This window comes from Actinomycetospora straminea, assembly GCF_028737255.1.
Classification (GTDB): Bacteria; Actinomycetota; Actinomycetes; order Mycobacteriales; family Pseudonocardiaceae; genus Actinomycetospora; species Actinomycetospora straminea.
Window position 1 is genome coordinate 112,835 of the sequence record NZ_JAQZAN010000017.1, and the last position, 45,362, is coordinate 158,196.

The 45,362-nt window shown below is 75.2% G+C and carries 45 protein-coding genes and 3 tRNA genes (1 of these 48 cut by a window edge); 32 read left to right on the top strand and 16 right to left on the bottom strand.

Annotated elements, in window-relative coordinates; translation table 11 throughout:
* Positions 1-256 carry the 5' end (the start) of an SACE_7040 family transcriptional regulator gene (locus PH190_RS21790; RefSeq protein ID WP_274233623.1) on the bottom strand. Its footprint begins 314 nt before the window's first position, so only the first 256 of its 570 coding nucleotides appear in the window; the start codon lies at positions 254-256; its stop codon lies off the left edge, out of view.
* A gap of 52 nt (positions 257-308) precedes the next feature.
* Here PH190_RS21790 and PH190_RS21795 point away from each other — a divergent pair, with 52 nt between their 5' ends.
* Genes PH190_RS21795 through PH190_RS21805 form a run of 3 tightly spaced genes read left to right on the top strand, consistent with a single transcriptional unit; the run spans position 309 to position 5,067 of the window.
* Complete coding sequence (locus PH190_RS21795; RefSeq protein WP_274233624.1) at positions 309-1,913, top strand: acyl-CoA carboxylase subunit beta; 1,605 nt, start codon at positions 309-311, stop codon at positions 1,911-1,913.
* A gap of 8 nt (positions 1,914-1,921) precedes the next feature.
* Positions 1,922-3,922 carry an acetyl/propionyl/methylcrotonyl-CoA carboxylase subunit alpha gene (locus PH190_RS21800; protein ID WP_274233625.1) on the top strand — a complete coding sequence of 667 codons (2,001 nt, stop codon included), beginning with the start codon at positions 1,922-1,924 and terminating at the stop codon, positions 3,920-3,922.
* Entirely contained in the window at positions 3,919-5,067 is a 1,149-nt protein-coding gene (locus tag PH190_RS21805) for an acyl-CoA dehydrogenase family protein (protein WP_274233626.1), read from the top strand. The genes PH190_RS21800 and PH190_RS21805 overlap by 4 nt, the downstream gene beginning before the upstream one ends.
* A 52-nt stretch (positions 5,068-5,119) precedes the next feature.
* On the opposite strand, the gene PH190_RS21810 is transcribed toward PH190_RS21805, so the two are convergent.
* On the bottom strand, positions 5,120-5,470 hold the full coding sequence (locus tag PH190_RS21810) for a DUF2834 domain-containing protein (RefSeq protein ID WP_274233627.1): 351 nt from the start codon (positions 5,468-5,470) through the stop codon (positions 5,120-5,122).
* Complete coding sequence (locus PH190_RS21815; RefSeq protein ID WP_274233628.1) at positions 5,467-6,453, bottom strand: hypothetical protein; 987 nt, start codon at positions 6,451-6,453, stop codon at positions 5,467-5,469. The genes PH190_RS21810 and PH190_RS21815 overlap by 4 nt, the downstream gene beginning before the upstream one ends.
* A 47-nt stretch (positions 6,454-6,500) precedes the next feature.
* On the opposite strand from PH190_RS21815, the gene PH190_RS21820 reads away from it, so the two are divergent.
* A complete protein-coding gene (locus tag PH190_RS21820; protein ID WP_274233629.1) occupies positions 6,501-7,154 on the top strand; it encodes a MerR family transcriptional regulator in 654 nt (217 codons plus the stop codon).
* Positions 7,155-7,164: 10 nt separating this feature from the next.
* Entirely contained in the window at positions 7,165-8,058 is an 894-nt protein-coding gene (locus tag PH190_RS21825) for an LLM class F420-dependent oxidoreductase (protein WP_274233630.1), read from the top strand.
* Between the two features lie 32 nt (positions 8,059-8,090).
* On the opposite strand, the gene PH190_RS21830 is transcribed toward PH190_RS21825, so the two are convergent.
* Complete coding sequence (locus tag PH190_RS21830; protein WP_274233631.1) at positions 8,091-8,465, bottom strand: VOC family protein; 375 nt, start codon at positions 8,463-8,465, stop codon at positions 8,091-8,093.
* 58 nt (positions 8,466-8,523) lie between these two features.
* Here PH190_RS21830 and PH190_RS21835 point away from each other — a divergent pair, with 58 nt between their 5' ends.
* Complete coding sequence (locus PH190_RS21835; protein ID WP_274233632.1) at positions 8,524-10,368, top strand: MFS transporter; 1,845 nt, start codon at positions 8,524-8,526, stop codon at positions 10,366-10,368.
* A gap of 70 nt (positions 10,369-10,438) precedes the next feature.
* Positions 10,439-10,612: a CsbD family protein gene (locus tag PH190_RS21840; RefSeq protein WP_274200376.1), complete on the top strand. Its 174-nt coding sequence runs from the start codon at positions 10,439-10,441 to the stop codon at positions 10,610-10,612.
* A 31-nt stretch (positions 10,613-10,643) separates the two neighbouring features.
* Here PH190_RS21840 and PH190_RS21845 read toward each other — a convergent pair whose 3' ends face one another.
* A complete protein-coding gene (locus PH190_RS21845) occupies positions 10,644-11,504 on the bottom strand; it encodes a hypothetical protein (RefSeq protein WP_274233633.1) in 861 nt (286 codons plus the stop codon).
* Positions 11,505-11,579: 75 nt separating this feature from the next.
* Here PH190_RS21845 and PH190_RS21850 point away from each other — a divergent pair, with 75 nt between their 5' ends.
* The 11 genes from PH190_RS21850 to PH190_RS21900 all read left to right on the top strand — a co-directional run bounded on the left by PH190_RS21850 (position 11,580) and on the right by PH190_RS21900 (position 18,922).
* Positions 11,580-12,371: a phosphatase PAP2 family protein gene (locus tag PH190_RS21850; RefSeq protein ID WP_274233634.1), complete on the top strand. Its 792-nt coding sequence runs from the start codon at positions 11,580-11,582 to the stop codon at positions 12,369-12,371.
* Positions 12,372-12,481: 110 nt separating this feature from the next.
* Positions 12,482-13,759 (top strand): FAD-dependent monooxygenase, encoded by a 1,278-nt coding sequence (locus PH190_RS21855; protein ID WP_274233635.1) that lies wholly within the window; start codon positions 12,482-12,484, stop codon positions 13,757-13,759.
* Positions 13,760-13,780: 21 nt separating this feature from the next.
* On the top strand, positions 13,781-14,650 hold the full coding sequence (locus tag PH190_RS21860) for an alpha/beta fold hydrolase (RefSeq protein WP_274233636.1): 870 nt from the start codon (positions 13,781-13,783) through the stop codon (positions 14,648-14,650).
* Between the two features lie 19 nt (positions 14,651-14,669).
* Positions 14,670-15,914: a serine hydrolase domain-containing protein gene (locus PH190_RS21865; RefSeq protein WP_274233637.1), complete on the top strand. Its 1,245-nt coding sequence runs from the start codon at positions 14,670-14,672 to the stop codon at positions 15,912-15,914.
* Positions 15,915-16,316: 402 nt separating this feature from the next.
* Entirely contained in the window at positions 16,317-16,487 is a 171-nt protein-coding gene (locus PH190_RS21870; protein WP_274200382.1) for a hypothetical protein, read from the top strand.
* Positions 16,488-16,566: 79 nt separating this feature from the next.
* Positions 16,567-17,304 (top strand): TetR/AcrR family transcriptional regulator, encoded by a 738-nt coding sequence (locus PH190_RS21875; RefSeq protein WP_274233638.1) that lies wholly within the window; start codon positions 16,567-16,569, stop codon positions 17,302-17,304.
* A gap of 74 nt (positions 17,305-17,378) precedes the next feature.
* Positions 17,379-17,451: transfer RNA gene (locus PH190_RS21880), tRNA-Glu, on the top strand.
* A gap of 21 nt (positions 17,452-17,472) precedes the next feature.
* Positions 17,473-17,546 (top strand) — tRNA-Asp (locus tag PH190_RS21885).
* A 31-nt stretch (positions 17,547-17,577) separates the two neighbouring features.
* Positions 17,578-17,651: transfer RNA gene (locus PH190_RS21890), tRNA-Phe, on the top strand.
* Between the two features lie 345 nt (positions 17,652-17,996).
* Positions 17,997-18,428 (top strand): cupin domain-containing protein, encoded by a 432-nt coding sequence (locus PH190_RS21895; protein WP_274233639.1) that lies wholly within the window; start codon positions 17,997-17,999, stop codon positions 18,426-18,428.
* A gap of 197 nt (positions 18,429-18,625) precedes the next feature.
* Positions 18,626-18,922, top strand: coding sequence for a DUF1330 domain-containing protein (locus PH190_RS21900; RefSeq protein WP_274233640.1), 297 nt, complete (start codon positions 18,626-18,628; stop codon positions 18,920-18,922).
* 3 nt (positions 18,923-18,925) lie between these two features.
* Here PH190_RS21900 and PH190_RS21905 read toward each other — a convergent pair whose 3' ends face one another.
* Complete coding sequence (locus PH190_RS21905; RefSeq protein ID WP_274233641.1) at positions 18,926-20,980, bottom strand: HNH endonuclease signature motif containing protein; 2,055 nt, start codon at positions 20,978-20,980, stop codon at positions 18,926-18,928.
* A gap of 170 nt (positions 20,981-21,150) precedes the next feature.
* On the opposite strand from PH190_RS21905, the gene PH190_RS21910 reads away from it, so the two are divergent.
* Both PH190_RS21910 and PH190_RS21915 read left to right on the top strand, forming a co-directional pair.
* Positions 21,151-21,777: a hypothetical protein gene (locus tag PH190_RS21910; protein ID WP_274233642.1), complete on the top strand. Its 627-nt coding sequence runs from the start codon at positions 21,151-21,153 to the stop codon at positions 21,775-21,777.
* Positions 21,778-21,835: 58 nt separating this feature from the next.
* On the top strand, positions 21,836-22,021 hold the full coding sequence (locus PH190_RS21915; RefSeq protein ID WP_274233643.1) for a hypothetical protein: 186 nt from the start codon (positions 21,836-21,838) through the stop codon (positions 22,019-22,021).
* 6 nt (positions 22,022-22,027) lie between these two features.
* Here the strand turns inward: PH190_RS21915 and PH190_RS21920 are convergent, their stop codons facing one another.
* The 3 genes from PH190_RS21920 to PH190_RS21930 all read right to left on the bottom strand — a co-directional run bounded on the left by PH190_RS21920 (position 22,028) and on the right by PH190_RS21930 (position 24,807).
* The gene (locus PH190_RS21920) at positions 22,028-22,822 is read right to left on the bottom strand and encodes a serine protease family protein (RefSeq protein ID WP_274233644.1); all 795 of its coding nucleotides are present in this window, start codon (positions 22,820-22,822) and stop codon (positions 22,028-22,030) included.
* A 166-nt stretch (positions 22,823-22,988) separates the two neighbouring features.
* Positions 22,989-23,762: a coniferyl-alcohol dehydrogenase gene (locus PH190_RS21925; protein WP_274233645.1), complete on the bottom strand. Its 774-nt coding sequence runs from the start codon at positions 23,760-23,762 to the stop codon at positions 22,989-22,991.
* A 28-nt stretch (positions 23,763-23,790) separates the two neighbouring features.
* Positions 23,791-24,807, bottom strand: a complete 1,017-nt coding sequence (locus PH190_RS21930; RefSeq protein ID WP_274233646.1) for an NAD-dependent epimerase/dehydratase family protein — start codon at positions 24,805-24,807, stop codon at positions 23,791-23,793.
* Positions 24,808-25,121: 314 nt separating this feature from the next.
* Between PH190_RS21930 and PH190_RS21935 the strand changes: the two genes are divergently transcribed.
* Complete coding sequence (locus tag PH190_RS21935; protein WP_274233647.1) at positions 25,122-25,961, top strand: PhzF family phenazine biosynthesis protein; 840 nt, start codon at positions 25,122-25,124, stop codon at positions 25,959-25,961.
* 138 nt (positions 25,962-26,099) lie between these two features.
* Positions 26,100-26,876 carry an E3 ubiquitin ligase family protein gene (locus tag PH190_RS21940; protein WP_274233648.1) on the top strand — a complete coding sequence of 259 codons (777 nt, stop codon included), beginning with the start codon at positions 26,100-26,102 and terminating at the stop codon, positions 26,874-26,876.
* Here PH190_RS21940 and PH190_RS21945 read toward each other — a convergent pair whose 3' ends face one another.
* Both PH190_RS21945 and mycP read right to left on the bottom strand, forming a co-directional pair.
* Entirely contained in the window at positions 26,877-27,734 is an 858-nt protein-coding gene (locus PH190_RS21945) for a nitrilase-related carbon-nitrogen hydrolase (RefSeq protein ID WP_274233649.1), read from the bottom strand. It lies immediately after the preceding gene.
* A gap of 71 nt (positions 27,735-27,805) precedes the next feature.
* Complete coding sequence (gene mycP / locus PH190_RS21950) at positions 27,806-29,224, bottom strand: type VII secretion-associated serine protease mycosin (RefSeq protein WP_274233650.1); 1,419 nt, start codon at positions 29,222-29,224, stop codon at positions 27,806-27,808.
* A gap of 178 nt (positions 29,225-29,402) precedes the next feature.
* Between mycP and PH190_RS21955 the strand changes: the two genes are divergently transcribed.
* The 5 genes from PH190_RS21955 to PH190_RS21975 all read left to right on the top strand — a co-directional run bounded on the left by PH190_RS21955 (position 29,403) and on the right by PH190_RS21975 (position 34,686).
* On the top strand, positions 29,403-30,353 hold the full coding sequence (locus PH190_RS21955) for a hypothetical protein (RefSeq protein WP_274233651.1): 951 nt from the start codon (positions 29,403-29,405) through the stop codon (positions 30,351-30,353).
* Positions 30,350-31,303, top strand: coding sequence for a hypothetical protein (locus tag PH190_RS21960; protein ID WP_274233652.1), 954 nt, complete (start codon positions 30,350-30,352; stop codon positions 31,301-31,303). Before PH190_RS21955 ends, PH190_RS21960 begins: the two co-directional genes overlap by 4 nt.
* Positions 31,304-31,364: 61 nt before the next feature.
* Entirely contained in the window at positions 31,365-33,029 is a 1,665-nt protein-coding gene (locus PH190_RS21965) for an NAD(P)/FAD-dependent oxidoreductase (protein WP_274233653.1), read from the top strand.
* Positions 33,026-34,516 (top strand): ATP-binding protein, encoded by a 1,491-nt coding sequence (locus PH190_RS21970; protein ID WP_274233654.1) that lies wholly within the window; start codon positions 33,026-33,028, stop codon positions 34,514-34,516. Before PH190_RS21965 ends, PH190_RS21970 begins: the two co-directional genes overlap by 4 nt.
* Positions 34,513-34,686, top strand: a complete 174-nt coding sequence (locus PH190_RS21975) for a hypothetical protein (protein WP_274233655.1) — start codon at positions 34,513-34,515, stop codon at positions 34,684-34,686. The genes PH190_RS21970 and PH190_RS21975 overlap by 4 nt, the downstream gene beginning before the upstream one ends.
* On the opposite strand, the gene PH190_RS21980 is transcribed toward PH190_RS21975, so the two are convergent.
* Complete coding sequence (locus PH190_RS21980; RefSeq protein WP_274233656.1) at positions 34,662-36,122, bottom strand: FAD-binding oxidoreductase; 1,461 nt, start codon at positions 36,120-36,122, stop codon at positions 34,662-34,664. The two genes, PH190_RS21975 and PH190_RS21980, sit on opposite strands and share 25 nt — an antisense overlap.
* The gene (locus tag PH190_RS21985; protein WP_274233657.1) at positions 36,119-39,184 is read right to left on the bottom strand and encodes an ATP-binding protein; all 3,066 of its coding nucleotides are present in this window, start codon (positions 39,182-39,184) and stop codon (positions 36,119-36,121) included. Before PH190_RS21985 ends, PH190_RS21980 begins: the two co-directional genes overlap by 4 nt.
* Positions 39,185-39,870: 686 nt before the next feature.
* Here PH190_RS21985 and PH190_RS21990 point away from each other — a divergent pair.
* Positions 39,871-41,079, top strand: coding sequence for a DUF445 domain-containing protein (locus tag PH190_RS21990; protein ID WP_274233670.1), 1,209 nt, complete (start codon positions 39,871-39,873; stop codon positions 41,077-41,079).
* On the opposite strand, the gene PH190_RS21995 is transcribed toward PH190_RS21990, so the two are convergent.
* On the bottom strand, positions 41,076-41,426 hold the full coding sequence (locus tag PH190_RS21995; protein ID WP_274233658.1) for a fluoride efflux transporter FluC: 351 nt from the start codon (positions 41,424-41,426) through the stop codon (positions 41,076-41,078). The genes PH190_RS21990 and PH190_RS21995 overlap by 4 nt on opposite strands.
* A complete protein-coding gene (locus PH190_RS22000) occupies positions 41,423-41,836 on the bottom strand; it encodes a FluC/FEX family fluoride channel (protein ID WP_274233659.1) in 414 nt (137 codons plus the stop codon). The genes PH190_RS21995 and PH190_RS22000 overlap by 4 nt, the downstream gene beginning before the upstream one ends.
* 121 nt (positions 41,837-41,957) lie before the next feature.
* Between PH190_RS22000 and PH190_RS22005 the strand changes: the two genes are divergently transcribed.
* From PH190_RS22005 to PH190_RS22020, 4 genes are all read left to right on the top strand, one after another.
* Positions 41,958-42,431, top strand: a complete 474-nt coding sequence (locus PH190_RS22005) for a helix-turn-helix domain-containing protein (RefSeq protein WP_274233660.1) — start codon at positions 41,958-41,960, stop codon at positions 42,429-42,431.
* 48 nt (positions 42,432-42,479) lie between these two features.
* Positions 42,480-43,202, top strand: coding sequence for a hypothetical protein (locus PH190_RS22010; RefSeq protein ID WP_274233661.1), 723 nt, complete (start codon positions 42,480-42,482; stop codon positions 43,200-43,202).
* 134 nt (positions 43,203-43,336) lie between these two features.
* Positions 43,337-43,645, top strand: a complete 309-nt coding sequence (locus PH190_RS22015) for a DUF2516 family protein (RefSeq protein WP_274233662.1) — start codon at positions 43,337-43,339, stop codon at positions 43,643-43,645.
* Positions 43,642-44,202, top strand: coding sequence for a YbaK/EbsC family protein (locus tag PH190_RS22020; protein WP_274233663.1), 561 nt, complete (start codon positions 43,642-43,644; stop codon positions 44,200-44,202). The genes PH190_RS22015 and PH190_RS22020 overlap by 4 nt, the downstream gene beginning before the upstream one ends.
* Positions 44,203-44,208: 6 nt before the next feature.
* Here the strand turns inward: PH190_RS22020 and PH190_RS22025 are convergent.
* A partial coding sequence (locus PH190_RS22025; RefSeq protein ID WP_274233664.1) for a hypothetical protein occupies positions 44,209-45,362 on the bottom strand: 1,154 nt, incomplete at its 5' end.

Here is a 45,362-nt window from a genome sequence, read left to right on the forward strand (position 1 = left end):
GCGCGTCGAGCAGCGCGACCGGGTCGGCGTGCTCGGCCGCCCGCTCCTGCCCGCCCGCGAGCAGGTGCTCGCTGATGCCGACGAGCATCTCGGCGAGCAGGCCCTCCTTGGACGGGAAGTGCCGGTAGAGCGCCGGCCCGCTGACCCCGACGGCCGCGCCGATCCCGTCGATGGACACGCCGTGGAAGCCGTGGCGCGCGAAGAGCCGCGCGGCCTCGGTGAGGATCTGCTCGCGGCGGGACGTGGTGACGGGCACCCTCGGCACACTAACGCCTCTTGCCAGGCCGTGTGAACGGTCGCTAACGTGAATGAGCGTTAACTACCACCGCGACGAGGAGGTCAGGGTGGCCGCGCCGAGCACCGACCATGTGCGTGATCTTCCGAGCCATAGCTCAGAAGATCACGCACGTACGGGCCATCGCGCTCTGGTCGCCGACCTGCGCGAGCGCCTGGCGACCGCGCGGCTCGGCGGCCCGGAGCGCTCGCGGGCACGCCACGTCGAGCGCGGCAAGATGCTGCCGCGCGACCGCGTCGACGCCCTGCTCGACCCGTCGAGCCCGTTCCTCGAGCTCTCGCCGCTGGCCGCCACCGGGATGTACGGCGACGCCGCCCCGGGCGCCGGGATCATCACCGGCATCGGGCGCATCGCCGGGCGCGAGTGCGTCGTCGTCGCCAACGACGCCACCGTCAAGGGCGGCACCTACTACCCGATGACGGTCAAGAAGCACCTGCGCGCTCAGGAGGTGGCGCTGCACAACCGCCTGCCCTGCGTCTACCTCGTCGACTCCGGCGGCGCGTTCCTGCCCGAGCAGGACCAGGTCTTCCCCGACCGCGAGCACTTCGGGCGCATCTTCTACAACCAGGCGACGATGTCCGGGCTCGGCATCCCGCAGATCGCCGCGGTGCTGGGCAGCTGCACCGCCGGCGGCGCGTACGTCCCGGCGATGAGCGACGAGGCGATCATCGTGCGCGACCAGGGCACGATCTTCCTCGGCGGCCCGCCGCTGGTGAAGGCGGCGACGGGCGAGGAGGTCACCGCCGAGGAGCTGGGCGGCGGCGTCCTGCACGCGCGCACCTCCGGCGTCGTCGACCACCTCGCCGACGACGACGCGCACGCGCTGTCGATGGTGCGCGACATCGTCGACACGCTCGGCCCGCGCGTGCCGCCGCCGTGGGAGCGCCGCCCCACCGTCGAGCCGGAGCACGACCCGGCCGAGCTCTACGACGTCGTCCCCGTCGACGGGCGCACGGCGTACGACGTGCACGAGGTGATCACGCGCCTGGTCGACGGGAGCGCGTTCACGCCGTTCAAGCCCGACTACGGCACCACGCTCGTCACCGGCTTCGCGCGCCTGCACGGGCACCCGGTCGGCATCGTCGCCAACAACGGCGTGCTCTTCCGCGAGTCGGCGCTCAAGGGCGCGCACTTCGTCGAGCTCTGCGACCAGCGCGGCATCCCGCTGGTCTTCCTGCAGAACATCACCGGCTTCATGGTCGGCCGCGAGTACGAGGCGGGCGGCATCGCCAAGGACGGCGCGAAGATGGTCACCGCCGTCGCCACCACGCGCGTGCCCAAGCTGACCGTCGTCATCGGCGGCTCGTACGGCGCCGGCAACTACGCGATGAGCGGGCGGGCCTACTCGCCGCGCTTCCTGTGGATGTGGCCCAACGCGCGGATCAGCGTGATGGGCGCCGAGCAGGCCGCGACCGTCCTCGGCACCGTCGGGTCCTCGGAGGCGGAGAACGTCCGCGAGCAGTACGAGCGCCAGGGCCACCCGTACTACTCGACCGCGCGCCTCTGGGACGACGGCGTCATCGACCCCGCCGAGACCCGCACCGTGCTCGGCCTCGCGCTCTCGGCCTGCGCCAACGCCCCCCTCGACCCGCCGCACTTCGGCGTCTTCCGGATGTGAGCGCCTCCATGTTCAGCAGTGTGCTCATCGCCAACCGCGGCGAGATCGCCGTGCGGATCGCCAAGACCCTGCACGCGCGGGGGCTGCGGGCCGTCGCGGTGTACACCGACCCCGACGCCGATGCGCCGCACGTCGCGGCCGCCGACGTCGCCGTGCGCGTGCCCGACTACCTCGACGGGGCCGCGATCGTCGAGGCCGGCCGGTCGGTGGGCGCGCAGGCCGTGCACCCCGGCTACGGCTTCCTCGCCGAGAACGCGGCGTTCGCCCGCGACGTGGAGCGCGCCGGGCTGACCTGGATCGGCCCGCCGCCCGCGGCCATCGAGGCGATGGGCGACAAGATCCGCGCGAAGGCGACGGTCGGGCCCGCGGGCGTGCCGCTGGTGCCCGGGTCCGACGGCTCGGGGCTCGACGACGCGCAGGTCGCGGCCGCCGCGCGGGAGATCGGCTTCCCGGTGCTGCTCAAGCCCAGCGCGGGCGGGGGCGGCAAGGGCATGCACGTCGTCACGCGCGACGCCGACCTCGACGACGCGATCGCCGCGGCCCGGCGCGAGGCACGGGGCAGCTTCGGCGACGACACGCTGCTCGTCGAGCGGTACGTCACCGACCCCCGCCACGTCGAGATCCAGGTGCTCGCCGACGCGCACGGCACCGTCGTGCACCTCGGCGAGCGGGAGTGCTCGCTGCAACGCCGGCACCAGAAGGTCGTCGAGGAGGCGCCGTCGGCGGTGCTCGACGGCCGGCAGCGCCACGCCATGGGGCAGGCCGCGGTCGAGGCCGCGAAGGCCTGCGGCTACGTCGGCGCGGGCACGGTCGAGTTCGTCACGAACGCCGACGCGAGCGAGTTCTTCTTCCTGGAGATGAACACCCGGCTGCAGGTCGAGCACCCCGTCACCGAGGAGGTCGTGCGCATCCGCGGGCGGCGCCTCGACCTCGTCGCCGAGCAGCTGCGCATCGCCGCCGGGGAGCCGCTGGACTACGACCAGGGCGACATCCGCATCGAGGGCCACGCCGTCGAGGTCCGGCTCTACGCCGAGGACCCGGCCCGTGGCTTCCTGCCCACCGGCGGGACGGTGCTGGACCTGGTGTGGCCCGAGCGGGCGCGCGTCGACGCGGGCGTGGCGGTCGGCACCGAGGTCGGGTCCCGCTACGACCCGATGCTCGCCAAGATCATCACCAGCGGCCCGACGCGCGCCGCGGCCCTCGACCGCCTCGACGCCGCGCTCGCCGCCACCACCGTGTTGGGCGTGCGCACCAACCTCGCCTGGCTGCGCACCCTGATCGCCGACGACGACGTGCGCGCCGGTCGGCTCGACACCGGGCTGATCGGGCGGTTGCCGGCGCCGGTCGAGGACCTCCCGGACGACGTCCTCGCCGCCGCGGCGCTGGCCGGCCTGCTCGACCTGGCGGACCGCTCCGGCGGCGACGCCCCGTTCGACCGCATCGGGGGCTGGCGTCTCGGCGCCGACCCCGCGCCCGCGCGCTGGCGCCTCGTCCCCGCCGCGGGGGCGAGCGGCGACCCCGTGGACGTCGCGGTCGCCGGACCGCCCACCGGCGCCACGGTCACCGTCGGCACGGGGAGTTCAGCCGGCGTCCCGCGCCCGGTCTCCGCCCGCCGCGACGGCGCCGAGCTGGTCCTCGTCCTCGACGGCACCACGCGCCGTTTCCGCGTGGTGACCAGCGGGGGAGCGGACGGCGTCCGCTGGCTCGGCCGCGAGGGCGGGGTCTGGGCGCTGCGCGAGCAGGAGCGCCTGCGCGCCGCCCGCACCGCGGCCGGCGGCGCGGACGGGCCCCTCACCGCGCCGATGCCCGGCACGGTCACCGCCGTCGAGGTCGCCGAGGGCGACCACGTCACCGCCGGCCAGCGACTCGTCGTCGTCGAGGCCATGAAGATGGAGCACGTCGTGTCGGCGCCGACCGACGGCGTCGTCAAGGACCTGGCCGCGAAGGCCGGGGCCGCCGTCGCCCTCGACGCACCGCTCGTCACCGTCGTGCCCGACCCGGGAGAATGATCATGCAGCTGTCCGACGAGCACGAGGCCCTCCGCGCCACCGTCGAGGACTTCGCGCAGAAGGAGGTCGCGCCGGTCATCGGCGACCTCTACATCCAGGAGAAGTTCCCGTACGACCTGGTCGCGTCGATGGGCGAGATGGGCCTGTTCGGCCTGCCGGTGCCCGAGGAGTACGACGGCATGGGCGGCGACTACGTCGCGCTGTGCGTCGCCCTCGAGGAGCTCGGCCGGGTCGACCAGTCGGTCGCGATCACCCTCGAGGCCGGCGTCTCGCTGGGGATCATGCCGATCCTGCGGTTCGGGTCCGACGAGCAGAAGCAGCAGTACCTGCCCGACCTCGCCACCGGCCGCCGGCTCGGCGCGTTCGGGCTGACCGAGGCCGGCGGCGGGTCCGACGCCGGCGCCACGCGGACCACCGCGAAGGTCGACGGCGACCAGTGGGTGATCAACGGGTCGAAGGCGTTCATCACCAACTCCGGCACCGACATCACCTCACTGGTCACGGTCACCGCCGTCACCGACCGCGGCGACGACGGCAAGAAGGAGATCTCGGCGATCCTCGTCCCGTCCGGGACCCCGGGCTTCACCGTCGCCCCGAGCTACTCGAAGGTCGGCTGGAACGCCTCGGACACCCACGAGCTCGCCTTCGACGACTGCCGGGTGCCCGAGGCGAACCTCGTCGGGCAGCGGGGCCGCGGCTACGCCCAGTTCCTCTCGATCCTCGACGAGGGCCGGGTCGCGATCGCCGCGCTCTCCACCGGCGCCGCGCAGGGCTGCGTCGACGAGTCCCTGCGCTACGCCCGCGAGCGCGAGGCGTTCGGCGCCGCGATCGGGACCTACCAGGGCATCCAGTTCAAGATCGCCGAGATGGAGGCGCGCACCGTCTGCGCCCGCCTGGCGTGGCACGACGCGGCCGCGAAGATGGCCGCCGGGCTGCCGTTCAAGAAGGAGGCGGCGGTGGCGAAGCTCGTGAGCTCCAACGCCGCGATGGACAACGCACGCGACGCCACCCAGATCTTCGGCGGCTACGGCTTCATGAACGAGTACCCGGTGGCCCGCCACTACCGCGACTCGAAGATCCTGGAGATCGGCGAGGGCACCAGCGAGGTCCAGAAGATCCTCATCGCCCGGCACCTGGGGCTCTGATGTGCGCTCCGCGCTGGTGAGCAGAAAGAAGTGCTCCAGCACTTCTTTCTGCTCACGTGCGCCGGAGGCGCACCTCCCGCAGGGCCAGGAACAGCGGGAAGGTGAAGGCCACGGCGATCACGAAGCTGAGCACCACGAGCAGCCCGATCACCAGCGGCCGGAACGCGAGCCGGCGGCCCTCGACGACCATCACGATGCAGGCCGCGACGGCCATGACGATGATGTCGACGGCCGCGGAGCTGCTCGCGGCGTTGGCGAACCAGCCGCCGAGGTAGTCGGTGCCGCCCTGGGCGAAGAAGGCCAGGTTGAAGTACCAGGTCCCGACGAGGCCGACCACCGAGAGGACGGCGTAGACGGCGACGAGGGCCGGGCTGCCCGTGCGGCGGGACGCGAGCGTGGTCATGACTGGGGCTCCAGGACGCGGTCGGTGGTGGCGCGGCGGCGGGTGCCGCCGCGCAGGACGAGCAGGGTGCCGGCGACCGTCGCGGCGACGAGGACCGCGGCGGCGGCGAGGGTCGGCGCGTCGGGGGCGATGATCGACTGGCCGCGCAGCGCCTGCCAGGTCAGCAGCGCGGTCAGGCCCGCCCAGGCGGCGCCGGCGACGCCGACCAGCCGGGCGCGCACGGCGACGTCGCGGAGCCCGGGCCGCCGGGCGGCGAGGAGGAGCAGGGCGAGGGCGAGCAGCGGGAGGCCCTGCAGCGCGTGCAGGCCGACGAAGTGGGCGATGCGCAGGTCGCCGCCGGTGGTGCTCCAGCCGACGAGCGGCAGGCCCGCCCCGCCGTCGGGCACCCCGACCGCGTGGGCGCCGGCCGTCGTCATCCGGCCCGTCTCCTGCGCCGCGGCGATCTGGGCGCCCGTCGGGCTGGTCATGAGGAAGGCGACGGCCATGCCCGCCAGCGTCACGACGAGGCCGAGGCGGACGGCCCACGCGGTGTCGGCGGCGAGGGTGCGCTCGCGCAGCAGCAGGACGCCGATGCCGGCCGTCGCCACCCACAGCACGACGATGGTGGTGCCCATGACCGCCCACACCGCGGTGTCGAGCGGGGTGGCGATGTTGAAGTGGCTGGCACGGCCGCGGAGCACCTGGCCGACGATGGCGATCATCTCGATGGCGCCGGCGGTGGCGACGACCGCGCCGCCGCGTCGGGCCCACCGGCGGGTGCGGGGCGTGCTGACCAGCGAGATCATCCAGACGAGGGTGGCGGCGTAGAGGACGAAGCTGACGGAGAACTTGAGCGGCTTGGCCCAGATCGGCTGCCCACCCAGCAGGCGGGGGTCGAGCACGAGCCCCGCCAGGCACACGACCGCGAGCGCGGCCATGGCCGCGCCGAACGCGGAGAGGGCCCGGGACTCCCGGACCATCGAGCGGATAGTGACACTGTCCATGTATGGAGAGTAGGACTATCCGAGTTGGCCGTCCAGAGGGGAGAGCGATGCGGATCGGGGAACTGAGCCGCCGGACCGACGTGAGCGTGGCGTCGATCAAGTACTACCTGCGCGAGGGCCTCCTGCCGCCCGGCGAGCTGAGCAGCCCGAACCAGGCGCAGTACGACGACGCCCACGTCCGCCGGCTGCGCCTGATCCGTGCGCTCGTCGACGTCGGGGGCCTGACGATCGCCGGGGCGCGCGACGTGCTGGCCGCCGTCGACGACGAGCAGGTATCGCTGTACGCGGCCCTCGGTCGGGCGCAGGACGCGGTGATGACCCGGACCGAGCCCGTCGACGACGACGCCACCGCGCGGGCCGAGAAGGCCGTCGCCGAGATGGTCGAGCGGCGGGGCTGGACCACCTCGGAGACGAACCCGGGATGGCGGACGGCGGTCGACGTGCTCGCCGCACTCGACCGGCACGGGGGCGAGCGGGTCGCCGGGCTGCTCGACGTCTACGCCGGGGCCATGGAGACGGTGGCCGAGCACGAGGTCGCGGCGGTCGTCGACACCGAGCAGCGCGAGCGGTCGATCGAGCGCGTGGTCACCGGCATCGTGCTCGGCGGCGCGCTGATCGCCGCGCTGCGGGGGATGGCCGAGCAGTCGGCGGCGGCGGCCCGGTACGGCGGCGGTGCGGCGCCGGGCGGCGGCGCGGTCTAGCGTCCGGCCCATGGCTGCTCGGATCGACTTCCCGTCCCGCATCGGCGTCTGGTGGACCAGCGACACGTGGCCGATCCAGGACGCGCAGCAGGCCGCCCGCGACATCGAGGCGATGGGCTACGGCTCGCTGTTCTACGGCGAGGCCTACGGCAAGGAGACGCTGACGCAGGCCGGCGCGTTCCTCGCCGCCACCGACCGGCTCGTCGTCGGCACCGGCATCGCCAACATCCACGCCCGCGACCCCATCGCCGCCGAGAGCGGCGGGCGCACGCTCACCGCGCTTCACCCCGGGCGCTTCGTCCTCGGGCTCGGCGTGAGCCACGCGCCGCTGGTCGAGCGCGGGCGGGGCGGCACGTACTCCAAGCCGCTGGCGACGATGCGCGACTACCTGCAGCGCATGGCCGCGGTGCCCGAGCAGATCGAGCCCGGCGCCGGACGTCCGGCGCGGCTGGTCGCGGCGCTCGGGCCGAAGATGATCGAGCTCGCCGGCGCGGAGACCGACGGCGTGCACCCCTACCTCGTCACGCCGGAGCAGACCCGCGTCACGCGCGAGGCGCTCGGGCCCGACAGGTGGGTCGTCTCGGAGCAGGCGGTGGCGGTGGGGGGCGACGAGGAGGACGCGATGCGCCGCGCCCACACCCACCTCGAGATCTACTCGGGCCTGCCGAACTACCGGAACTCCTGGCTGCGCCAGGGCTTCGAGGAGTCCGACATGCCGCGCGGGGGCTCCGACCGGCTCAAGAAGGCGCTGGTCGGGATGGGCGACATCGACACGATCGCGGCGTCGGTGACCGCGCACCTCGACGCCGGGGCCGACCACGTCCTGGTGCAGGCCCTCGGCGAGAACCCGATGGCCGACCCCCGCGACGACCTGCGCGAGCTGGCCGCCGCCCTGGGCTTGTGAGTGATTTTCCCGGCTATGGCCGGGAACATCACTCACGTGCGGGTGTCGGTGCGGATCGGGTGCCCGGGCGGGACCTCGACGAGGACGATCGCGCGGCCGTCGGGGTCGGCGATCCAGCACTCGTCGAGGCCCCAGAACTCCCGCCGGGGCTCGCGCGTCGGCGTGACGCCGCGGTCGCGGAGCTCGGCCACCGCGTCCGGCAGCGAGCGCACCTGCAACCACAGGGCGTCGTCGCCGATCGTCACCGCGCCCGCCCGGGAGAGCTCCAGGTAGCCGGTGCCGAGGAAGAACACCACGCCGCCGGGGAACTCCCGCGCCACCGCGAGGCCGAGCGTCTCGGCGTAGAAGCGCCGCGAGACCTCCCAGTCGCGCGGGCGTACGAGGATGCGGCTCGACAGGATCTCCACGCTCGTCCCTCCGTCGGGGGTCACGATTGACCGGTCGGGCTCCGGGAAACTCGCAGGGGTGACTCCCGAGCCCGATCCCCGGCGCTGGCGTGCCCTCGCGGTCTGCCTCATCGCCGGGTTCATGACGCTGCTCGACGTCAGCATCGTCAACGTGGCCCTGCCGTCCATGCAGCGGGGCATCGGCGCGTCGGCGGCGGAGCTGTCGTGGGTGGTCTCGGGCTACGCGCTGACGTTCGGGCTCGTGCTCGTCGCGTCCGGGCGCCTCGGCGACGACCGCGGCCGCAAGAAGATGTTCATGATCTCGCTGGCGCTGTTCACGATGACCAGCGCGGCCGCCGGGCTGGCGCCGGACGGGACGTGGCTCGTGGTGTTCCGCCTGCTGCAGGGCGCGGCCGGCGGCATGCTGAACCCGCAGGTCATCGGCTTCATCCAGCAGCTCTTCCAGGGCCGCGAGCGGGGCCGGGCGTTCGGCCTGTTCGGCGCCGCGATCGGCATCTCGACGGCCATCGGCCCGCTGCTCGGCGGCCTGCTGCTCGAGTGGGGCGGCGCGACCGACGGCTGGCGCTGGGTCTTCTACGTCAACGTGCCGATCGGGATCGCGGCCCTGGCCCTCGGCGCCCGCCTGCTGCCGCGCGACACCGCGGCGGCGGAGGAGAAGCGGCCGCTCGACACGATCGGGGCGGTGCTGCTCGGCGGCGCGGTGGTCTCGCTCATGGTGCCGCTGGTGCTCTCCGAGCGGGACCCGGCGAGCGCGCCGTGGTGGCTCGTGGGCGTCGCCGCCGTCCTGCTCGTGGTCTTCGTGCTCTGGGAGCGCCGCGCCCGCCGGGCCCACGGCCACCCCCTGGTGGACTTCGCGCTGCTGCGCACCCGCAGCTACGCGCTGGGCACCTCGCTCGGCCTGCTCTACTTCGCGGGCTTCACCGCGATCTTCTTCGTCGTCACGCTCTTCCTGCAGAACGGGCGCGGCTACACCCCGCTCGAGGCCGGCCTGGCGCTGACGCCGTTCGCGCTCGGCTCGGCGGTGTCCTCGGCGGTCGGCGGGCGGCTGGTGTCGCGGCTCGGCAAGCCGCTGGTCGTGGGCGGGCTCGTCGCCGTCGCGCTCGGGCTGGTCGCCGTCGACGTCGTCCTGCGCCTCGACCCGCAGCAGGTCGGCTGGGCGATCGCCGGGCCGCTGCTGCTCGCCGGCGTCGGCAGTGGGCTGGTGATCGCGCCGAACCAGACCCTCGCGCTCGAGGAGGTCCCCGCCCGGGAGGGCGGCACCGCCGCCGGGGTCCTGCAGACGGGCCAGCGCGTCGGCTCGGCCATCGGCATCTCCGCGGTCGGCGCGGTGTTCTTCGGCCAGCTCACGGCCACCGCCGGCGACTGGGCCCTGGCCATCAGCCGCGGGCTCGTCGGCGCGGTCGCGTTCGTGGTGCTCGCGCTCGTGCTCGGGGTGGTGGACCTGCTGTCCGACCGCCGGCGGCGCCGGAAGGCCGCCGCCGACACCGAGCGCGCCGCCGACACCGAGCGCTCCGCCGACACCGAGCGCGCCGCCGACGCCGACCCCTCCGGCGACGCCGGCGAGCCCGGCGACCACGGCGTGCCGCCGGTCGCCCACGTGCCCCACGCCGACGGTCGCGGCGACGGTGCCGCCCCCGCCCTGCGCGGCCGGGTCACCGACGGTGGGGGCGGCGGGCTGCCGGGCGCGACGGTCACGCTCGTCGGCGACGGCCGGGAGGCCGCGGTCGCCACCACCGGCGACGACGGCGGCTTCCGGCTCGACCCCGGCGTCGCGGGCACGTTCCAGCTGGTCACGCGCGCCGAGGGCCACCGGCCCGAGGTCGCGTGGGTCGCGGTGCCGCCGTCCGGCGAGGTCGTCCGGGACGTCGTGCTGGACGCGCCGGAACGATCGACGGCCGGTTGAGAACCCGGTACCGCGGGTATCACACCCCACGCGAGGCGCCCAGCAGCGGCGCGCCCGGGGAGGAGGCCTCATGTCGACGGAGAAGAAGACCGACAACAAGATCCAGGAGTACAAGGGCAAGGTCAAGGAGTCGGTGGGCAAGGCCGTCGGCAACGAGAGCCTCGAGGCCGAGGGCAAGAAGGACCAGACCGCCGGCAGCCTCAAGAACGCCGGCGAGAAGGTCAAGGACGCCTTCCGCGACTGACGCGCCCCCGCGCCGTCGCCCCTCGGAGCGCTCAGAGCCTCTTGAGGGGCGGCGGCGCGACGCCGTCGTCGCCCGACAGCGACGCCTGCGCGGGCGAGCGCGCCAGCACGACCACCCCGCCCAGCGCGAGCACCAGCCCCAGCACGAACCACGGGATCCCGCCCGGCCGTACGCCGTCGCCCAGCGCGACGAGGCCCAGCAGGCCGGGCGCGAGGGTCTCGGTGACGGCCAGCACGGCCACCACGGGGCCGACCGCGCCGCGCCCCAGGGCCACCGTGTACAGCCCGAGCCCCAGCGCGGCGAACCCCAGCAGCGTCCACACCACCGGGTCGGTCGCCGCGGACCGCGCCATCTCCCCGAGCGAGCCCTGCAGGTCGACCATCCGCACGGCCACCGCCGTCCCGCCGAAGGCCAGCCCGGCGAGGAACGAGACGAGCATCGCGCGGCGGCTGCGGATCGCCACCGGCACCGACACCACCAGCAGCACCCCGAACGTCGCCACCAGCGCGACCACGCCCGCGGTCGACGCGGTCACCCCCTGGTCGGTCACGCTCGCGCTGGCGACGAGCAGCGCGAGCCCGACGACGTTCGCGGCGGCGGCGGCCAGGTCGATGCGGCGCAGCGGGGTGTCGAAGACCCAGTGCGACGCCACGACCGTGATGGCGACCTGCCCGGTGACGATCGCCTGCACCGCGACGATCGGCATGAACCGCAGCGCGAGGACGGTGAGCACCCAGCCGCCGATGTCCAGCGCCAGGCCGCCGAGGTACATGGGGTGCAGCACGACGGTCGCCGGGCGGCTGGCACGGCGGGCCGCGCTCGCCTCGAGCAGCGCGGCGCCGGCGTTGGCGCCCGCCGCCGCCAGCGCGGCGAGCAGCCCCAGGAGGAGCACGCACCCAGTCTGCCTTGGGATGATCGGGCCGGGCAGCGTCGTCCCCGGCGCGTCGCCCCCGCCGGAGGAGGTCACGTGGCCCTCGACGCCACCGCCGTGTCGCTGATCGTGCTCGGCCTGCTGCTCGGTGTGGCGGTGCTCGCCGACCGTCTGGCGGGCGGGGCGCTCGCCGACGTGCCGGGCGCGTTGCGCGACCTCGCCGTCGTCGCCGTGCTCGTCGTGGCCGCGGGCCTGGTGTTCGCGCTGGTCGCGACGGACGAGGCGCTCGCGGCCGCCGACGGCCCGGTGCTCGGGTGGGTCCTCGGCGTCCGCACGCCCGGGCTGACGACGACGGCCGAGGTCGTGTCGCTGGTCGGCGGCACGGTCGGCACCGGGGGGCTGGCGGTCGTGTCGGCCGTCGTGCTGTTCGCGCGGGGCATGCGCCGCACCGCGGTCATCTGGGTCGTCGGCGTCGCCGTCGGGGCCCTGACGATCCGGCTGGTGAAGCTCGCCGTCGAGCGCCCGCGCCCGCCCGAGGTGTCCCGCCTCGCCGAGGAGACGACGGCGTCGCTGCCGTCCGGACACGCGTTGATGTCCGCGCTCGGACTGGGGCTCACGGCCGCCGCGGTGGTCGCGCTGGCCGTCGGGACGCCCCACGAGCGCCTGGTGCGCCGGCTCGCGGTCGCGCTGGCGGTCCTCGGGGCACTCGTCATCGGCGCGAGCCGGGTCTACCTCGGGGTGCACTGGACCACCGACGTCCTCGCCGGCTGGCTGCTCGGTGCCACGCTGGCCCTGACGTGCGTGACCCTCGCCCGCGTGCTCGACGCCCGCGCCCGGCTCGGTGACGGCAGAGACAACCCAGCGGTGGTGTCTCAGCCTGCGGAGTGACGCCCGCTCGGGTGGCCGACGGACGGGCGGACACGTACCGGCGCCCGATTGCTCCGTCCGAGATGATCTGCCTACGCTTGTCTCGTCCGCGCGGGTGAACGAGGTGAGCCGTGGTTGCCGTACCGCTGCTCGTGCTCGGCTCCCGGTTCGGGGGGCTGGCCACGGCCCTCTTCCTCGCCCACCAGGGCTTCCCCGTGCACGTGCTCGAGCGCGACCGCCCGGAGGACGTCGACCGCGGGCTGGCGGTCCTCACGCCCGCCGCCCTGCGGGAGCTCGCGGCCCTCGGGCTCGCCGACCGCCTCGCCGCGCAGGCCTGGGAGCCGCGCCGCCTCGCCCACGCCGACGCCGACTCCGGCGCGGTGCTGCGGGTGACCGAGCTCGGCCCCGTGGTGCGCGCCCGCTTCGGCCGGCCGTACCTCCTGGCCCCGCACGCCGCCGTGCGCGCGCTCCTCGTGGCGGCCTGCGCGGCCGACGAGATGATCACCGTCACCTACGGGCGCAGCGCCGTGTCGGTCGAGGACCTCGGTGACGCCGTGCTCGTCACCGACGACACCGGCGTGCGCTACCGCGCCGAGGCCGTCATCGGCGCCGACGGGCCGGGCAGCCCGGTGCGCCCGCACCTCGGCGGCGGGCACGTGCTCTCCAGCCCGTACCTCGTGCACCGCGGGTCGGGGCCGGCGCCGCCCGACGGGCTGCTGCGGCTCTGGTCGTCGCCGACCCTGCACGTCACGCAGTCGGCGCTCCCGGACGGGTACGGCGCGACGGGCGAGGTGTCGGTGACCGTGCGGGTCGACGCCCTCGAGGACATGCACCGCGACGGGGTCACGGCCGTGGTCCGCCGGCTGCTGGCCCGCGCGGCGCCGGAGGTCCGCGAGGCCGTGGGCGACGCGGTCGTCACCGGGCCCTCGCGCGTGCACCGCCACCACGCCCCGCTCGAGCGCGGCGCCCGGCACCGGCTCACCGTCGTCGGTGGGGCGGCGCAGCCGATGCTGCCGCACACGGCGCAGTCGGTGGCGACGGAGATCGTCGACGCAGCGACGCTCGGGCGGGCGTTCGACCACGCCGACGGGCGCATCGTCCCGGCGCTGGAGGAGTACGCGTCCGTGCGGGGCGTGCCCCGCGCCGCGGTCGCCCGCCGCGCCGCGGACTTCGCGACGCTCTGCCACGCCGACGGCCTCGTGCGCCGGATGCGCGACCGCCTGTGGCGCGCCGCGGCCGTCGACGCCACCGCGGCCGTCGTCGGCGCGTCCCGCCCGGGACCGTCCGGCGGCGGGCCGCCCGGGTCCGACGGCGACCACCGGCCCGGCCTGGTGGTGAGCCCGGCGCGGGAGCCCGACACCGTCGGCCCGCCCACCGGTCCGGGTCCGGCGGGCCCCATCGCCGGCTGAGTCCCGGCAGGATGCCTGCCCGTGACCGCTGCTTCGCTGACCCCCGACACCGTCGTCGTCAACGGGATCCGGCTGCACCACCGCGTCGGCGGGTCGGGGCCGCCGGTGGTGCTGCTGCACGGGTGGCCGCAGACCGGCCACTGCTGGCGGCACGTGGCCGGCCCGCTCGCCGCCGACCACACCGTGATCGTCCCGGACCTGCGCGGCTACGGCGCCAGCGACAAGCCCACCGGCGGCATGGACAAGCGCACGATGGCCGCGGACATCTCGGCGCTGGTGCGGGCGCTGGGCCACGAGCGGGTCGCGGTCATCGGGCACGACCGCGGCGGGCGCGTCGCGCACCGCTGGGCGCTGGACCGGCCCGAGGAGGTCACCCGCCTGGCGGTCCTCGACATCGCGCCGTCGCGGGCGACCTGGCAGCGCATGGACGCCGCGCTGGGCGCGAAGTACTGGCACTGGCTCTTCCACCTGCAGCCCGACCTGCCCGAGCGCCTCGCCGGCGCCGACGTCGAGGGCTACCTGCGGTACTTCCTCGAGAAGTGGACCTACGCGCGCGAGGGTCTCGAGCCCGCGGCGATCGCCGAGTACGTGCGCGCCTTCTCGCAGCCCGGGGCGCTGCGGTGCGGGTTCGACGACTACCGCGCCCACCCCGTCGACGCCGAGCACGACGAGGCCGATCACGCCGCCGGGCGCCGGGTCGCGCAGCCGCTGCTCGCCCTGTGGGGGGCCGAGGGCGTGATGGGTCAGACGCTGCCGATGCTCGACCTGTGGCGCGAGTACGCCGACGACGTGCGCGGCCGGGCGATCGAGAGGTGCGCCCACTTCGTGCCCGAGGAGCGTCCCGAGGAGGTCGTCGAGGAGCTGCGGACCTTCCTCGCCGAGGAGGCGTGACCGAGGCATAGTGGCGGAAGTGAGCAGCCCCCTGAAGGTCGAGTCCGATCCCGAGGAGCTGGGCTTCGACCCGGCCCGACTCACCCGCATCGACGACCACTTCGCCCGCTACGTCGACGACGGCCGGCTCGCCGGCTGGCACATCGTCGTGGCGCGCGACGGCCGGGTCGTGCACTCGTCGACCGCCGGTCAGCGCGACGCCGAGGCCGGCCTGCCCGTCACCGACGACACCCGCTGGCGGATCTACTCGATGTCGAAGCCGATCACCTCGGTGGCGGCGCTCATGCTCTGGGAGCGGGGCGCGTTCGAGCTCACCGACCCGATCAGCCGGTGGCTGCCCGAGTTCGCCGCGCCGAAGGTCTACGTCAAGGGGTCGTCGGGCAAGCCGCTGCTCGAGGCGGCCACCGAGCCGATCCGTGTCTGGCACCTGCTGACCCACACCGCCGGGCTGACCTACGGCTTCCACCACGCGCACGCCGTCGACGAGCTCTACCGGGCGGCGGGCTTCGAGTGGTCGGCCCCGGAGGGTCTCGACCTCGCCGGCTGCGTCGAGGCGTGGGCGAAGCTGCCGCTGGTGCACCAGCCCGGGGCGGAGTGGAACTACAGCCACGCCACCGACGTGCTCGGCCGGCTGATCGAGGTCGTCTCCGGGCAGTCGCTGGACGCGTTCCTCGACGAGCACCTGCTCGGCCCGCTCGGGATGACGGCCACGAGATTCGTCGTCGACGACCCCGACCGCCTGGCCGCGCTGTACGTCCAGAACCCGGCGACGGGCCGCTTCCTGTCCGCCGACGCCGCCGGCATGGCCGCGATGGCGCGCGAGGCGCTGGAGCCGACCTGGCACGGCGGCGGGGGCGGGCTCGTGTCCACGGCCGCCGACTACCACCGCTTCACGCGCATGCTGCTGGGCCGCGGGGAGGTCGACGGCGTCCGGGTGCTGGGCAGCCGCACCGTCGACTACATGGGCCGCAACCACCTGCCCGGCGGCCTCGACCTCGAGCAGGTGGGGCGGCCGCTGTTCGCCGAGATGCCGTTCGACGGGGTGGGCTTCGGGCTCGGGGTCGCCGTGGTGGGCGACCCCGTCCGCTACCGCACGCTGGCCAGCCCCGGCGAGATGTCCTGGGGCGGCGCGGCGAGCACGGCGTTCTGGGTGGACCCCGTCGAGCGGGTCACGGCGATGTTCTTCACCCAGTTGCTGCCCTCGAGCGCCCACCCGATCCGGACCCAGCTCCGCGGGCTCGTCTACCAGGCCCTCGTCGACTGACATCCGATCTCCGGCTGAGAGCCTCTCAGCCACCCCCCGTACGGCCGCATGCGCGGTCGGGAGTCACGGAGCCGTGCCGTGACCGTCCCGGCCGTGGACGGTCACTCTGCGTGCCGGAAGGCGGGCGAAGCGGGCGGACCGAGATCGGCGGGGTCGTCACTCGGGAAGGGGGCTGCATCGTCGCGGGCGTCTGGGTAGCGTCGTCGCGACTCGGACGAGGGACGCCGACGGGCACGGAACGTGACCGGAGACGTCCCCGCATCGGGTCATCCCGCCGCGTGAGGTGTGGCAGCGGGTCGGGACTCAGGCGGCACCGGGAGCCAGCAGATGAACGCGACGTCAGGACCTCGCCGACGACCGAACGGACCCCATCCGGAGCGGACGGCGGCCGACGAGCCGTCGGTGCCCGCGCAGCGCACCGCGGCCGACGTGTACGGCGTGACCGACGAGCAGGTGCACCGTGCGCGCATCGCCGTCGCCCGCAACTCCCTCGACTCCGACGACTGCCGCGAGCTGCTGGACATGCTCGGCCTCATCGGGGAGGGCGGAGATCCGCCACCGGTACGGCGGTGACCGGGTAGATCGTCCGACACTGGACGAAAATCGCGTGGGCGGCCGTCGGTGAAAGGCGCGACCGCTACCGTGGCCGCCGATGTCCGACACCGCTGATCCTCCGCGGCCCCCGAGCGGGCTCCGTGGCGACGCGCCCCGCCAGGCGCGGGCGGTGGCGACCCGGGGCGCGATCCTGGCCGCCGCTGCCGAGGAGTTCGCCTCGGGCTCGTACCACGAGGCGTCGCTGTCGCGGATCCTCGAGCGGAGCAAGGTCACCAAGGGCGCGCTGTACTTCCACTTCGTCTCCAAGGAGAGCATCGCGCTCGCCGTGGTCGACGAGATGGAGGTGCTCTGCCGCGCGATGGTGGAGCGGGCCGACGGGCTCGGCCTCGACGGGCTGCGCACCGCCGCCCAGATCGCGCGGGAGATGCAGGACGCCCTCGAGGGCCCGGTGGTGCGCGCCGGCCAGCGGCTCTGCGCGGAGGGGTTCGCCGGCCCCCAGCGGCCGGGGTGGCCCTTCCGCTTCTGGGAGGAGACGTTCACCGGGCTCTTCGAGCGGGCCGCGGTGGCCGAGATCCTGCTGCCCTCCGTGGACCCGTCCTCGCTGGCCCGGACGATCGTCGACATGTCCGGCGGGGCCTTCGCCGCGTCACTGGCGATCACCGAGCTCACCGACCTCGCGCAGCGGGTCTGCGAGAACTGGGAGCTGGTGCTGGGCGCGGTCGCGGTGCCCGCGTGGCTGGCGGCGTGGCGGGCCGACGGGGGTATGCGCGCGGTGCTCGGACCCCACGTCGTGCTGGGGGTCGCGGACGGCAGGGGGTGGGTGCCGGGGGTCTGAGACCCGTCACCTATGCTTGGTCCGCTCCCAACGGGTACGCCGTTGGCGGGTAAGGTCCTCAGCCAGAGGGTCGCGCCCCCATCGTTCAGCGGCCTAGGACTCCGCCCTTTCAAGGCGGCAACGCGGGTTCGAATCCCGTTGGGGGTACGGTGGTACCGCAAGTTTCAAGGCCCAGTGGCGCAGTTGGTTAGCGCGTCGCCCTGTCACGGCGAAGGTCGCGGGTTCGAGTCCCGTCTGGGTCGCTCTCCGGTCGAGGTGGTCCCTCGACCGTCCGGCCAGGTAGCTCAGTTGGTACGAGCGATCGCCTGAAAAGCGATAGGTCGGCGGTTCGACCCCGCCCCTGGCCACCGTCGCCCACCAGCGGAAACGCTCGGTGGGCGTTCGTCGTTGTCGGGGCCTACTTCAGCAACCGCCCTCACAGGTCCTCCCACTCGATCGCGTCGAGGGCCTGGCCAATGTCATCGATGTCGGAGTGGGCGTAGATCGCCATCCGTGATCGCGAGCAGCGGCCCTTCGCCTGGGCCGCGGCCAGGCCCTTGCCGATCTCGTAATTCGGCGTCGGGACCCTCGACGAGCACGGCGACGTCGCAGATCGCCTCTCACGCTCGGCATCACCGGGGCGTTGTGCAGCACCGCGTGCACACGCCGGCTAGTACCGAGGGAGCCTTGACAGCCGGACGAGGCTCGACCTCGTGGACGCTAACGAGGGGGACGCGACCCGCCTGATCCCCTACGCCGGCGACGTACTCCGCGTGCTCGGGGAGAGCGAGGGCATGGCGTTCTGCGAGCTCACCGTGCCGCCCAACTTCCCGGGGCCGCCGCCGCACGTGCACCACGGATTCGACGAAGCGATCTACGTCCTCGAGGGCGAACTGACGATGATCAAGGGCCGCGCGGAGCCCCAGCCGGTGCGCGCCGGCGGGCTCATCCTCGCGCCGAGAGGCGCGCGGCACACGTTCGCCAACCCGCACGACCGACCCGCCCGGGTGGTCGGGGTGTGGAGCCCAGCGAGTGCCCTCGGCTTCATGGAGGAGATCGGCGCCGCCCTGCCCGCCTCCGGGCCTCCTGACCCCGCCGAGCTGGCCGACATCTACCGGCGCCACAACAGCGACATCGTGCCCTGACCCCTCGGCGGTCCACGGCACAAGCTGCGCAGCGACGGGGTTGGTCCGGCGCCGTACGCCGACGTCTGCGGGTGGCGCGTCGCCTGTGCAAGGGGCTGGTGCAGCTGGACGCCGCTCTGGGCACCTGAAGAGCCACAGGTCGGCGGTTCGACCCCGCCCCTGGCCACCTCCGGCCCCCGTCAGGGACGATCACCCCCGTGACGGGCGCCTACTGGATCAATACCTTTCAAGAGATCCGTGACCAGGCCAAGCTCGACCGCTACGTCGCGCTCGCCGGCCCTGCGATCCGTGCCGCCGGTGGGCGCTTCGTGGCGCGGGGGAACCCGACCGCCGCGTTCGAGAGCGGCACCACCGAGCGCACCACCCTCATCGCCTTCGACAGCGTCGACGCGGCCATCGCGGCCTACGAGAGCGACGCCTACCAGGAGGCCCTGCGCGCCCTCGGGGACGGCGCGGAGCGTGACATCAGGATCATCGAGGCGCTCCCGGACTGAGCCCTAGAAGGGCGGTGGGTCGTCCTCGGTCGCGACCAGGGCGGCGGGAGAGGTCGCCGGTGCGGGTGCCGCGTGGCCCTTCGTGCGCCGGAGGAACCGCCGGCGCCAGTCGAGGTCGTCGGCGGCCTCGGTCTCCGGGTCGTGGGCGGAGTCGGGCGCGAAGCCGTCGTCGGGCAGGGGGCGTGGGCGCGGTCCGGGGCACGGCTGGACGAGCGGCTCGAGGATGCGCTTGGGGTGGGTCGTGTGGGACACGCCGGCGCGGGTGCGGAACGCGAAGCAGCCCGGGGTCGGCTGGTGCACTCGCCAACCCGCACGGTGCTTGGCGCGGTGGTGGTGCCGGCAGAAGACGCCGAGGTTGCGCAGCGCGGTCGGGCCACCCAGCGCCCAGTCCAGGGTGTGGTCGATGTCGGCGCGCCGGGCGGGGCGATAGCAGCCGGGTACGACGCAGTGGCGGTCCCGCACGCGGATCCAGCGCTCGATCTCCGCGCGCGGCCGTCGGCGCGCGCGGTCCTCGGCCGTCTCGGTGGGTGGGCGTCCGAGGCGCGGTCCGAGCTCGCCGAGGCGGAGCTGGAGCTCGGTGAGCAGGGCGGCCCAGAGCGGGTGATCGGCGGGACGCAGGGCAGCCAGCAGCGTCGTCGGGACCTGGAGCTCGACGACCGCGGTGCACTCCTGCCCCCGTGACGGCTCGGCGCGGCCGCGGGGGCGTGATGGTCGTCGGCGGGCGAGCAGCACGTTCTGGAGGTGGCCGTGGTCGTCGGTGAGGACGACCCGCCACTCGCCGGCGCGGTACCGGACGAGCAGCTCGCGGGCGTGGTGGGCCAGCACGGTGCCGTAGCCGGGGACGGTGGCGGGGCTGTCGTCGAGGCCCAGCGCGGTGGAGAGACGGAGCCGGAGCTCCGAGGCGCCGGTGTGTGGGCGTCCGGAACCGGGGTCGGGCCCGTCGACCATGGGTGCGACGGGCGGATGCGGCGCGTCGGGCACCGGCTCAGCGGGCCGAGGCGGCTCATCGGTGTCCGGCTCGTCGGTGGCGGGTCGCCGGGGCTCGTCGGGGAGGCCGGGCAGGTCCAGGACGCCCTGGTCGTCGGGCCGGACATCCCCGCCCGCCCCCGGCGCTTGCGAGGCGCCACTCGGTCCGTCGTCCGGCCCGTCGTCCGGCCCGTCGTCCGGCCCGCCATCGTCGCTCGGTCCGTCGCTCGGTCCGTCGCTCGGTCCGTCGCTCGGGCCCTCGTCCGGCCGGCCGTGCTGGTGGTACTCGGAGGCGAGGAGGAGGGCCAGCTGGTGGTCGGTCATGCCCTCCACCGACCCGTCGAGCAGCCGGCCGGCGACCTCGGCCCGCAGCGAACCGATCGGCGTCAGCACCCCGAGCCCGCGCACGAGGGCGGCGACGGCGTCGCAGCGGTCGCGCATCGCCAGCCCGCGGGGCGCGGCGACGTCGCAGACCGAGAACGTGGCGGTGCCCGTCGGGTTGGGCGACAGGATCACTCGCGCGTTCTTCTCCGCGCGGGCGGCGCGGCGGGCGGCCCAGTCGGGGTCGAGCTCGGTGGCGGTCTTCTCGATCCGCCGGATGAGCTCGGCCGGCGGCAGCGCCGGCGCCTCGGGCAGCAGGACCCGGGCGACGTGGCGGGCGTGGTCGTCGCACAGGTCGCGCGTCCACTCGCACAGCCGGGCGGCCTTGTGCTCGTCGAGGACGCCGTGCCAGAGCGCGTCGCCGACGTCGGGGAGGCGATCGCGCAGGTCGTCGGCCAGGTCGAGCTTGCGGGTCACCATGGTGCGGCCCAGGCCGAGCACCGCGGCGACCTCGTCGCTCGAGAACTCGTCGAGGTCGGGGCGGCGCTCGGCCCGATCGGCCTGCGCGCGCCCGAGGTGGTGCATCGCGTCCAGCAACCGGGACGTCCCGCGGTTCTGCACCCGCGCGCACGCCCGCAGGTAGGCGGCCAGGTCCTCGCCGGTGAGCGTCGCCGGCGACAGCCGGTCGAGCGCGGCGACCAGCTCCGCGCCCGGCGCGAGCGCGTCCAGCTCGGCGGCCACGCCGGGCCGCACGTGCTGATCGATGCTCATGAGGTGACGGTAGATCCGACCCCCGACACCGCCGGGCGCTCGAGGCCTGGTCGGGGTCGGCGGCGAGGTCACGGCTCCGTGACGATGTGGGGCCTCGTGGACCGCCCGGCCTCAGCGCGGGGGACCTCGGACCCTGACGGCGGCCGGTGGCGCCGCCGGAGGGTGGCCGCGTGGTGGTGCGTCTGCTGTGGATCCCCGTCGGTGCCGGTGGGCACGTCGTGCGGCACACGAGCCGCTGGTGGGAGCGGCTCGCGGCCGCCCGCGCGCACCGGGCGGCGCGGCCGCTCGTGCACGGCGTGCTCGAGGTGGTCGTGGACGGCTCGCCGTGGGTCCTCGAGATGGCCCCGGCCTGGGGCGGCACGCGGGCCGTCGACCGCGGCGTGGTGCGGACCGGCCCGGTCGGGCTCGCGGTCCTCGGCCGGTCGCGGTGGTTCCGCTACGAGGTCCGACGGTGGCGCGACGGCGTCCTGCCCGACCGCGAGTGGGCGCTGGGGGACCCGGTCGTCGTGAGCCGCGACGACACGACCGCCCGCGCCGTGCTCCGCCACGTCGACGAGGTGCCCGCGCTGACCTGGGGGCGCGCGGTCGGCACGACCGGCGACATGTGGAACTCCAACTCGCTGGTCTCGTGGCTGCTCGTCGTGTCCGGTGTCCCCACGGCGGAGCTGCGACCCCCGGGCGGCGCGCGGGCACCGGGCTGGGACGCCGGGCTCGCGGTGGCCGACCGCTCGGCCCGCCCCGTGCGCCGGACGGCGAGGGCCTCGACCGTCCGGGCGATCGCCCCCCGCGCCCGGTAACGCCGTCACCCGATCGAGCGACGTCCCGCGCGACGTGGGCGTGCGGCAGGGGTTCGGCGTGGAGTGGGTTCTCGCGGTGGCGGTGTTCGCGGTGGTCTCGGTCCTGGTGATCGGCCTACCGCTCTACCTGGCGATGCGGTCCTGGTCCGGACGCGCCGACCGGAAGGCCGCCGAGGCCCGGCGCCGCGCCTCCGCCCACCCGCAGACCTCCACGAACGGCAAGCGGCGCGTCCTCCAGTCCTGAGGGGCCTCAGCCCGTGACGAGGCGCAGGCCGCCGACCCCGTGGTCGCTGGCGTAGTCGAGCATTCTCGCCAGGTCGCTGACGCCGTTGCTGGCGGGCAGCGGGGCGAACTGCAGGGTCGAGAGCACCCCGAGCGCCCGGCCGTCGGCGGAGAGGAAGGCGCTGCCCGAGTCGCCGGGGATGCCCGGGGTCGCGGTGAGCACGTCGTGGCTCCACCCGTCGCCCTGGCTTCCGGCGACCGTCCCCATCTTCGGGCTGAGCAGCGTCACCCCGCCCCGCAGCTCGGAGTTCCCGTAGCTGCGCACGACCTCGCCGACCGCCGCGCCGTCGGTGTCGAGCCCGGTCGGGCCGCCGAAGAACGGCACCGCACCGGAGGCGCCCGCCGCGTCGGCGGGGTCGAGCCGGACCAGGGCGAAGTCGTTGTAGGCGCAGGCGTCCGGGTCGGTCTCGCCGGCCTCCTGCATCGCGAGCCAGGAGTTGTAGACGAGCATCCCGGGCCGCGTCGCGCCCCCGATCTCGACCTCGGTGCCGAGCGGTAGCGAGCCCGCCGTGCAGCCGTTGACCTCGGTCGCGCGGCCCGTGCCCGAGCAGTGCGCGGCCTGGCCGAGGTAGGTCGCCGACCCGTCGGTCAACAGGAAGTTGGCGGTGCACTGCGCGCCGTCGGTGCGGGTCTGCACGCCGGGGTGGACGCCCGGGGCGGTCGGGGAGGGAGCCGGCGGTGCCGGGACCGCCGGTGCGGCGACGGCCGTCGCCCCGCCCAGCCACGCGGTCGCGGCGAGCGCGGTGAGCGCCGCCCCCGCCACGAGGGCGGCCGTCGTTCGACGGGTCGTACGTCCCGTCGTGCGTCCCACCGTGCGTCCCTCTGCCATGCGCTCGCTCCCCGGCCGTCCGTCACTCCGCCGTGTTCAACGGCGACGTCACGATCGGGTGACGACGTCTCGAGCTACCGGGACTGGCTACCGGGACTGGCTACCGGGACTGCAGCGCCGCCCAGGTCGTCGCCGCCGCGACGCCCCCGTCCGCGGCGAGGGTCTGGCCGTTGACCCAGCGGCTCTCGTTCGACATGAGGAACGCGACGACCGACGCGATCTCCGACGCCTCGGCGTCGCGCCCGGCCGCCGACCGCTGGCGGGCCAGGCGCCGCGGGTCGGTGGAGCGCTCGATCTCGGGCAGCGACGGCGTCCGGACCGTGCCCGGGGCGACGGCGTTCATCCGCACCCCGTCGCTCCAGGTCAGCGTCGACGAGGCCGTCGTGTACGCGAGCACGGCCTCCTTCGCGACGTCGTAGACGGGCCGGTCGGGCCGCTGCTCGCGGCACCAGCGCATGCCCTCGGCGAAGGTCCGCGTGGCGAGCAGGGGCCGCAGCTCGGCGAGGTGGGCGACCCAGTGCCGCCCCTCGGCCGACGACACGTTGACCACCGAGCCGCCCCGGCGGATGCGGCCGAGCACCCGCTCGGTGAGGTGGCGCATGCCGAGGAAGTTGACGGCCAGCACCGTCTCGACCGGCGCGGTGCCCGGCACCCCGGCGACGTTGGCCAGCGCGTCCACCTGGCCGTCGAGGCGGTCGACGGCGGCGTCGACGGCGTTCGGGTCGGTGAGGTCGCAGCTGACGTGCGCGATCTCGCGGTCCGGCGGCTCGCGGCGGTCCAGCCCGATCACGGTCACGCCGTGGCGGGTGAGGAACTGCGCGAGCGCGCGCCCCACCCCCGAGGAGGCGCCGCTGACCAGGAAGACCGTGCTCATGTCGGGGTCACAGTAGCGACGCCTCGCGTCACCCCTTCGGTGGAGCCCCTCCGGCGCAGCGCTGCACGAGCCTGGTCTCCTCGGCGGGGTCGAATCCGGCGGCCAGGGCAGGCGCGCCGCGCTCCCGGTGCCACGCGAGGACGTCGCGGGCGGTGTCGAGCGCCGGCCGGAAGCGCAGGCCCGCCGCCAGCGCCGCCGAGGAGTCGACGGCGTCCTGCGGGATCTGGTCCTCCGGGAACCACAGCGGGCGCGCCTCCTCCTCGACCCCGGTGAGCTCGGCGCGCAGCGCGTCCTCCCCGGCCCAGGACCAGGTGACGTCGCCCGGCGCCCCGCCGGCGGCCTCGAGGCAGGCGTCGAGGACGGCGGACAGGGGCTGCGCGCGCCCGGGCCCGACGGTGTCGAACACGCCGCCGCGGCCCGCGGCGAGCGTCGACACGGCGAAGGCGGCGATGTCGCGGGCGTCGCTGTACTGCACCGTGCGCGCCGGGTCGCCGGGCGCCAGGACGGTCCGCGGCGCTTCGCCGGCCAGCGCGCGGGCCAGCCGCACCGGCCACCACGTGAAGCGGTCGGACGGGTCGCGCGGGCCGACCATGATCCCGACCCGCAGCACGGTGACCGGACCGTCGAACGCCGAGGTCACCGCGTCCTCGGCGGCGAGCTTGGCCAGCGAGCGCTCCTGCAGCGGGTCGTCGTCCGACGCCTCGCCGGGGCGCCTCACCGGGTCGCCCGAGGACGGCACGGCCGGCCCGTCCGGGTGGTAGACGCTCATGCCCGAGATGTAGCCCAGCGCGCCGACCGCCCCGCACAGCTCCTCGGTCGCGGACCGTACGGCGTCGGGGTCGGAGAAGGTGTCGAGCGCGGCGTCGAACGTGCGGCCGTCGAGGGCGGAGAGGTCGCCGTACCGGTCGACGGCCAGCGCCTCGACGCCCGCGAGCGGCGCCTCGCCCGACCGGCTCGCGACCGTCACGTCGTGGCCGGCGCGGATCGCCTCCGCCGCCACGTGGTAGCCGAGGAACCCGCCGCCGCCGAGCACGAGGAGTCGCACCCGGGCGGCTACCCCGTCCACGTCCCGTGACACGGATGTCGCTGCGCGTGCCGACGCTGGGCCGTCGGGGTGGCGATCCTTGGCAGGCGGACGCCCACGATGTGACCGTGAGTGGCGGAAACCGATCACCGGGGGTGGGTCATGACCGTCGCGACACCGTGCCCCGCCGCCGTCCGGAGCTCCCGCTGACCCCCCGGCGTCCCCGCCGGAACCCGTTCCCGAGGCGTGGTGGGGCGGCCCACGCCTCGGGACGGCCCGGAGGAGATCTGCCGACCTCGGCGCCCGGCTGCCCGTCCGGGGTCGCACACGGCACCATGGAGCCTGTGCAGCTCTACCTCGTCGACGCCTTCACGTCCTCGCCCTTCACCGGCAACCCCGCCGGGGTGTGCCTCACCGACGCCGACGACGCGGCGTGGATGCAGGCCGTCGCGGCCGAGGTGAACGTCTCCGAGACCGCGTTCGTCGACCTCTCGACGCTCGCCGCCACCGGGGAGGTGGGCCTGCGCTGGTTCACGCCCAAGGTCGAGGTGGAGATCTGCGGCCACGCCACCCTCGCGAGCGCGCACGTCCTCTTCGAGCAGGGCCTGGCGACGTCCCCGATCGCCTTCCGCACCGCGTCGGGCGTGCTGCGCGCCGAGGCGCTGCCCGGTGGCGGCATCCAGCTCGACTTCCCCGTCGACGAGCCGATCTCGGCGCTGCCCGACGGGCACCTGGCCGACGAGTTCGCCGACGCCCTGGGCGCCGCGGTCGTCGAGCTGGCCCGCTGCCGCTACGACGTGCTCGTCGAGATCCCCTCGGCCGAGGAGGTGCGCGACCTCGAGCCCGACCTCTCGGTGCTGCGGGCGGCGAGCGGGCGCGGGGTCATCGTCACCGCCCGCGCCGAGGACGACCCGGCCCCGGGCGCCCCCGACTTCGTCTCCCGCTTCTTCGCCCCGGCGGTCGGGATCGACGAGGACCCGGTCACGGGCTCGGCGCACTGCTGCCTCGCCCCGTACTGGGCCAAGCGGCTGGGCCGCGAGCGCCTCGTCGGCGCCCAGCTCTCCCCGCGCGGCGGCGAGGTCGGCGTCGAGCTGGCCGGCGAGCGCGTCCTCCTGCGCGGCGACGCCGTGACCGTCAGCCGCGGCGAGCTGCTGGCCGAGGCGACGAAGATCTGAGTCGTCACGGCGGGCCACAGGCCGCCGTCACCGCCACCTGGTCGGACCATCGACTCTGGCGGTCATGCCCGCCATGTGTGACGCTCCGTGTGCACGGTCGGCGATCGTCGCCGACCGCGAGCGGCGGGAGTCGTCATCGTGTGGATCATCGGGCTCGTCCTGGTCGCGCTGGGGGCCGCCGGCTTCCTGGTCGCGCAGAGCACCAGGAAGCGCCGCCACGCGATGATCGCGGCGGAGACCCTGCCGATCGCCGAGCTCGAGGAGCACCGCCGCGTGCTCGCGGACCTCGGGACGGTCGGCGGCTTCCGCAAGGTCTGCGAGGTCGTCGGGACGGCCCACCCCCACCCCGATGGCCCGTTGCGCGCGCCGCAGAGCGGCACGGAGTGCGTGTGGTACCGGCAGACCGTGGTCCACGAGTTCAGCGAGTGGCACCGTGAGTCCGACGGCGAGTGGGAGCGCCGGGAGCGCAGCGAGACCGTCCTCGACGACACCTCGCGCCAGGGATACGCCCTGGTCGACGCCTCGGGGACGATCGGCGTCGACCCGGACGGCGTCGCGCCCGACCGCCCCGAGAAGATCCACGAGCGCTTCGAGCCCGGTCCTCCCGGGCCCGGCGGGTTCGGCGGCGCGGTCCGCAGCTTCTTCGGCCACGACGGCGAGTCGCTGGGCATGCGCTACACCGAGTGGGTCATCCGGCCCGGCCAGCCGCTGTACGTCCTCGGCGAGGTGCACGACCGGATCGGGCCGCTCGTGATCGGCAGGCCCGAGTCGTCGTCGGACCCCTTCATCATCTCGACGCGCTCCGAGCAGGAGCTCCGTGACGCCGCGGCCGGCCGGCAGCGCTGGTTCGCCTGGGGCGGCACGGCGCTCGCCGTGACCGGCCTCGTGCTGACGGTGGCCGACCTGGTGACCTAGTTACAGGTCCCCGCCCTCGTCGAGCAGGCGGTCGATCTCGCGGCGCAGCAGGCCCAGGCGGGCCTCGCGCACCAGCGGGATGTCGCGGCGCCGCCGGCGGACGTCGGCGAGGTCGATGTCGATCGTGCAGGTCTCCTCGGCCTCGGCACCCTCGCCGCACTCGCCGACGACCTCGCCCCACGGGTCGACGACGTGGCTGCCGCCCCAGAACGTCAGCCCGCCCTCGACGCCGACGCGGTTCACGAACACGACGAAGAGCTGGTAGAGCCGCCCGTAGAACGTGGTGATGTTGCGCCAGTACTCCTTGGAGTCGTAGCGCTCCGGCGACATCGACTGCGCCGAGTTCGCGGGCACGAGCAGCAGGTGCGCGCCGTCCTGCACCGACAGGAAGGCCACCTGCGGCTGCCAGGCGTCGTTGCAGATCAGCGTGGCCGCGCGGTGCCGGCCACCCCGCACGCCGTAGGCGCGGGAGTGCTGGCCGGGCAGGAAGTGCTTGCGCTCCTCGAACGTCGAGTACGTCGGCAGGTAGAGCTTGCGGTGGGTGTGGACGAGGTGCCCGTCCTCGTAGTAGCCCGCGCTGTTGTAGGTGTGCAGGCCGTGCCCGCCGGCCTCCGGGAACCCGAGCAGCACCCCGGCGTGGCCGGCCCGCTCGGAGATCTTCAGCAGGCGCGGGTCGTCGGGGGCCAGCGAGAGGTCCTGGGGCACCTCGCCGATCTGGTACCCGGACAGCGAGAGCTCCGGGAACACGACGAGGTCGGCCTCGGCGTCGACGGCCTCGCTCACCACCCGCTCGGCGCGCTTGAGGTTGCCGTCGAGGTCGCCGAGCGACGCGTCGGTCTGGGCGAGGGTGATGCGCACGCGGGCTCCTCGGGGACGGGCGCCGCACGCGGCGTGGGACGGGACGACACACCGGGCGACCCCGGGCCGCCTCAGCGCGACCGGCGTGCCCGTCGCGCGACGAGGACGATGAGACCGGCCCCGCCCAACAGCACCACGGCCACGGCGGAACCGACCAGCGCCACGGTGCGCGATCCGGAGTGTGCATCGCGGGCATCGCTCAGGTCGACCCGCCCCGCCCCGGCGGGCGAGACCGGGGCCGGTCCCGATCCGGTGAACTCGTCCGGACGGACGTCCGCGACGGCCGCCACCGGGTCCACGATCCCCGCCCCCACCGCGTCGTCGTGGCGGCCCGCGACCGCCGACGCGCCGCCGGGACGGTCGGCCGACGAGGTGACGCGCGCCATCACCTGCCGCGCGTCGAGCCCCGGGTAGCGGGCCCGCACGAGGGCCACCACGCCGGCGACGTACGGCGCGGCGAAGCTCGTGCCCTCGATGGGGATCGCGCGGTCGGCGCCGATCGGCACGATCCGGTCGACCACGCCGGGCCCGGTCGGGTCGAGCGAGACGATCTCCGAGCCGGGCGCGGCGAGCGAGACCCACGGGCCGCGCAGGCTCTGGGGCGCTGGCAGCCCGTCGCGGCGGGTGTAGCCGACCGAGAGCACGTCGTCGCCGAACCACGCCGGCGCGACCACCTGCCCGGAGCCCTGGCCGTCCGGTCCCTGCGTGCACGCGCCCGAGCCGGCGTTGCCGGCCGCGGCCACGACGACGACGTCGGCGTCGACCGCCGCGCGCACGGCCGCCCGGAGCCCGGCGAGGGCCTGCGGGGCGCTCGCCGCGGGCACGCAGGCCGCCTCGGAGATGTTGATGACCGTGGCCCCGAGCCGGACCGCGCGCAGCACCGCCGCGGCGAGCGTGTCGACGTTGCCGCCGCCGTCGCGCAGCGAGCCGTCGGGCGCGCGCGTGGTCACGGTCGCGCTCGACTGGCGGATCGCGAGCACCCGCGCGTCCGGGGCGACGCCGACGAAGCCGGTCGCCGGGTCCGGGGCCGCGGCGATGATGCCGGCGACGAGCGTGCCGTGGCCGTCGCAGTCGGTCAGCCCGTCCTGCGCCCCGACGAAGTCGCCGCCGTCGACGAGCCGGCCGGCCAGGCGCGGGTGCCGGCTCACCCCGGTGTCGATCACCGCGACCGTCTGCCCGGCGCCGCGGGTGAAGCGCCAGGCGTCGGTGAAGCGCAGGCGCTGCTGCGACCACGGCGCGCCGGGGATCACGGTGCTCGCGCCACCCGCCGGCCGCACACACGAGACGCGCGGGCCGACGCCGGCCAGGGGCCGGGGGTCGGGGTCGAGCCGGGCGAGCGCCGCGGGGTCGGGCGGGGGCGGCGCGGGCACGTCGCCCGGCGCGGCGGCGGCGGGGCCGGCCGCGAGGAGCAGCACCACCAGCACGGCCACCAGCACGGCCACCGGGACGCCCGGCGCGCGGGCCGCCCGCCGCCCGAGGATCGCCCGCACGCCGCGGATCGTAGGTCGCGGTCGTGGCGTGCCGGGGCCGTTCGGCGCAACCCGCAGCGCCGGTGGCGCGCGGTGTCCGTGACGCCCGGCACCTCGGACGATCATCCACCCGTCCGGCGTAGTGGCCGGACTTGTCGTCTCTCTCCGTAGCCACCAAGCTGACCGCCGGGAGGGAACGATGACCGCGACGACGACGACGCGCGACGGCCACCCGGCGGGCGGCGGGCCGGCGCCCCGCTGGTCCCCGGCGCGGCTGGGCCACCACCGCTACCTGTGGTGGGGCGGCGCGCTCCTGCTCGCGGCGCTCGCGGCGGCCATCGCCATCGGGCTCGACACCTCGCCCGGCCCGGGGCTCACCGACGGCGGCGCGCTGGCGGTGATGGTCGCGGTGTGCCTGGTCGCCCCCGTGCTGCTGTGGATGACCGTCCACGAGCTCGTCACCGCCGTGCGCCGCCGCCCCCGCGACGACGTCCGTGCCTACGGCACTGGGCAGCCCGCCCGCGGGGCCGCGCCGCCCGACGTGCCCGGCGAGCGCGCCTGGCCGCGGCCGGCCGAGGAGGTCCTGCTGCACGTCGAGGTCGACCACGTGCCCGACGCCGCGCGGATCGTGGAGCGCGCCGTCCGCCACGGGCGGCACCGCTTCGTCGAGACCGACCGCGAGCAACTGCGGTTGCGTAGCGGCCGCGGCACCCTGACCGCCACGGGCCCGGACGGCCTCGTCCGCCACCGCGCCACCCGCGTGCCGCTGCCCGGGCACCACCGCGCCCGCTGGGACCTCGAGCTCGACGGGCGGCGTCTGGGCTGCGAGGTCCGTGGCCTGCAGCCGGTGCCCCGCCGCACGCTGCTCGAGCCCGACGGCACCGCGTGGCTGGTGCGGACCGGCACGCCCTCGCTGCTCGACCAGCTGCGCGGCGGGCGCGCGGCCCGCCTGCGCCCCCACGGCCGGCTGCCCGAGGACCTCGCGCCCGACGCCGTCGCCTTCTGTCTCTGGCTGTTCTGCGAGCTGGCCGAGCACCAGGACCGCGCGCGGAGCTACGGCCTGGAGTACGGGGCGAGCGAGCCCGAGCCGGTCGCCGACGCCTGGGCGGGGGTGGCGCCCCGCGACCGCCACGAGGAGGCCCGGCCGTGACCGCCACGCTCGACCCCACCCGCCCGGCGCACGGCGGCCCGGCGTCGCGCTGGTCCCCGCGCCGGCTCGGTCACCACCGCTACCTGTGGTGGCTCGGGGCGCTCGTGCTCGCGGGCGTCGCCGCCGCCATCGCGATCGGGGCCGACTCCTCGCCGGGCCCCGGCATCGCCGACGACGGCGCGGTGAACGTGCTGACCGCGGTCGTCGTCCTCGCACCGTTCCTCCTCTGGGGCCTGGTCCACCAGCTGATCTCGGCGGTGCGCCGCCGCGTCCGCGACGACGTGCGCCACTACGGCGTCGGCCAGCCGGTGGCGGTGCGTCCGGCGCCGGCCGTCGGGGACGACACGGCGGTCAGCACCGCGAAGAGCACCGCGAAGAGCACCGCGGACGACCGCGTGCGCTACCTCGTCGACGTCGACCACCGCCCGGGCGCCGTGGCCGTCCGTGACCGCCGGGAGCGTGGTGGCCCCTCGTCCTGGCTCGACGACGGCGAGCGCCGCCTGCGGCTGCGGGCGCGCTCGGGCCTCATGACCGCGAGCGAGGGCACCGGCCCGGTGTTCGTGGCACGCCGTTTCGGGCCGGCGGGCCGGCGGCGCTGGGAGATCGCGGTGGAGGGCCGGCGGCTGCACTGCGAGGTGCGCGGCTCGCTGCCGGTGCCGCAGCGCACGCTCGTCGACGACGAGGGGACGGCCTGGCTCGTGCAGGTCGGGCGGGCCCGCCGCGGGAAGGTGCACCCGTCCGCCCGCGTGCCCGAGCGCCTCTCGCCGGCCGCGGCGGCGTTCGTCGTGTGGTTCGCCGCGGAGCTCGACGCGAAGGTCCGTGCCGCCCGCGACGCCCCGCTCACCGGCGGCGGCACGGCCGACAGCGGCGACTCCGGCTGGTGGGACACCGGGTCGTCGAGCAGCGACGGCGGCGACAGCGGCGGCGACAGCGGCAGCAGCGGCGACTGATGGCGTCCGCTGTCGGCTCAATCGATCGAGAACCTCCCGGCGAGGGCCTAGGCTCGTGGACGTGACACGTCCGGTGATCCTGACCGTGGACGACGACCCCGGGGTGTCCCGGGCGGTCGCCCGCGACCTGCGCCGCGAGTACGGCGAGCACCACCGCATCGTCCGGGCCGAGTCGGGGCCCGCGGCCCTGGAGGCCCTGCGCGAGATCGCGCTGCGCGGCGAGCAGGTGGCGGTGATCCTCGCCGACCAGCGGATGCCGCGGATGACGGGCGTCGAGTTCCTCGAGCAGGCCATGGACCTGTTCCCGCGGGCGCGCCGCGTGCTGCTCACCGCCTACGCGGACACCGACGCCGCGATCACCGCGATCAACGTCGTCGACCTCGACCACTACCTGCTCAAGCCGTGGGACCCGCCGGAGGAGAAGCTCTACCCGGTGGTCGACGCCATGCTCGCCGCGTGGCGCGAGGCGCCGGACCGCCCGTCGGCCACCATCCGGATCGTCGGGCACCGCTGGTCGGCGCGCTCCTACGAGCTGCGCGACCTCGTGGCCCGCAACCAGCTCTCCTACGACTTCCTGCGCGCCGACGAGCCCGAGGGCGCGCGGTTGCTCGAGGCGGCCGGGGTGGACGCCGAGCGCCTGCCGGTGGTGATCACCGAGGACGGGCGCGCGCTGGTGCAGCCCTCCGACGGCGAGGTGGTCGAGGCCGCGGGCCTGTCGACCACGGCGTCCACCGACGTCTACGACCTCGTCGTGGTCGGCGGCGGGCCGGCGGGGCTGGGCGCGAGCGTGTACGGCGGGTCCGAGGGCCTGCGCACCGTGCTCGTCGAGCAGCGGGCCACCGGCGGTCAGGCCGGCACGTCGAGCCGCATCGAGAACTACCTCGGCTTCCCCAACGGCGTCTCCGGCGACCAGCTGACGACGCGGGCGCGCCTGCAGGCCGAGAAGTTCGGCACCGAGGTGCTCACCACCCGCTCGGTCACCGCGCTCGAGCCGAAGGGGCGGTCGCGCGTCGTCCGCTTCGACGACGGCTCGGAGATCACCGCGCACGCCGTGGTGCTGGCGACCGGCGTCTCCTACCGGATGCTCGAGTGCCCGGGCCTCGACGAGCACACCGGCCAGGGCGTGTTCTACGGCGCCGCGGCCACCGAGGCCGCCTCGTGCGCCGCGCAGGACGTCTACGTCGTGGGCGGGGCGAACTCGGCGGGCCAGGCGGCCATGAACTTCTCCCGGCACGCGCGCAAGGTCGTCATGCTCGTGCGCGGCCCGTCGCTGACGGCGTCGATGTCGCACTACCTCATCGAGCAGATCGAGCAGAACCCGCGCATCGAGGTGCGCACCTGCACCGAGGTCGTCGGCGCGTCCGGCACCGACCACCTCGAGAAGCTGACGTTGCGTGACAGGAACACCGGCGACGAGGAGACCGTCGAGGCCTCGTGGCTGTTCGTGTTCATCGGCGCGGCCCCGCGGACCGACTGGCTCGACGGCATCGTCGCCCGGGACGCGCGCGGCTTCGTCCTCACGGGGCCCGACCTGCCGCGTGAGCCGGATTCCCGCGCCCCCGCGGGATGGGAACCGGACCGGGATCCGTTCCACCTGGAGACCTCCGTGCCCGGGGTGTTCGCCGTCGGCGACGTCCGGGCCGAGTCGGTCAAGCGCGTCGCGTCCGCGGTCGGTGAGGGCGCGATGGCGGTCAGTCTGGTGCACCGATGGCTGGAGAACCGATGACCACGGCAGAGCAGACCGCCGAACAGGTCCCCGCGAAGATGACCCGCGACGAGCTCCGCGGCCTCTTCCTCTTCGAGAAGCTCGACGACGCGCAGCTCGACTGGCTCGCGGAGCACGGCGACGTCGTCGCGTTCTCCGCCGGCGAGACGGTGTGCCGCGAGGGCGAGCCGGCCAGCTGCTTCTGGGTGCTGCTCACCGGCGAGCTGGCGATGCTGCAGACGATGCGCGGCGACGAGGTCGAGACCACGCGCACCTCGCAGCGCGGCGCCTACGGCGGCTCGACGCAGGCCTACATCCCGGACGCCGACCAGACCTACAAGCACTCGCTGCGGGCGACGAAGGACGCGACGTTCCTCGCGCTGCCCGCCGCCGAGTGGGCCGACGCGCTGCGCACGTGGTTCCCGCTGCCGATCCACCTGCTCGAGGGCCTGGTCGTCGGCATGCGCCGCACGTCGACGATCCAGAGCGAGAGGGAGCGCCTGCTCGCCCTCGGGTCGCTGTCCGCGGGCCTGACCCACGAGCTCAACAACCCCGCCGCCGCGGCGTTGCGCGCCACCGAGTCGCTGCGCAGCCGCGTCGCCGGGATGCGCCACAAGCTGGGCCTGCTCGCCTGCGGCAAGCTCGACGGTCCGACCGTCGCGCAGCTCGTCGAGCTGCAGGAGGACGCGGTCAACCGGGCCGAGACCGCCCCGGACCTGTCCGCGCTCGAGGCCTCGGACGCCGAGGACGAGCTGGGCGACTGGCTCGACGAGCGCGGCGTCGGCGGCGCCTGGGACCTCGCGCCCGTGCTCGTCGCGGGCGGCCTGGACGCCGAGTGGCTCGACAAGGTCGAGCGGACGGTGCCCGAGGGCTCGGTCGAGGCGGCGGTGCGCTGGATCGCCTACGCCGTCGAGACCGAGACACTCATGGGCGAGATCACCGACGCGACCACCCGCATCGGCAACCTCGTCGGCGCCGCCCGCCAGTACTCGCAGCTCGACCGCGCGCCGTTCCAGGAGGTCGACCTGCGCGACCTGCTGAAGTCGACGATGGTCATGATGAGCCGCAAGTTCGAGGGCATCCAGGTCGTCAAGGAGCTCGACCCCGACCTGCCGAAGATCGCGGCCTACGCCGCGGAGCTGAACCAGGTGTGGACCAACATCATCGACAACGCCGTCGGCGCCATGCACGGCCACGGCGACGGCACCGGCACGCTGACCATCCGCACGCGGCGTGACGGCACCAACGCCATCGTCGAGATCAGCGACACCGGTCCCGGAATCCCCGACGACGTGCGCCCGCGCATCTTCGAGCCGTTCTTCACGACGAAGGACGTCGGCGAGGGCACCGGCCTGGGACTGGACATCTCCTGGCGCATCGTCGTCAAGAAGCACCACGGCGACATCCGCGTGCGCACCGGCCCGGAGGGCACGACGTTCGAGGTCTGCCTGCCCGTCGACGGCCCCGCCCGGGAGGACGCGCCGGAGGACGACGGCGACGAGGTGTGAGCCGCCAGCTAAATCGTCAGCCGAACCAACTACCGGGCACCGAGGCCCTGCGCACGGCCGTCGACGCGCCGCAGGACGGCCCGAGCATCGACACCGACCGTGCGCGGACGGAGTCGGTGCTGCAGATCGACGCTTTGCTGCGCCGCTACCGCCCGAGGCCGGCGGTCTGAGGCCTGCGCGCCCCCGGCGGCGTCCGATCCGCACGCCGCGCCGGGACGATGTTGGCGTTGTGGTGCAGCAGGTTGTCCGGGTCGTACTCGGCCTTGATCGCGGCGAGGCGCTCGTACTTGCGGAGGCCGTAGGACGCGCGCACCCGCTCGGGCTCGGGGTCGGTCATGAAGTTGACGTAGCTCCCTGTGTCGGTGGCGAACGGCCGCAGCTCACGCCACAGCGACCGCACCCACGCGCGGTCCGCGGCCATGCCTGCGGCGTCGGGGGCGATCGCGTCCATGTTGACCGCGTAGCGGCTGCTGCGGCGCCCCCCGAAGGCGGTCGCGTCGTCGTCCACGTCGGCGAACGCGCCGCCGAGGGGGAAGATCGGGACGACGCTGAGCGGGGAGGTCCGCGCGGGCAGCGCCGAGGCGAGGACGTCGATCGCTCCGTCGGCGAGCTCGTCGAGGAACAGCGCCTTGTTGTAGGCGTGGACCACGCCGTAGGGGGCGGCCTCGTCGAGCATCGACTGCACCGCGGTGTAGGGCAGCTCGGTGACGAACTCGAACAGCGGTGGCAGCTCGTCCCGGGCCCTCGCGAGCAGGTCCGCGTGTGCCCGTGGCCCGGCGAAGCCGCCCACGAGGAGGGCGATGCCCGGCCTGAAGTGGTACTCCGCCGGGACGAACGGTGCCGGCGGGGCGTTCAGCGCGACGATGAGGGCGCCGGCGTCACGGGTCAGGCCGTCCGAGACGTCCCGGGCCACCCGCAGGGCCGGTCCCGCGCGGTCCAGCTCCCAGAAGAGGAGACCGAGGTGCATCGCGGGCCCGACGCGGTGCAGCCGGAACTCGAACTCGGTGACGACACCGAAGTTGCCCCCGCCGCCCGTGAGCGCCCAGAACAGGTCCGGGTGCTCGTCCGGTGCGGCGCGCACGAGGCGACCGTCGGCCAGCACCACCTGCGCCGCCACGAGGTTGTCGATCGCGAGCCCGCAGCGATGGGTGAGCCACCCCATACCGCCGCCGAGGGTCAGTCCGCCCACCCCGGTGTGGCTGATGGTGCCGCCGGTGACCGCGAGCCCGTGGCGCTGGGTCGCGGCGTCCAGGTCGGCCTGCCGGGTGCCGCCCCCGCACCGCACGCGCCGGGCGCCCGGGTCGACGACAGCATGGGCCATCGGCGTGAGGTCGATGGTGAGCCCGCCGTCCGGCACGGCGGTGCCCGCGTAGTTGTGGCCGCCGCCGCGGACGCCGACCTCCAGCCCGGTCTCCCGGGCGTGGAGCAGGGCTGCCGCGGCCTCGTCGGCGGTGCGGCACCGCGCGATCAGAGCAGGCCGGTGATCGACGTTCGCGTTCCACACCGTCCGGGCGAGGTCGTAGTCCCGGTCCCCGGGCCGGACGACCTGCCCATCGAAGCGGCGGGCGAACGCGTCGTGCTCTGCCTGCATCGTCGGCGGGGTCATGGCTCCTCCTGCGTCACGGGTGCGTGGGAGCCCGGAGCGTGCACGGGGCGGCGTTCCACGGCCGTTCCACCGACGAGGCGGGCCCGGACGGTCCGCGCGACCGGAGCCCAGAGCCGGCCCGGTCCACCCATCGCGAGCAGGCGGTCGGCGGCGGCCCGGGCGCCGCCGGTGTCGCCGGCGGCGACGCAGGAGGCGAGCAGCACGCGGACGAGGAAGGCGTGCTGTCCCGGTGCCGTACCGACCGGACCGGTGGCGGCCACGGCGGCACGGACGCGGGCCAGCCCCCCGCCCCCGTGGCCGTCGAGCACCGCGACGTGGCCGCGGAACGCCTCGACGACGTGCCGGCTGACGATCCTCTCCTCCATGGCCAGGAGGCCGGCGGTGTGCTCGCGGAGGGCCTGCTCGTCGCCCATGTCCAGGGCGAGCAGGGCGGCGAAGGTCAGGGCGATCGTCCGGCTGAAGGGATGGTCGAGCCGGCGCGCCCACGCCAGCGCCTCGGACGCCGCGCGCCGGGCCTCGTCGGGCTCCCCGAGGAACCAGAGCGTGTTGGCCAGCCGGCCCTGGCACACGACCTTCGGGTCTTGCGCGTAGTGCAGCTGGTGGGTGGTCGCGTGCGCCGGGTCGTAGTGCGCGAGGGCGTGCCGGAAGTGGTCGCGCGCCTCCTCCAGGTCGGCCTGCCAGAACGCCGACACGCCGAGGACGTAGGCGGCCTCGACCTCGAGCACCGGATTGCCAACGCGGCGGGCGAGCCCGGCGAGCCGCCGACCGAGATCGGTCGCCGCCACGAAGTCGGAGCGGGTCAGGGCGCCGAGCGCGAGCGAGCGCACCAGCGGTGGCGACGGCTCCGTACCGAGGGCGTGGCCCAGTTCCAGGATGCGGTCCTGTGTCGCCCGCATCCGCGGCGACTCGTAGGCGGCGACGGTCACGAGCGGGGCGAGCAGGTCGGTCCGCAGCGCGAGTTCCCGCCGGTCACGAGCCGGTGCGGCCGGCTGATCGGCGAGCAGCGCGAGCCCGCGCTCGAGGAGCCGGATCGCCTCGTGGTGGGCATGCAGGGTCCGCGCGACACGAGCGGCACGCCGGTACCACCCGACGGCCCGCCGCGCGTCCCCGGCGCCCTCGAGGTGCGCGGCGATCCGGGCGCTCCCCCGCTCGGTCGCGGCGGCGTGCTCGGCGAGGAGGGCGGCCGCGACCCGCGCGTGCAGTCGACGCCGGCGGGCCGGTCCCGTCGTGTCCACCACGACCTGCCGGATCTTCCCGTGGCTGAACTCGTACGAGCCGCCGTGTCCGGACCCACCCGCGCGTTCCCGGACGAGGCGCCGCCGCCAGAGCTCGTCGAGACCGCTCACGAGGGCGTCCTCGTCGACCTCCGCCGCGGCGCGCAGGACGCCGAGATCGAACTCCCGTCCGATCGTGGCGGCCAGCGCGGCGAGGTCCCGGGTGGGTCCGTCGAGCCGGGCGAGTCGCAGCTCGACAGCGGACTGGACGCGCGCGGTCGTACCCGCCGTCGCGGTCCACCCCGCGCGGAGCGCCTCCAGGACGAACAACGGGTTGCCCTCGGTCTCGTCGACCAGACGACGCGCCCGAGCGGTCGTGAACCTCGGGCCCGCGAGCCGACGGGCGAGCACGACGACCTCCCGCGCGTCCAGGGGGCCCAGCTCGATCTCGTCGACGGCGTCGCGGGCGTGCAGCCTCGTGAGCAGGTCGTGGGCGGCGTCGCCGCTGTCCATCTCCTCGTGGCGGCCGGTGGCGAGGACGAGGAGGCCGGGTCCCGGGTGCTCGCGCAGCAGGTAGTGCAGGAGCCGCGCGGACTCCCGGTCGACCGCGTGGAGGTCGTCGACCACCACGAGCGTGGCGTGCACCGGTGACACGACCGCGGCGGCGACGGCTTCGAAGAGCCGGCGGCGCTGCTCGGCCTCGCCGAGCAGCACCGGTGGAGCGGCGTCGGGACGCTCGGCGAGGAGCTCGGGCACGAGCCGCGCCAGTTCCGAGACGTGGGAGGGGTCCATCCCCAGGACCGCGGGCCACACCGCTTCCGCCCGCAGCCAGGCCGTGGCGACGCCGTAGGCCAGCGGCCCCTCGGCGAGGTGGCAGCGCGCCTGGGCGACGCGGGCGCCCCGTCGGCGGCACCACGTCCCCACGTCCTCGGCCAGCCGGCTCTTGCCGATCCCGGGATCGCCGCTGATCAGCACGAACCTCGAGCCTCCGGCCTCGACACCGCGCCACAGCGCCTCGAGCCGTCCCCGCTCGCGCCGGCGCCCGACGAGCGGGCCGGCGTCGGCCGTCGACGCCTCCGGCGCCTCGCGACGCGCGGGCACGGGGCTCGGGAGGAGGGCGTCGTAGGCGGCCCGTGTGTCGCGCGAGGGCTCGATCCCGAGCTCGCGGCCGAGCGTGGACGCGCACTGGTGGTAGACACGGGCCGCCCGCGCGCGGTCGCCGCGCGCCGCGTGCAGTCGCATGAGCAACCGGTACGCGTCCTCCCGCAGCGGGTCCGCGCGCTGCAGCCGCTCCGCGTGGCGGACGGCCTCGTCGACCGCGCCCGCCCGTTCGCACAGCGTCGCCAGTTCGGCGATGGCGTCCTGGACCCGACGTCGCAGGCGCTCCCGGTGCTGGCGGAGCCACTCGTCGTCGTGATCCTCGAGGAGCTCTGCCGCGCCGAGAGCGGCGGCCTCCCGAAGCGCGTGCAGCCGTGCGACGTCCCGGCCCTCCGTCGCCGTCCCGCGGCCCGAGAGCAGGCCCTCGAGGAGCGCGACGTCGGTGTGCAGCCGGACCTCGGGGCGCAGGCGCAGCTGGTCGGGGCGGACCTCGAGGAACCGGTCGATCGACGGGAGCCCGCGGCGCAGGTCGTGCAGGACGTGTCGCAGGTTGGTCCGCGCCTGGCCTTCGGTCGAGTCGGGCCAGATCGCCGACGCGACCGAGGCCCGGGGGAGCGGTCCGCCGCCTTCGAGCAGGAGCAGGGCGAGGACGGACTCGGCCCGCGCCGAGGTCAGAGGCGTCGGGTCCTCGCCGTCGAGGCGCAGTTCGAAGCGGCCGAGCAGGCGGACCGTCCCGGGCGGGTCCACCACGACAGTGTCCTGGGCCACACGACCGCGGTCGAGCCTCGACGTAGGGGCGTCCCCCGGCCACCGTGGGGCAGCACGGCGACCGGGGGACGCGAGACCCCGTGCGGCCGGGCGCGGTCGGTCGCACGGGGGACCGGGTCGTCCGCAACGGGACGGCTCGGGGTCGGCTGGTGGTGCGTGGACGCCGACGTCGCCCCGGGGACCGACGACCCTGACGGCCGTACGGCGACCTCGGCGCGAACGGTGGCGACAACGGCACCAGTCCAACGAGCGACGTCGGTCGAGCGATACGCACTCTCGCTGTCCTGCCCGCGATTCGCGCCGGGCGGCGCCTCGGTTCACCCCAGCGGGGGACGGATGTGGCGTGAGCCACGTCTCGTCCGACCGGCCCCGCCTCGTCGCGGGGGCTCGCTCGGCGCGGCGCCGCGCGTGGCCGGTGGGACACTGGGGACGTGCAGACCGCCCAGGGTCCGGACCCCTCGACCGGGGGAGGCGCGGACCTCGATCCGCCGACCGACCCCGTCCTCCGGCCGGTGCCCGCCGTGGCCACCGGTCCCGCGCCGACCGACACGGAGGGTGCTGGACCGGCGGCGTCGGCGCGACGCCCGGGGGCCGGGAGCCCGGCCGGGGGCGCCAGCACGCCGACCGGCTTCGTCGACGACCCCGAGAAGCGCGCGCGCCTGCGCCGCATGAAGGCCGTCGCGCTGTCGTTCCTGCTCGGCGCCGCGGTGGTCTGGGTGGTCTTCCTGCTCTGGGAGCGCAACGGCGGGCCGGCCTTCACCGGCTACGTGCGCGCCGCCGCCGAGGCCGGCATGGTCGGCGGGCTCGCCGACTGGTTCGCGGTCACCGCGCTCTTCCGGCACCCGCTCGGCATCAAGATCCCGCACACGGCGCTCATCCCGCGCAAGAAGGACCAGCTCGGGGCCGCCCTGTCCGACTTCGTCGGCGGGAACTTCCTCGCGCCCACGGTGGTCGGCGAGAAGCTGCGCGCCGCGCAGATCTCCGCGCGGCTCGGCGGGTGGCTCTCGACGCCGGGCAACGCCGCGCGGGTCACCGCCGAGCTCGCGACCGTGGTGCGCGGCGCGGTCACGGTGCTGCGCGACGACGAGATCCAGGCCGTGGTCGACCAGGCGGTGACGCGCCGGGTGGTCGCGCAGCCCTGGGGCCCACCGCTGGGCCGGCTGCTCGCGGGGGTGCTCGCCGACGGGTCGCACCGCCGGCTGGTCGACCTCATCTGCGACCGCGCGTACGACTGGGTCCGGAACAACCACGAGACCGTGATGGCCCTGGTCAGCAAGCAGGCGCCGAGCTGGTCCCCGCGGTTCGTCGACGGGCTCATCGCCGACCGCCTCTACGCGGAGGCGCTGTCGTTCGCGTGGGCGGTCAAGTCCGACCCGGACCACCCGCTGCGCAAGGCCATCGACCGCTTCCTCGTCTCCTTCGCCGCCGACCTCCAGGACGACCCGGAGACCGGCGAGCGGGTCGAGGCCATCAAGCAGCAGCTCCTCGAGCACCCCGACGTCCAGGCGCTCATCTCGCGGGCCTGGTCCACCGGCAAGGCGATGCTCCTCGATGCCGCCGAGGACCCGTCGTCGCAGCTGCGCCTGCGGGTCACCGACGGCATCGCCCGCTTCGGCCAGCGCCTCGACACCGACGCCGAGCTCCGCGACAAGATCGACGGCTGGATGGTCGACGCCGCCTCGTACGTCGTCGGCCGCTACTCCACCGAGATCTCGACGCTGATCTCCGACACCGTCGCGCGCTGGGACGGCCCGGAGACCTCGCGGAAGGTGGAGCTGCAGGTCGGGCGCGACCTCCAGTTCATCCGCATCAACGGCACGCTCGTCGGCGCCCTCGCGGGCCTGGTCATCTACACGGTGGGCGAGCTGCTGGTCTAGGTGCCGAGGGCCAGTCCCAGTGCCGCGGCGCCCAGCCCGGCGAGCGTCGAGCCCAGGACGTAGACGACGCCGGTGGCGCGGGCGCGCTCCTGGATCAGGCGCACGGTCTCGACGGCCAGCGTCGACCACGTCGACAGCGCGCCGCAGAACCCGACGCCGACCAGCGCCACCACGCCGGGCGGGGCTGGACCGCCGAGCACCAGGCCGAGCACGAACGAGGCCCCGACGTTGACGGCGGCCGTCCCCCACGGCACCGCGCCGGCGCGGGCGGGCGTCAGGAGGCGGCCGGCGAGGTAGCGGACCGGCGCCCCGACCGCCGCGCCCAGCGCGACCAGCAGCGCGGTCACGCCGTCACCCGGCGCGCGAGCACCGACCCCAGCGCCGCGGCCCCGACGGCGGCGACGACCGTGCCGGCGAGGTAGGCGAGCGCGGTGGCCCCGTGCCCGCCGGCGAGCAGGAGGTCCGCGTCGACCGCGAACGTGGAGAACGTCGTGAAGCCGCCGAGGACGCCGACCCCGAGGAACGGGCGGGCGAGCGGGTGCGTCGTGCGCGCCGCGGCCACGACGACGAGCACGCCCATGAGCAGGCTGCCCAGGACGTTGACGCCGAACGTGGCCCACGGGAAGCCGCCGGGCGCGGGTGGCAGGGCCAGCGCGACGCCCCAGCGGGCGAGCGAACCGACGACGCCACCGGCGGCGACGGCGGCCACCGCGGCCACCGCGGGGCCGTGACCACGGACGAACGGGCTCTCCGGCATCGGGCACCGAACCTAGACCGTCACCCGTCCGTGTGTGCGATAGCCCACGTGACCTGCGCAAGCACACTGCTTGCACGAGCTAGCACATGTGTTAGCGTGGGTGTCAGCGAGTTCGGAGGGGATGGTTCCGGTGTCGGGCACGGACGGGGTCGAGAAGATCGGCCAGGCCGTCGAGGACATCGGGGCCTACATCCGCCGGCAGCGCGAGGGCGCGGAGGTCAGCCTCCGTCAGCTCGCGAAGGTCGCGGGGATCAGCAACCCGTACCTGAGCCAGATCGAGCGTGGGCTGCGCAAGCCGTCCGCCGAGATCCTGGCCCAGATCGCGACCGGCCTGCGCATCTCCGCCGAGGCGCTGTACGTCCGCGCCGGGATTCTCGAGCCACGGGAGTCCTCACCGGTGCTGGACGCCGTGGCCGCGGACCCGGACCTGTCGGAACGCCAGAAGCAGGTGCTCACCGACATCTACGAGTCCTTCCGCCGCGGCAACGTCGCCGAGACCAGTGCGTCCGGGAGCAGCGCCGCCACCGGGCCGCAGGACGCCGGGACCGACGTCGGGGGAGACATCCCCACCGACGCGGTGCCCCGCTCGTCCTGAGCCACCAGAACACGTACGCAGTACCCCGAGACAGGAACGGAGACGACCATGCCGGTCACCTTCCCGACCAAGTTCGACGTCCGCGAGGCCCGCGACCAGGCCAACAAGGTCGTCTCGGACGCCATCGACCCGCTGCGCCACCCCGCGCTGGCCGTGCTCGGCCTCGGCGACGCCGCCGTCGCCGCCGCCCGCGACGCCGTTGGCCGCGTGCAGGCCGGCGCCACCGAGGTGCAGGCCCGCGTCGAGGACCTCCCGGCCGAGCTGCAGGAGCTGCGCTCCAAGCTGACCGCCGAGGACTTCCGTCGCCTGGTCGACAGCTACCTCGCGGCCGTCCGCAGCGTCTACGCCGACCTCATCAAGCGCGGCGAGGTCACCTACCACGGCATCAAGGCGCAGCCGCAGGTCAAGCAGGCGCTCGACACCGTGGACCAGGTCCAGAGCGAGATCGAGAGCCGCCTCGAGGACGCCGTCGAGGGCGTCCGCGTGCGTGGCGAGGCCGGTCTGGCCGAGGTCACCAAGCAGACCCGCTCGGTCGGCGAGCGTGCCGCCCGCGCGACCCAGCGCTTCAGCGCCGAGGCCGCCGAGGCCGTGGCCGAGGCCGGCAGCGAGCTCTCCGAGGAGATCAAGGAGGCCGGTGACGAGCTGGCCTCCGAGACCCGGAGCGCGACCCGCAAGGCCGCGGCCCGCACCGCCCCGAAGAAGCAGGGCCCGAAGAACGCCCCCAAGTCCGCGGCCACCGCGGGCGGCGCCAAGAAGGCCCCGAAGAGCTGAACACCGGTCACGCGGCCATGACGCTGCGCTGACACCGCTGGTCCACACGACCCCGGGACGCTCCGCCGTCCCGGGGTCGTCGTGTGTCCGTGTCCGGGCGCGCGCCTGTCGCCCTCCCGAGGAGGGGACGTACTGTGGGGGTCGTGTCGGTGCTCTACAACCTCGACGGCTACGTGCTGCTGGTGCTGTGGCTGCTGGGCATCCCGGTGGGTCTCTACGCCTTCGTGCACGCCCTCATGCAGCGCTCCGACGCCTTCACGGCCGCCGACAAGCTGACCAAGCCGGTCTGGTGCGCGATCACCGGCGTCGGCCTCGCGATCCTCGCCATCTCCACCAGCGGGCCCTACAGCTTCCTCTGGTTGGTCGGCATCATCGCGGTGCTCATCTACATCGTCGACGTGCGGCCGCGGGTCGTGGAGATCCAGCAGGGCCCGCGCTGGTGACGGCCGCGGCCGCCCGGGCGATCGCCGGGTCGCTCGCGCCGGAGACCGCCCTCGACCGTCCCGACCTCCTCGCCGCGCCCGTCGCGGCCGCTCTGCGCGCGCTGCCCGCCGAGGACGCCGCGGCCTGCCTGGTCGCCGCGATCGACCCCGAGCTCGCCGACACCGCCGCGTTCTGCGCGGCCTACGGCTCGCCGCTCGAGGCGTCGGCCAACTGCGTCGTCGTCGCCGGCGCGCGGTCGGGGGAGCGCCGCTACGCCGCGTGCCTCGTGCTCGCGACCACCCGCGCCGACGTCAACAACGTCGTCCGCCGGCGCCTCGACGTGCGCAAGGCCTCGTTCGCGCCGATGGACGAGGCGGTGGAGCTCACCGGCATGGCCTACGGCGGCATCACCCCGTTCGGCGTGCCGGCCGGGTGGCCGGTGCTCGTCGACGCCGCCGTGCTCGCGACGCCCGCGGTCGTCGTGGGCAGCGGCCTGCGGGAGAGCAAGCTCCTCGTGCCCGGCGCGGTGCTGGGCGCGCTGCCCGGCGCCGAGCCGGTGGAGGGGCTGGGCCGCTGAGCCCGGCTACCGCCCGCCCTCGACCCGCGCCCGCCACAGCACGCTGATCGACGCGCCGGGCTGGTCGTAGACGGGGTTGGGCGCGGAGGTCGGGAAGGCCAGGTTCGACCCGGGGTCGGAGCGGAACGGGTGCCGGGCCACCTCGACGTCGTTGAGCGTGACGATGATCGTCCCACTGGTGGCCAGGGTGCCGCTGTTGACCAGCCGGGCGGTGACCGTGCAGGTCGGGGTGCGGCAGGTGTTCTCGCCGCCCTCGAGGGTCAGCGCGATCTGCGGGCGCTCGGTGATGGCCACGATGTAGCTCTTCATCGACGGCACCTGGCCGACGAGCGTCTGCAGGTCCTGCAGCGCCGCCGGGTCCGCACGTGCCACCGTCACGGGCCCCTCGCGATCCGCGCCGAACCCGGGGAGCTCGAAGGCCACGAGCGCCGGCGGCTCGCCGTCGACGACGGTGACGGTGCGGCCGTCGGTGCCGGGTGTGAGGACCCGGGCCTCCTGCCCGTCGATCACGGCGCCCTGCTCCTGCTCCCCGACGTCGGGGGCGGCGAGCCGGTCCGCGAGCGAGCTCGGCGCCACCGCCCAGGTCGGCAGCCCGGCCGGCAGCTCGGGGTAGGCGTCCGAGAGCCACACGCCGTCGAGGCGCTCGGCGAGCTCGGGGCGGCCGGCGGTGCGCTCCTCCCACCAGGCGCGGTCGCCGCGCAGGGCCTGGTCGCCGCCGACGGTGACGAACTCCGCGCGCCCGCCCGCGTCGCGGGTGATCGAGCCGGTGGCGTTGCCGGCGCGGTCGACGACGACCTCGAGCGTCGCCGCCCCGCCCTCGTCGTCGATGCGGCCGCCGTACGTCGCGCCCTCCCAGCCGCGCACGTCGGTGACGGTGGCCTCCAGCGTCGCCGACGGCGAGGCCGGGCGCGTGACGACGAACAGCACCGTCCCGAGGACGAGCAGCAGCACCACCGCCGCCGCGACGGGGAGGATCCAGCGGCGACGGCGCGCCGGCCCGCCTTGCTGGCCGGGTCCGCCGGGCCCGCCTGGCGGCGGGCCCCACTGCCCGGGCCAGCCGCCGGGGCCGGCCTGCTGGCCGGGGTAGCCGCCCTGCTGGCCGGGGTAGCCGGGTTGCTGGCCGTAGCCGGTGAAGGGTGCCGTGCCCGGGTGGGTGGGCG

Excerpts from the sequence above, each read along its gene's own strand:
- PH190_RS21815 (WP_274233628.1), bottom strand. The coding sequence starts at position 6,453 with ATGGACAGTGTCACTATCCGCTCGATGGTCCGGGAGTCCCGGGCCCTC.
- PH190_RS22005 (WP_274233660.1), top strand. The coding sequence starts at position 41,958 with ATGGTTCCGGTGTCGGGCACGGACGGGGTCGAGAAGATCGGCCAGGCC.
- PH190_RS22000 (WP_274233659.1), bottom strand. The coding sequence starts at position 41,836 with ATGCCGGAGAGCCCGTTCGTCCGTGGTCACGGCCCCGCGGTGGCCGCG.
- PH190_RS21955 (WP_274233651.1), top strand. The coding sequence starts at position 29,403 with ATGACCGCGACGACGACGACGCGCGACGGCCACCCGGCGGGCGGCGGG.
- PH190_RS22010 (WP_274233661.1), top strand. The coding sequence starts at position 42,480 with ATGCCGGTCACCTTCCCGACCAAGTTCGACGTCCGCGAGGCCCGCGAC.
- PH190_RS21805 (WP_274233626.1), top strand. The coding sequence starts at position 3,919 with ATGATCATGCAGCTGTCCGACGAGCACGAGGCCCTCCGCGCCACCGTC.
- PH190_RS21905 (WP_274233641.1), bottom strand. The coding sequence starts at position 20,980 with ATGAGCATCGATCAGCACGTGCGGCCCGGCGTGGCCGCCGAGCTGGAC.
- PH190_RS21800 (WP_274233625.1), top strand. The coding sequence starts at position 1,922 with ATGTTCAGCAGTGTGCTCATCGCCAACCGCGGCGAGATCGCCGTGCGG.
- PH190_RS21795 (WP_274233624.1), top strand. The coding sequence starts at position 309 with ATGAGCGTTAACTACCACCGCGACGAGGAGGTCAGGGTGGCCGCGCCG.
- PH190_RS21810 (WP_274233627.1), bottom strand. The coding sequence starts at position 5,470 with ATGACCACGCTCGCGTCCCGCCGCACGGGCAGCCCGGCCCTCGTCGCC.
- PH190_RS21825 (WP_274233630.1), top strand. The coding sequence starts at position 7,165 with ATGGCTGCTCGGATCGACTTCCCGTCCCGCATCGGCGTCTGGTGGACC.
- PH190_RS21840 (WP_274200376.1), top strand. The coding sequence starts at position 10,439 with ATGTCGACGGAGAAGAAGACCGACAACAAGATCCAGGAGTACAAGGGC.
- PH190_RS21925 (WP_274233645.1), bottom strand. The coding sequence starts at position 23,762 with ATGAGCACGGTCTTCCTGGTCAGCGGCGCCTCCTCGGGGGTGGGGCGC.
- PH190_RS21990 (WP_274233670.1), top strand. The coding sequence starts at position 39,871 with ATGAAGGCCGTCGCGCTGTCGTTCCTGCTCGGCGCCGCGGTGGTCTGG.
- PH190_RS21820 (WP_274233629.1), top strand. The coding sequence starts at position 6,501 with ATGCGGATCGGGGAACTGAGCCGCCGGACCGACGTGAGCGTGGCGTCG.
- PH190_RS21970 (WP_274233654.1), top strand. The coding sequence starts at position 33,026 with ATGACCACGGCAGAGCAGACCGCCGAACAGGTCCCCGCGAAGATGACC.
- PH190_RS21935 (WP_274233647.1), top strand. The coding sequence starts at position 25,122 with ATGGAGCCTGTGCAGCTCTACCTCGTCGACGCCTTCACGTCCTCGCCC.
- PH190_RS21875 (WP_274233638.1), top strand. The coding sequence starts at position 16,567 with ATGTCCGACACCGCTGATCCTCCGCGGCCCCCGAGCGGGCTCCGTGGC.
- PH190_RS21980 (WP_274233656.1), bottom strand. The coding sequence starts at position 36,122 with ATGACCCCGCCGACGATGCAGGCAGAGCACGACGCGTTCGCCCGCCGC.